Here is a 57,671-nt window from a genome sequence, read left to right on the forward strand (position 1 = left end):
CGCTCAGTTACGCGCCAGAACTAAAACTTACAATGCGGTTTTTAGAATTCGTTCTAGTTTGTCATTTGCAATTCACAAGTTCTTTCAAGAAAATGGTTTTGTTTATGTTCAAACCCCAATTATAACAGGAAACGATGCAGAAGGTGCTGGTGAAGCTTTTACAGTCACAACCCGAAGTGATGATAAATATGATCAGGACTTCTTTGGTAGAAAAGCATCTCTAACAGTTTCGGGACAATTAAATGCAGAAGCTTATGCTCAGGCCTTTAAAAATGTTTATACTTTTGGACCAACTTTTAGAGCTGAAAATTCTTTTACCTCAAGGCATGCATCAGAATTTTGAATGATAGAACCCGAAGTTGCGTTTGCAGATTTAAATCAAAATATTAAATTGGTTGAAGCGATGCTAAAAAGTGTTATTGAATATATTTTTGCTCACAACTTAGAGGAGTTGGAATTCTTAGAAGCGAACCAAGAGGAAGGTTTAATTAATAAACTTAAAGGAATAGTGGATTCACAATTTTCAGTTATGAAATATGAAGAAGTTCTAGAAGTTCTTAAAACAGCTATTAAAAATGGTCATAAATTTGAGGAAAATAACATTGTATTTGGTCTTGATTTAGGAACAGAACACGAAAGATATATTTGTGAAGTTCATAACAAAAAACCAACATTTGTAACAGATTATCCCAAAGAAATTAAGTCTTTTTATATGAAGTTAAATGATGATAACAAAACTGTTGCAGCGGTTGATTTATTAGTTCCTGGAATTGGGGAATTAGTTGGGGGAAGTCAAAGAGAAGATGACTACTCAAAATTAATGAATCGAATTAAAGAGTTAAAAATGAGTGAAGAAGAAATCGCTTGATATACAGATTTACGTCAATATGGTTATTATAAATCAGCAGGATTTGGAATCGGATTTGAAAGATTAATTATGTACGTGACAGGAATGAGTAACATTAGAGATGTTATTCCATTTCCAAGAACACCTAAAAACTTATTATTTTAATAAACAGCCTAGATTTAGTTCTAGGTTTTTTAATTAGTAAATCACTTTAAAGCATAAATATCTAAAAAAACTTTTTAAACTTTATAAAGCATAAATAGTGTAAAATTATTATATGAAATGAGAGTGATGTCATGTTAGTTTCAATTATTATTGCCACCCAAGGTAAAAAAACCCGACTAGTGGAATCATTTTACAGCATTCAACAACAAATAAATAAGAATTATGAAATTATTGTTATAAATGAAGGTAATGATGCAGATTGTGAACAGCTATTAAGACAAGATTTTAAAAGAAATCCAAATTTAAAAGTAGTCTTTAATACAAAAAATCAAGGAACAGCTTATGCTTGAAATATGGGAATTGAGTTGGCGACAGGTCAATATTTCATTTTCTTAAAAGAGGGTAATACTATCGATCCTAACTTTATTCAAAGGATTGAAGATATTGTTACTAAGTCTCCAGATAAAATTGACTTAATTGAATTTTCAATTCAGTATACAAAATTAAGTGATTCTCACTCAGATTCAGTTTTAGAGTCAGATAAACTTTATGATTTAAAAGTCGAACACGAGCCATTTGCTTATACTAATCCAATAATTTACAATAAGTTATTTAGAACTGAATTTGTAAAAGATCATAATTTTTCTTTTAGAAGATTCACTAGATTTGACGCTTTGTTTGTTTACAAAATTTTGGGACAAGCAAATAACTTTATGTATATAAGTGATATTTTAATGAATCACCGTTTGAGCGTTGTGAAATATTCAGCCTTTGACTTGGTAAACCAATGACCCCATGTTATGAACTACTATCGTCGTGTTGGAAAATTTAAAAATTTAAAAGAAGAAATTTATTATGCTTATTACAAGGATATTATTTATCGCTTTTTATGAATGATAACTAAATTTGAAAATAAAGTTTTAGTAAAAAAAGGTGTGGCTTTTGTTGAGAGAAAAGTTGGAAATAAACTAGAGGAAATCAAGGAAAATGAAGTTTTCAAAAAAAACTTAGAACCCGAATTTAATGACACCATTAATAATTTAAAAGATTATTTTAAAGAGATTTTAAAGAGTTCTTAATTTATGAAACAAGTTACAAATAAAGAAGCAGCAACATGAGAAGTCGCTTCTTTAACGAGAATTACTTTCGCAAGAACTTTTGATTTAGTAATTTCCGCCTTGCCGATGCTTATATTGCAATTATTTTTAAAAATAGACGGATGAATTGGCATTTTAATCAATGCTTTTTTTGCATTATCATTACTAATAATTTATTTTATAATAATCCCTTGCTTTATTTCGGGGAACACAATTGGTAAAAAAGTTTTTCAAATAAGCATTAAGAGTCGCGAAAAAGTGGGGTTCAAAAAAATATTTTTTCGTGAAGGTTTTTTTGTCCTGTTGCCGTGATTAATATCTTTTTTGATTAAAGTTATTGCTTTAGGTATTTTTTACTTGGGCGATCACAACAACGATGATATAATGACAAATGGATTTTGAATTGCCTTTGGAATTGCTAGATTTGGTGATTTGTTCTATTTAGCTTGGGCAGCATTCATGTTTATCACAATCAAAGTTCAAGAAAATAATCAAAGCGGTATTGATTTGAAATATAATATTTTTGTGGTCAAGAAGAACCCAATAATCGAAAAAGCAAAAGACGATGGCAATGATACCAAAACTAATAGCCGACATATTCATTTAGATGAAAACCGTCCAGGAGAAATTAGTGATGATATTATTCGCGAAATCGAAGAAATAGACTAGGAGAATTTATGAACGAAAATATTATAAGGGATTTAAACCCAGACCAATTAGAAGCTGTAACAATTACCCAAGTTCCTTTAAGGGTAATTGCTGGTGCTGGAAGTGGTAAAACCAAAGTTATTACAACAAAAATTGCGTACCTAATTAATGAACTTAAAATTCCGGCTTGAAGAATCTTAGCAGTAACATTTACTAACAAGGCTACTAAGGAAATGAAAAGCAGAGTTAGTTCTTTGATTTCAGATACTAGAGGTAATCCCTTTATTAGTACATTCCATGCTTTTTGTGTTAGGGTTCTAAGAGAAGAGTATGCAAATGTAAATCTTGAAAAAAACTTTTTAATAATTGACAATTCAGACCAAAGAATAATTGTAAGCAAAATTTTAAAATCAATTAATGTAGGTCCTGATTTGGTGAGAAAATATGAAAAAATTGCTTTAAGCAAAATTTCATCTTGAAAGAATCAGTTTTTAACCCCTGATGATGTTTCTGGTTTTGCTACTAGTGAAATGGATTTTCAAATGGCTAAAACATACAAAAACTATATAAAAGAATTACAAAAAACAAACTCAGTGGATTTTGATGACTTAATACTGTTAACTCATCAGTTATTTAAAAATAATCTTGAAGTTCAAAAAAAATGACGAGACAAGTTTGATTACGTCTTGGTTGACGAGTTTCAAGATACCAATGATGTTCAATTCGATTTGATAAACTGACTAACAAAAGATAAAAATAATTTAACTGTTGTTGGTGATCCAGACCAAACCATATATTCTTGAAGAGGTGCTAAAGTAAATATTATTTTAAACTTTAAGCAAGCTTACAAAAACGCTCAAACTGTTGTTTTAAAAGAAAATTACCGTTCAACACAAAATATTCTAAATCTTGCTAGCGATTTTATCACTAATAATAAAAATCGTGAATCAAAGGCGGTTTTCTCAAATAACCCGGTGGGGGAGAAGATCTCATTAAAAGAGACTGCTTCAAAAGCATTTGAAGCTAAATTTGTAACTCAAAAAATTAAGGAATTAGTTGATTCAGGTAATTACAAATATTCAGATTTTTACATTCTTTATAGAATCAATGCTTGATCGCTTGAGTTTGAAAAGAGTTTAGGAATAGCTAAAATACCTTTCCAATTAGTTGGAGGTTTAAAATTTAGAGACCGAAAGGTTATCAAAGATATTTTGGCACTTCTTAAACTAGCGGCTTTTGGAGATAATCTGGCTGCTTTAAGAGTTTTAAACTTTATTCCAAAAGTAGGTGCGGTTACAATTGAAAAAATTGAGCAAAAGGCTGTTGAACAAGGAATTTCGATCTACAGTCTCTTAACAGAACATAAAATTGATGCCTTGAACATATCCAAACACTTGGAATATTTATGCGATGCATTAGGTGAAGCTAAGGAAATGCTCCTGGAAATGCCGAGAATCGATGAATTCACAAAATTCTTACTTCAAAAAACCGGTTATGAAGAGCGTCTTAAATTTTTGAATAAAGATGACGATGACTTGCAAAATCTACAAGCTTTTTTAGACCAAGTTAAGTCATATGATGATGAATTTAATGTTGAACAAGCGGGAGAAGAAAATCATGTCTTAGCATTTCTACAAAACGAAGCATTAGAAAGTTCAGAATTAGATAATTTTACTGCTAATAAGGTCACATTATTAACTGTTCATGCTGCAAAAGGTTTAGAAAATAAAGTTGTTTTTATCACTGGATTAAACAATGCTGTATTTCCGCTAAAATCAGCTTTTAGTTCAGTTGAAGCAATTGAGGAAGAGCGTCGCGCGCTATATGTTGCAATTACTAGGGCTGAAGAAAGATTGTTTATATCATATGTTTCGGGAGAACGCTCTTATATTTCTGATGGAGAACTTTCTGCAAGTATGTTTATTAAAGAATTAAATCAGGAATTATGCGATTTTGAAAAAAATATTTTCTTCCACTCTGATGGAGCAATGAGTTCTAATCAATATAATAACTTTAGTGAAAGTTTGCCTAAAGCTCAGAAAATCGATTCAGAATATAAAAAAGGTATTCTGGTTGAACATTTAGCCTTCGGTAAAGGTGTTGTTACTAAGGTATTGGACCGTCAAGTAATGGTGGCTTTTGATAACCCGCAATTTGGTGCTATTTCTGTTGCAATAAATAGCCCAGCACTAAAAGTAATAAAACACTAAAATAAAAGGTATTTACAAATTATATAAAAAGTTTATAATTATTAAAGTAGCGATAGGAGGATTATAAAATGGCACAATTTACTGCAAAAGTAATTGACAAAGTAGGTTTGCATGCAAGACCTGCGTCAGTTTTAGCTAAAGAAGCTTCAAAATTCCAATCAGATATCAAAATTAAATCTGATGGAAAAGAAGGTAATCTAAAATCAATCATGAACGTAATGGCATTAGCGATTAAATCAGGAGCTGAAATTACCATTGAAGCTAAAGGAGCAGACGAAGCTGACGCGATAGCTGCAATTGAAAAAGCAATGAAAGAAAACGAAATTATCTAATATTTCACTTTGAAAATCACCTTGGTGATTTTTTTTATTTTTGGAAAATAGCTTCTAAAATTAATAATTTTTTCTATGAAAAAAAATGAGTTTTAGAAAAATTAAAATGTATAATTAGTATTGAACATAAAAGGGAGATATATATGAGTAAAAAATTAACCGGAATCGGAGCTAGTGATGGAATCGCGATTGCTAAAACTTATCTTTTAGTTGAAGACCACATTAAAGTTACTGATTCAAAAGCAAAAGATGTTGAAAAGGAATTAAAATTAATTGAATCATCTCTTGCTAAAGCAAAAGCAGACTTGAGTAATTTACAAAAGATTGCTATGGAAAAATTAGGACCTGAAAAGGCAGCTATTTTTGAGGCTCACGAGCAAATCCTAGAAGATCCAGCAATGAGTGATGAATGAAACCAAATCGTTAAAAATGAAGGTTTAAATGCTGCTTTTGCAGTTAAATCAGTCGCTGATAAATATTCAGCAATGTTTTTAGCAATGGATGATGATTACTTTAAAGAAAGAGCAGCAGATGTAAAAGATGTAACCGAAAGATTAATTCGCTACATTTTAGGAATGCCAGTTTTAGACTTAGCAACAATCAACGAAGAAGTTATTATTGTTGCTGATGATTTAACTCCAAGTCAAACTGCTCAACTAAACCCAAAATTTGTTAAAGGTTTTGCTACAAACATCGGGGGAAGAACTAGCCATGCTGCTATTATGGCGCGAAGCTTAGAAATTCCAGCAGTATTGGGTTTAAAAAATATTACCTCAACTGTTAAAAGTGGTGAAATCATTGCTATTGATGGAGAATCAGGAGAACTTGAAATTGCTCCAGCAAAAGTAGCTGAGTGAAAAGAAAAATCAGAAAATTTCTTAAAATTTAAAAAAGAATTAGAATCGTTTAAAGATAAAAAAACTGTTACAAAAGACGGTTATGATAAGTTCATCCTTGAAGGGAACATTGGTTCTCCAAAAGATGTTGAAGGTGTCTTAAATAATGGTGGGGAAGGAATCGGTTTATTCCGTTCAGAATTCTTATACATGGATAACGACCACTTCCCAACTGAAGAAGAACAATTTGTTGCTTATAAAAAAGTAGTTGAAGACATGAAAGGTCATGTAACAATAATCAGAACTCTGGATATTGGAGGAGATAAAAAACTTTCTTACTTTAAATTTCCAGAAGAAATGAACCCATTTTTAGGATATCGTGCAATTAGATTTACATTAGACCGTAAAGATATTTTTAGAGAACAAATTAGAGCTTTATTAAGAGCTAGTGCATTTGGTCCTTTAGGAATTATGTTCCCGATGATTGCCACAATCGATGAATTTAAGGCAGCAAAACAATTTACTCTCGACTGTAAAAAAGAACTTGAAAAAGAAGGGGTAAAAGTAGGAAAAGATTTACAAATCGGAATGATGGTGGAAATTCCTGCTGCTGCTGTAAACGCTGAAAAATTTGCAAAACACGCAGATTTCTTCTCTGTGGGAACAAATGATTTAGTTCAATATTCAATGGCTGCTGACAGAATGAGTGAAAATGTTACCTACCTATACCAACCATACAATCCTTCAATTTTGAGATTATTAAAAATGACAATTGATGGAGCTCACAAACATGGTAAATGAGCTGGAATGTGTGGGGAAATGGCTGGAGAACCCAAAGCGTTGCCATTACTAATGGGTTTAGGATTAGATGCATTTAGTATGTCTGCAACAAGTATTTTAAGAGCAAGAAGCATTATGTCAAAACTTGACTTAAAAGACACACAAAAACTAGCAGAACAAGCGTTAGATTGTGAAACAACTGATGATGTAATTAAACTAGTTGACGAATTGCTAAAAAAAGCTAAAGTTTAAAAACAATCATTTCTAAAAACTACTTTTATAAGTAGTTTTTTTATTTTCCAATCCACAATGCTTTATTTACTTGCGAAATAAAGTTGGAGGATAAAATATGAACGAAAAAATAGAAATTGATTTTAGAAAAATAAAAATAATAATTGGTCAGGAAAAAGGTAAACCGTGTGTCTGGGTTGCGGACGGAAGCGCAACACCCGTTGATGTCAAATCATTTATTAATAAAATGCAACCAACAACTTTTGATAAAACCAGATACAATAAAGACATAAGAAAATGTTTAAGGGAGTATGAAATCAAAATGTCAAAATGTTCACAAGAAATTGAGCAAGAGTTAATCAAGGCTCATAAAATTTGAGAAGAAAGATTGCAAAAAGATCGCGAATTTTACCAAGCAAGAATTGATAAATTAGAAAAAATATTAATTCAAAATAATTTGATAAAAGAATTAGATTAAATAATTGTCTGAATTTAATTATATTAAATTCTTTTCATAACATAACTATGTAAAATAATTTATAAAATATCGTTTATAAATGGTATTATATTAATGTAATCGGAGGATGAATATGAGTTTATTTAGTAAAAATAAAGATGTACAAATATTTGCACCATGTGATGGTGAAATAATTGGTCTTGAAAAAGTAGAAGACGAAGTTTTCTCGGAAAAAATGCTTGGAGATGGTTTTGCAATCGATCCAGCAAATGGTGATTTTGTAGCACCAATGGAAGGAAAACTAGTTACAGTTTTTCCTTCAGGACATGCATATGGAATTAAGCATAAATCAGGTCTTGAAGCTTTATTACACATCGGTTTAGATACTGTAAGCCTTGATGGTGTTGGTTTTGATATCAAAGTGAAACAAGGAGAATCAGTTAAAGTTGGAGCTCCTCTTGTAATGGTTGATTTGGAAGGAATTAGAAGTAAAGTTCCTTCTTTAAAAACTCCATTAGTTTTCACTCAAGATTCACTTGAAGGTAAAACTATCGAAGTACTTGCAAAAGGAAAAGTAAAAAAAGGCGATTTAATAGCAGTCATAAAATAAAAAAACGGAATTTAATTTCCGTTTTTTGCTTATTATATAATCTCTTCTAATCTCTTATTTTAAAGCATTTGCATAAATTTCTTGAACATAATCTCAATCAATGATTGTAAGTAGGTTTTCGACATATTTTTCGCGATCATTGGCATAATCAACAATGTATGCGTGTTCTCAAAGGCATAATCCAATTAATGGAGTCATGCCCAAAAATCATGGATTATCCTGATTGAAAGTGTTGTAAACACGCATATTCTTATTTCTGTCTAAAACTAGTCACGTTCATCCACTTCCGAAGATTGACAATGCATTTCTAATCATCTCTTTGCAAAATTCATCTAGAGTGCTAAAGTTTTTAAAGATGGCATCTTTTAGAATACCTTCTTTTAAAGTTACATCTTTTTTGAAGTTCTTAAAGAAAAAGTTTAAATTCATTAAACCCCCGCCGTATTGGCGAACAAGAATATGGAGTTCTTTTGGCAGGCTTAAGTAGCTTTTAACCAAATCATTTAGATCCTCCACGAATCTTGGTAATGGGTAGGAACCCAATCCTTTGTTAAGTTTGTCTTCATATTCAAGATGAAACTTGTTGTAGTGTAAATCGATTTGTTCTTTTGAAAGTACTGGTTCAAGGAAACTGGTTCCCTGGTCTAGTTCTATTCTTTTAAACATTTATTTCCTTCTCTCTATTTAACACATAAGATAATATTATATTAATAATTAAAAATTGCATTATTAAAGTAAAATTAATTTATATGGAGGTCATTATTTATGCAAAAACAAGACAAAAAATCTGATTTTAATGAAGACGCAAGACAAAAAATCAAAGAAAACAAAAAAGGATGGGAAAAGGTTCAAATACCCAGCCGGTGAGTTGACGGTAACTTTCCTTTTAATTTCAGTACCTATATTGATAAAAATATAGGAATAATATTTTTTATAACTGGATTAATTGTACCGTTTTTTTCAGGACTTGTTTTAAGATTGGCTTTCTCCCTTGATGGTGGTTTTTCAGATGGATTAGGTTTAATCAATTTGGCTATCAGCATTGTTTCAAACGGGATTGGATTCTTTATTATTTGAGACAAGCGACGCTCGCTTATGTTTAAAACAACCTTATTTATGTACTATGCTTATGTTGTTTTGCCAATAGTGTTATCGCTATTACTGTCTCCAATTGGTTTCTTAGGTATTCCTGATTATTGAACAAGTTCAATTTTATTGTTGATTCAAGCGATTGTATTATTAACTTTAATTTACTGAGTTTTTAGTCGTGTTGATGAACTAAAATCAAGGGTTTATAAGACTTTAAAACAAAACTTTAAAATGCTACTTTTAGTGGCGGCAATTGGTGCAGCATCGATATTCATTCTCTCATTAATTTATGGAACAATTAGTAGTGCTCTTGGATTTTCTCAAAATAACTCAGAAAATCAAGAAAGTTTAGTTCGACCTTTAACACAAGGGAATCTTGGTTCACAAATTTTATACATTATTTCACTATTTGTATTTACCGTAATTGTCGCTCCATTAATGGAGGAGATAGTATTTAGGGACGGAGTCTTTACTGGTGCTTCAAACCGTTGAATTGGCTGAATAATGTCTGCAGTTCTATTTGCCTACATTCATATATCTGCTACCGGGGACTTTGAGCACTTATTAGAGTATTTAATTGCAGGAATTGTTTTAGCAACTGCCTTTAATATATGCCGTGGTAATGTGACTTATACTTGATTTATTCATGCGACAAGCAACTTAATTTCATTTATAATGATATTGGTGAGTGTTTATGCAATTAATTAAAGTTCAAAGCAATGATACGGGTCAGTCGCTTTTTAAGTTCATTAAAAAACGCTATTCAGATACTCCGCTTTCAGTAATTTATAAGTGATTTAGAACCGGTAAAATTAAGGTTAATGGTAAAAAAATCAGGGATCAAAAATTTTTAATTAATCTTGGTGATGAAATAATGGTTTTTGATACTAATAGAACTCTTGTAAGAGATAATTTTAAAGAGGCTGATTTCTCAGATTTAGAAATTGTTTATGAGGATAACAATATTTTGATTGTAGATAAACCTCATAATTTAGAGATTCATTCTCCGATTAACATTGCCCTAGATGATCAGGTTAAATCTTATTTGGTTTCTAAAGGTGAATATGCACCAGAAGAAGAAAATAGCTTTGTTGTTAGTCACGTTCATCGAATTGACAAACTAACTAGAGGATTGGTAATATATGCTAAAAATCGTCAAGCTCTAGAAAGTCTAAGTGAGGCTATTAATGACAAAAATAAAATAAAAAAAACTTATTGAGCTAATCTTGAAAGAAAAGTTAATAATAATTTGGAGGCTGTGGGTTGAATTAAGTATGACTCGGATTTACAAAAAGCGATTTTTCAAGAAGACGAGGATGAGGGATATAAAAAAGTTCAAACCAGCTTTTATCCTTTCGCTACTGAAAATGGTAACTGGGTTGAAATAATTTTACAAACCGGACGGAAGCACCAAATTAGAGCTACCTTAGAATATTTTGATAATCCCGTGGTTAATGATTTTCGTTACGGATATCAAAATCGTACAGGCCAAAAATCTATTATGCTTTTTGCGATAGAAATAAGCTTCCACAATCTAAACTCTCCTTTAGAATATCTTAATGATCAAAAATTTGACATTAAAGGTAAAATAAAAGAATTGCATAAATTTTAAACAAATAACATATCAAATAATTTGATATGTTAAAATTATATAATAGAGTTTAAAGGGGTAAAATATGGTTTCAACAAAATATGGAATTACAAGTACAATCGTTGGAACAATAATTTCTTTGTTCGGCGCATTGATTCAATTTTTAACCCTTTACTTCGTTTTACAAAATTTTGGAGCCACATTTAACGGGTTTGTCAAAATCGCTACAGCAATTGGGGCTATCATCGGAACAGCTGATGGGGCCTTGGGAATTGCTACCACAATTCTACTTGTAAAGCCAATTGCTCAAAGAGACTGAATTACTGCAAATGAAGTATTTTCTACTGCAAAGAAAAACTATCGTCGTGGTGCTAAATTATCAATAACTTTATTAATACTATCAGCAGTGTTTTACCCATTGTGAGTAATTATCAGTAGTTCAACTACAGATTTTTCAAACTTTTTTGAGCATTTTGGAATCGCCTTAAATGGGAAATCAGAGGTGACATTCGCTCCTTACTGACAAATGCTTTTAATTATCTTACTATTTGGATGTAAAAATCTTGGAGCTGGAGTAATATTTGGAGTTTATGAAAATGTTATTGCCGCTGATAGTGAAAACACCGTTAGAAAAATTGTTATTCTTTTCACTGATGTTATTGTATATTCGTTATTCTTTTACCTTTTAACCTTGCGGACTGTTGATCCAATTATTCCTTTTTTATCAATGCTACTTTATTCTCCAATTCGGGGTCTTATGATTATGCTCTATGTCAAGCGGAATTACTTGTGGATTAAGTTTAATCCGGATTTAAATAGTTATCAATTGAAAACATCAGCTACAAAGATTTCAAGAAGTAGTTTAGGAACATCCGTTTTAATGAACACCGACATCCTAATAGCAGCGGTTCTTTTAGGACTAAATGCTTCTTCAGTGCTTTCGCTTTATTTTGTTATCGCCGTTAATATTCGTCTAATTATGACAAATTTCATCACGTCATTTAGAGAATTCTTCGTAGTCCTTGTAATGAAAAACGGAAGAATCTATTGAAATAGTTACGCCAAATATGAGATTTATACTTATATAGTTGCTGGTTTTACTTTTATTAATATGTCAATTTTATCTCCATACTTAGTAAGTGCCTTATATGGTAATCTAATGGAATCTCAAATAGCCAATCCGTCAGTAGATAATATCTGAACAGCTTCGCAATTAATAATGTATAGATATGTTTTTTATAATCCAACTTTTTCTGTAATATTCGCTGGAATTACCAGTTTATCAATTTTGTGTGAAGCTCAAATTAATATAATCCAAGCTAAAAGTCGCTATGCTGAAGTTACTAAGGTTCAAAACTACTTAGGTTTTAGTTATATAGTCATTGCCTTTATTTCAACGGGAGCAATAACCTTTACTAGTTTTGGTGGCGACATGTACTTGGTTTATGCTTTGATGTCTTTTATGATTTTAAAACTATCGTTTTTATTAGCCCGCTATTCATATTTATGGTTTTACGTTTATCGGTACGCAACTTATAACTCAAATATTAAAAACGTTTTTCAAAACGCCTTGATATTAATGATACCAGCAGCCATTTCTCCAATTATTCAGTTTACAGTAATTGATAAAATGGTACCACTTAATTTAGCAACGCTATCTTTCATTCCTCTTGTTGGATTATTTTTTGCAACAGTTTTTGCATCAATTGGATTAATTTTCACAGTTGCATTAATATTGTCACCAGGAATGGTTATGGGGATCGTTCGAAGATTTCCAATTCTCGGAGAAAGGTACAGGCGACGAAAAGAAGCTGAACGCCAAGAGAGATTAAAGAAAAATAATATTTCTTTAGCAGATTTAAATTCCAAAGGGAATATAATTGTTCAAGAATATTTAAGTATTAATGAAGAAGAAATTGCTAAAAGTCTAAGCAATAAAGAAAATTTAGACTCCAATATTTCGGAATTAAAAAAAGTTTATAAAATGAAAGGTTAAAAAAATGAAAAAACAAGAAGTAAAATCCGAAAATACGATAACGTTTCAAAGTGAAAATTTAGTTGAAAAAAATCATCGTGTCGTTTTGATCGGGATTTTTGTTGGTCTTTGTAGTGCGGTTATTTATTCGTTAATGCCGCTGCTAAGTAATATCGAAACCGCAATTGAAAATCCAGTTTCGGGATTAGGTCGTTATGGGACCTATACAATATCAACCCTATATGTAACGTGGCAAGAAATTGCTGCAGCTGTAACAATGCTATTTATCTTTGGCCCAATGAGAGCTTTTAGATCATTTAAATTATTAAAGCACCGTAAAGCGTGATTTATTGTCTTGCTAGGATTCCTTGGTGGTCCTATCGCGATGGTATTTATCACTCTTGCAGCATTGTTTGTAATGACTGGTGCAGGATTGAGTGATGGAACTATTGGTTCAATGTTGTTGAACTTGCAACCAGTATTTTGTGCAATTGCTGCAATGGTATTTTTAAAACAAAAACAATCAAATTATACAATCGTAGCATTAATAATTACTGCCATCTTGATGGTGGGTTTTGTAACAACTTTTGGAGTAGCTGAAAAAATTCAAGTACAATCAATTTTGGGAATTGTTTTTGCTCTAATTGCAGCTGGTTTGTATACCTTAGAAGCAATTGGTATGGAAAAACTAATGAAATATTCAGAATTTAATTTCCCATTTCAAGAAACAAGTTTTATTAAAACAACTTTTTCAGCATTATTTATGATTATCTTAATGCCATTAGCAAGTTCAATTGATTTTTGAAGTTCTAGTGATATAACTGCTGAAAGTTATGGACATGCTTTTCTTAATGGTTGAGCTTCATTTGAAATAATGCAGTCTTGGGTTGTGGCATTGAAATTTATTGGCTGTGGTATTCTATTGGCTTTTGGTCGAACAATGTACTATTATGCTATTAAACATGCTAGTGGAACATATGCTGCATCAACACAATTGTTAATGTTAATTTGAACCCCAATAATTCAATATGTAATGAATGGGATTGCGCGAGGTAATAACCTTGTGGCAATACAAGATGGATGATTAACAAGTGGTCCACCAGGGTCAATTAATAGTATTAGAATCCTGACTTCTGAGCCACAATCTTATTATTGATTCTTTGTAATACCAATTATTTTATGTTTGTTTGTAATTACCTTCAATCAGTTCTTTGTTGATTTACAAACAAAGGGTTGGCAACAAGCCAAAGCAATTTGATTTACAAAGAAGAATAAAAATTTGGAAGAAGAAATTCAACAAAAAGAAGTTAAAATTAAAAAAGAAAAAAAATAATATTTTAAAATCAACCCAATTTCAGAGGACGATCTCTGTTAAGGGTTGTTTTTTTGTTATATTATAATATTCAAGAAATTGTTGTTAATTATGTATAATATAATTGTAAAGAAAAGAGATTTAAAATGAAAAAGACTAGCAAGATTATTACAATGATTGGCTCAATTATAACGATATTTCTAATGTTTATTATTATGCTGGGTATGTGGATGATAATTTTAGATATGCAAGGCATTGGTGATTATAACAAATTTTTTGGAGTGGTAATTACCGCGATTGTATTAGTTATCGCAATGATTCTACCATTATTGGCGGGAATTTTTGTCTTATTAAAAAATAAAAAATTCAGGTTAACTGGTTATATATTAGCGATGTTATCTGGATTACTAACTTTGATAATAGTAGGAATAGTTTCTACTTTTGGTTTTATAACAGTTTTTGTAATTTTGACAATAGTCGTGGGAATTACAACAGCGACTGGAGGAATCCTTGGTATTGTTTTTGATAGAAAATAATTTTAAAATTAATTTTTAATTTGATAGCTTAAAATAGACAAAATACTATTTTTATTTAGGCCATTTAATTTTATGAAAATTTTTCAAAATCAGAATTCATAATTATTAATATTTATATCTTAGCAGTTCCATTTAATTATGTATAATGTATTTGTAAAGAAAAGGGATTTTAAATGAAAAAGGCAAGCAAAATTACAACGTTGGTTGGTACAAGTGTTACTATATTACAAATATTTATTGCAATGATTTGAGTTACTATTGTAATTTCAAATATGGGAGAAATCAGTTCTAGTACCATAGCTTTTGGGGTTGGAATTACGTTGCTGATTTCAATTACCGAAATAGTATTATCGTTATTAGCTTTAATTTTTATTTTATTAAAAAGTAAGAAAATTAACCTAGTTGGTTATATTCTATCGATTTTAGCCGGGGTACTTGCGATATTAATTGTCCCGGTGCCGTCAAATTTTGGAACAACCAGAGCTTGAGAAATTATTACAATACTAGCAGCAATCACAACAGTAGTTGGGGGAATCCTTGGTATTGTTTTTGACAGGAAATAATCTGAAAAACTGGCTTTTATTTATTTAGCTTAAATTATTAAAATTATTAAGTCTATATTTCAATAGACTGTATTAATTGTGTATAATAAAAAAGTAAGAAAGGTATTTTATATGAAAAAAGCAAGTAAAATTTTAACAATCGTTGGTACTAGTATCTCGGTTGTGTTAGCACTTATCGGAATGATCTTAGGTATTGTCGGTATAACAGTAGCATCGGATGAATCAGTTGCTGTTAAGGGTATAGCCATGGTTTTATTCATCGGTTTATCAATTGCGGGAATGATATTGCCACTATTAGCATTAATTTTTGTTTTAATGAAAAGCACTAAATTAAACTTTGTTGGTTATATTCTAGCAATCGTTACTGGAGGATTTGCTGTATTAGGAATGTTATTATCAGGAGTTGGAGTAATAACTTTACTATCACTAGCATCAGGGGTTGCCACTTTAGTCGGGGGAATTCTTGGGGTTGTTTCAGCAAAGAAATAATTACAATAAAAAAATCTTGAAAACAAATGTTTTCAAGATTTTTTTGTAAATTTTTGAGTACTATCGCAAATCTAACTTATCTGCAATCTTTTTGTAAACCATGATATTGCATTGGTCATCTTCAAATGAATCAAAAACAAAAACTCCTAAAAAATGATAGCCAATAACCATTTCTTTTTCGAAGAACTTACCAAAAACTGCTAATTTTAAATCCTTTTGTTTAGCGGCTTGTTTTTTCTTAAAATCTAAGGTTCTCTCTGATTCGAATTTATAAATAGTATCCAAGGCCTTATTGGGATAAATTGCATAACCTTTTTCGATTTCTAATTCTTTCTTTTTCTCTGTTACAAAATTAGGAAATCAAACTTGCTCATTTTCGCTAATTTTATAATTTCCTGTAATATATGATATTTTGTTTTCGTCAGTAAAAACACTTGAAACAACATCAAGAATTGTTCTAAAAACAATATTATCCTGAGTTGTAATGTATTTTCTGTTTTTAATCTCATGAATTAGGCTATTTGACATAAAATGTTCTCCTTTTGTTAACACTTAAAGTATACATTTTTTTTGTTTTAATTTCATTACCTAAATCTTAAAATAGAAATTTGCAATAAAACTCTATGATATAATTAAAAAAAGGAGTATTGTCATGCAGTTATCTTTATATGCTCTTGGTTTTGCAACTTTTATACTTTTTATTAGTTATACTTCAGGATCAATAATAGCAGAAATTATGAAATTAAGAACTAAAAACCCATTTGCAAATATTGCTTTGGGATTTTTTTCGTACTTCGCAACTTTAACTATTTTAACGTTCCCTTTGCAACTGTTTAGTGCTCTTCCGTATGTTTTCTTTATCTATTACACAATAGTATTATCACAGTTGTATTTAATAGTTTGTGTACTATTATTTAGGTATTGAATTACTTCTACTTTCTTATCAATTTCTTCTCTTATATTTGTAATTGTTGTTGTATTAATAATGTCTGTTAATCTCTTCAGTGGTAAAATATTTGGAACAGGTGATTTTACAAGTCACAAAGGAACACTTTTAATTTTAGATACTTTCAAAAACAAACCAATCTCATTTTTCAATGGTAAAAACCCAGTTAACAATCTAGGATATAAAGTTTTACAATCTTGATATGCATTACAAATGGGAATGATCATAATTACTAAAGCCACCCCAAATGATTACTTCCAACTGATTAATAGTTTCAATTTTATTATTGACGCTTTTATAGTTGCCTCAATTTTTATGGTCGTAATTACTAGATTTAACGATGTTGAACATCAAGGATATCGCCAATTTGGAGTATTCATGACAATCTTTTATATAATAGGTTTAAAATTTTTCTTGGGCTATGTTGGTCTGAAATTATTTAATGAGATGACTTATTTTGTCTACCTAATTTTTTATGCACTAACTTTATTAATAAGTTACTCTAATCACAAATTCCGCGAGCATAACCTTCCTTTAGTAATTGGTTTTATCCTAGGAAGTTATATTTCATTTTCTTGAGAGAATTCATACCCGATAATATTTTTACTATATGCCATTGTCTTTGCTTTGCAAAGAATTTCGCAAAACAATTACACCAAAGATATTATAAAAATATCTTTATTCCCATTAATTAATTTAGTATTTTTTAACTTCTTTGAAAAATTATACTTCCAATCCGCTTTCTTTGGTGCAATTGTATTACTATTTTTCATCGTAATTTACTTTATGGCAAAAAAATATTCTAGAATAATTAAGTTTGAAACTTCGTTTGATAAGAATAATAACTTCTTTGTTCTCTTCTTACCTTTGCTATTTGCTGGTTTATCAGTAATGTTTATTCTAGCAGCACACGAAGATTTAATTTTAATGTTTATGAATTACTTGAGTTTTATTTATAACTGAACAATTTTCATAGAGATTCCCAAAGCTCGTCAATGAATTGCCTTAGTATTAACAATAATATTGCTGGCGTTTTCTCTTTCTTGAGTATTTATTCGCAAGAATATATCTACATCAAAGTTGTCAACAATTTCAGACTTAACTGCAATTAGTTTCATAACATTTTACAACCCATTAGTAATTAAATTTGTTTCAATCATTTACAAAGATTTTGTAAAATTAAATGGAACAATTATGGCGGTACTTTTTGTTCATCTTGCCTGTGTAGGAATTTATACTCTCACAAATATGTTGGGTAATTATCTGAGCAAGAAAACTATTGCTCCAAGTCCAAAAGTTAGACACAAAAGAAATATATATGAAATAAATTAAGGAGTCTTATGAAAATAAATGAAGCTAAATTAAAAATAACAGAGCTTACTGAAAAGTTAAACCAATGAAACTTAGAATATTATGAAGATGATAATCCAAGTGTTGATGATGTTGAATATGATCTTGCATTGAAGGAACTAAAATCACTTGAAACACAGTTTCCTGAACTAATTTCGAGTGAATCTCCAACTCAAAAAGTTGGTGGATTTATTGCAAGTAAATTTGAAAAATATGAGCACAGCCAACCAATGTTAAGTTTGGGTAATGCCTTTAATAAGGAAGATTTAATTGAATTTGATCAACAAATTTTAAAAGTAACAAATTCAGATAAACATAATTATTTTGCTGAATTGAAAATAGATGGACTATCAATATCACTAATATATAAAAATAAAAAACTTTTCAAAGCTGTTACTCGTGGTGATGGTTTAGTTGGAGAAGATGTTACTGCCAATGTTAAAATGATTAAAGAAATACCCCATGAGATTGAAACTGATGAAGAAATTGTTGAAGTTCGCGGGGAAATATATTTATCCAAGGATGAGTTTGCTAAAATAAACCAAAAAAGATTGGCTGCAAATGAACCGATATTTGCCAACCCTAGAAATGCTGCGGCAGGAACTTTACGCCAACTTGATTCTAGAGTCGTTAAGGAAAGAAATTTAAAAGCTTTTTTATATTTTTATATGAACCGTGAATCGGATTCTATTAAAACACATGAAGAATCTTTAGAATTAATTAAGCGCTTGGGACTACCAACAAACAATGAGGGTAAGCTTTGCCAAAGCATTGAAGAAGTTTGAAATTACATCGAAAAATATACTCAAATAAGAAATGACCTTCCATATGAAATAGATGGAATAGTAATTAAAATTAATAATTTTGAACTTTATGAAAAAATTGGTTACACAAGTAAAACTCCAAAGTGAGCAATTGCATTTAAGTTTCCAGCAGAGATAAAGTCAACTAAATTAATTGATATCTTTCCAACAATTGGAAGAACGGGTAGAGTAACTTACAATGCTCAACTAGAACCAGTGCAGATTGCCGGTACAACAGTAAGGGCTGCAACCCTACATAACGCAGACTTTATTATTTCAAGAGACATTAGAATAGGTTCGATGGTGAAAATAAAAAAAGCAGGAGACATTATTCCTGAGGTTATTTCAAGCATTAATGATAATGAATTTGAAAAATTGGCTATTTGAAAACCGGCCACAAACTGTCCAGATTGTGAAAGTTTTCTAGAAAAAACACCCGGTGAAGTTGATCAGTACTGTATAAATAATAACTGTCCAAAAAAAATTATTAAGAGTTTGGAACATTTTGTCAGTCGCGATGCTATGAACATCGAAGGTTTAAGTATCAAAATATTAGAAAAACTTTATGGAGAGAAAATAATTAACGATGTTGCTGATATTTTTAAGATTGAAAAATTTGAAAAACAAATAGTTGAGCTAGAAAATTTTGGAGAAAAGAGTTTTAAAAATTTGATCACAGCAATTCAGAAAAGTAAAAATAATTCTAGTGAAAGATTATTATTTGGTTTAGGGATTCGTCACGTTGGTAAAAAAACTGCTAAGGTGCTAATCAAGAATTATAAATCAATTGTAAATTTAATGAAAATTGATTTTCAAGAGTTGTCACAAATTTATGATATTGGAGTCGTAGTTGCTCAATCTTTAGTTGATTGATTTCTAGTTGAAGAAAATAAAAAGTTAATTGAGAAAATAAAAAACCTTGGAGTAAATTTGGATTATAAAAATGAAGCAGAATCAGTTAGTGAATTATTTTTAAATCAAATATTTGTTATTACAGGGACATTATCAAAATCTAGAAATCATTTTAGAGATTTATTAGAAAATAATGGTGCTAAAGTTACAGAAAGCATTAGCAAAAATGCCAACTATTTACTCGCTGGAGAAGATGGTGGAAGTAAGCTTGCAAAGGCCAAAAACTTAGGAGTTAAAATAATTTCAGAAAAAGACTTAATAAATATGATGGAGGAAAAATAATGGAAAAGAAAATAATATCTCCTGAACTAATTCAGGAATTAGCTAATGATATAATGTTGAAAATAGATGACAAAGAAGCTGTTGAAATTTTTAATACTGAACAAAGCTTGCGTAAAAAATTTGAAAAGGTTGTAAAAATAAATACCGACAATGTTGAACCAATGTATTATCCGTTTGAAATTAATGAAGTTGGATTAAGAGAAGATGAGGTAATGTGAACTAATGACCAAAAGGAAGTTTTAAAAAATGCTCCCTCAACAGAAGGGGATTACATTACAATTGTTAAGGTGGTGAAATAATGAAATACGAAAATCTTTCAATAGTAGAACTGAACAAACTTATCGTTGATAAAAAAATAACTATCACTGATCTTACAAAAGCTGTATTAGAAAATGTAAAAAAATATGAAAAAGAAAACTTTATGGCAAACACCTGTTCACAATTAGCCTTACAACATGCTCAAACTTTAGATAAAAATTTAGTAAAAGATAATTTCCTTTATGGAATCCCTTATTTAATGAAAGATAACTTTGCCACAAAAGGAATAAAGACAACTTCTTCATCAAAAATTCTAGCAAACTTTGTACCAACTTATGATTCTGGGCTTTATGATTGTTTGAATGATTCAAAATCATTATTGATTGGTAAATCTGCTTTGGATGAATTGGGAATGGGAGGAAGTGGACTTTATGCTGCTACAGGGATTATTACTAACCCAAGAAATTCTAAACATCAAGTTGGAGGAAGTTCTAGTGGAAGTGCTTGGGCTGTTGCCAAAGGGATAGTTCCATTTGCTACAGGGACAGACACTGGAGATTCCATTAGAAAGCCTGCAAGCTATAATGGCATTGTTGGATTCAAACCTACATACGGAGCAATTTCTCGTTTTGGCCTTTTCCCATATTCACCAAGTTTAGATCACGCAGGTTTTTTTACTCGTAACGTTGAGGATATGGCAATTCTGGCAGACGCCTCATTTAAAAAAGATAAAAGAGATTTAACTTCAATCGAAATATTGGATAAAAATTTTCAAAAAAATATAAACAATTTTGATAAAAAAATAAAATTTGCTTACTTAAAAGAAGTTCACGAGGCCCTGCCCAAAGAATTACAGAATCAATATCAAAATTTTTATGATAAATTAAAAAAAGATAAAATTGAAGTCAAGGAAATTACATTTGGACAAGAACTGTTAGACGCAATTCCTCCAGTATATATGATGATTTCGTTTTCTGAAGCTGTTAGTCAAAACTCAAATTTAAATGGAATCAATTTTACTGATCGAGTTAATGGTTCAGACTTTCAAGAAATAATGACCAACACAAGAACAGAGCTTTTTGGTAAAATTGTAAAGCGTCGTTTTATTATTGGCAGCTACCAACTCAAAAGAGAAAACCAGGAAATATTATTGGAAAAGGCTAAAAAAGTTAGAAGACTAATTGCTAACCGAATTGAAGAAATTTATAAATTAGTTGATATCTTAATATTACCTCCTTCAATTGAGGTTGCCCCTCTAGTTGATACCAAAAAAATAGTTGACCTGGAAGACAATGAAGATGAGAAATTAGAATTCTTGAATGACATTTTAATTATGGCAAACTTCAATGGGATGCCATCGATTACTTTACCGTTTGTAAATAAAAATGACTTGCCAATCGGAATTAATTTAAATGCAGCACCAAAAAAAGATTTACAACTTTTACAAACTGCTCAATTTGTTGAAAACTTAATAGGAATTAAAAATAAAATTGCAGGTGATAAATATGAATAATTTTGAAGTAGTTATTGGAATAGAGAACCATGTGGAATTAAAAACCAAGTCAAAAATGTTTTGTACTGGTCCAGTGGAATATGGTGCAACCCCAAACACTAAAGTTAGTGAAACTGATTTGGGTTATCCAGGTGCGTTGCCAACCGTAAATAAAAAAGGGGTTGAATTAGCAATTTTAGCAGTCAATGCTTTGGGAATGAAACTGGATTCTAAATTAAGATTTGATCGCAAGAGTTATTTTTATCCAGATTTAGCTAAAGGTTTTCAAATTACTCAACAATTTTATCCAATCGGTAAAAGGGGAAAAATTGAAATTGAATTAAGCAATGGAGAAAAGAAAACTATAACAGTAGAAAGAATTCACATCGAAGAGGATACAGCAAAGCAAACTCATAAAGACGAGCTAACATTTTTAGATTACAACCGTAGTGGAGTTGGTCTTATTGAAATTGTTAGTGACCCAGTAATTCGAAGCGCCGAAGAAGCGGTGGCTTATGTTGAAAAATTGCGTGAAATTTTATTGTTCTCAGAGATAAGTGATGTAAAAATGAATGAGGGATCTCTGCGTTGTGATATTAATATTTCACTGCGACCTATTGGTTACCAAGGATTTGGGACAAAGGTTGAAATAAAAAACTTGAATTCATTAAGTAACATAAAAAAATCAATTGAATTTGAAATTAAGCGACAAACAGAATTATTATTAAATAATGAACCAATTGCAATGGAAACTCGTAGATTTGACGAAGGTAAACAAGAAACTATTTTAATGAGAACTAAAACTGATGCGGTTGATTATCGTTATTTTAGAGAACCAAATATTCCTCCAATTCAACTAGATGTTAATTGAATTAAAGAAGTTATTAAATCAGCTCCAGAACTAGCGGATGTTAAAAGAACCCGTTATGCAAAAGAGTTTAATATAAAACCTGATGAAATAAATCAAATTTTAAGTTCTTTGGAAATTAATCAATTTTTTGAAGCAACTTTAAAATATACAAAGAACTATTCTAAAGTGGCAAACTTATTATTGGGTGACATTCAATCGCTTCTAAATAAGGATGAAATTGAAATTCAAAATGCTAAAATAAAACCTAAGCATATTGGGGAATTACTATCACTAATTGATGAGGGTGTAATTTCCTCAAAACATGTAAAAACAATTCTGCCAATTTTAATTCAAAATGGAGGTGAAGTTAATAAAATTATTGATGATAATAATTTAAAACAAATTTCAGATCCTTTTAAAATCGAAGAATATTTGAAACCAATATTTGATGAAAATATTGAACTATTAAATCAATTCGAAAAAAGACCTGAAAGAGTTACTAAAACTTTAATGGGACAGTTAATGAAAGAAACCGGGGGTAATGTTAATCCTGATGTTGCTCAAAGTATTATTTTACAAATGATTGAAAAATATATCAAGAAATAAGTATATAAAAAAGCCCAATTATCCTTTAAAAGATAGTTGGGCTTTTGTAATGAAAATAACATATTTATTTTTTCTTAAAAATTTTAAATCAATTTACTTAAATAATTAAGTAGTCATATACTATCATTTTCTGCTAAATTTTTACCTTAAGATAACTTTCACATTATAAACACTGATAAGTTGTATTAAAAATAAGTATAGTGTATACTTAACATAAGCAATAAGAATATATTTCTACAATATATATGCTAAAGGAGAAACAAAAAATGAGAAAATTACTTAGTGTATTTGCTTCAGCCACCATAGCCGTTTCAGCACCACTATCGGTTGTTGCGTGTAAACAAACAAATAGAGAGGATAGTGAATATGATTTTCAGGTTAGACGTAATAGTTTTATTGCCTTGATAACTCAGATTTTTCAAAGTAAAATGCAGTCATTTTTTGATCCACTTAGATTCGTTGCGCAAGAGAATTCCCCTTTTACAGATGAATTAACCATAAATTATTTAAGGGACAAGGCAGAAGAAATCAATCAGGGAAACGGTTTTGCTTTTGATTTTATTAAATCAGAGTTAATAAAATTTGTGAACTGAAATTCGGTTTTATCAGAAACATCTGAAAAAGTGTCTGAAAACGTTAACTTTAGAAGTTTTCTGGTTGATGGCAAAAATCCTCTAAGTGAAGGAGTAGATATTACTTCAATAAAAGTTGAAAGCGGCGGTAAAGAAATAGCGACCATGAAAATCAATTTCAGAACTCAAATTTTACTACTAGATCACAATAAGGAAAGAGAGTATCTTCCAATCAACTACAACACTCAAGTAAATATAATAAATGAAACAGGATCTGCAGATGAACTAAACCGTATCAATAATGAGTATTTAAATTTATTTAATAGTAACAACCTTGCTAATTATTTTAAAATTGAAAGTAACAAGGGAAATTTTGAAACTGTTGGGAAATTAATCAACGCCGAAGATGGTGCAATCAAAAAAACTATTAGATCTCTTATTAATACTATTAAAGTCGAAAATGGCAGTTTTGTAATTAACACCGATAAAATTTCTATAACGATTGATGAAGACTATTTATCAACTGGATCAACAACATTAACAAGCCCTACATTTGAATGGTCGCGCAACGGGGGGTCTTCGGCAGAAACTATTAAATTTAATGATGATATGAGAAATTCTTATTTTGGGGATGAAAAAGCCAAAGATGCCGTAGTTGAAGCATTATCAAGCAACGAACAAAATTTAGTGCATTCTTGACCGCATTCAGAATTCACTCAATCAAAAGTTAAAAGTTATGAGGATATGTCAATTGCAATCAATCTTTTCAATATTCAAGAAAATTTATGAAATAAAAGAGCTTTTGAAAATAAAATAAAAACAAGTCAACCACTTTTTGCAATTGATGAGCTAAATGATCAAAAACTAATTTCACTTTTTGGTACCGAAATTAAAAACACAGTGGTTGAATTCAGAGAACAGTCATTTGAATTGTCAACGCCTTTTATAATAGTTCGTCAAAACACAGAAGAAACAGGAACGCTAACGCTATATAAAAAATTCTTAAAAGACGCCTTGAACTATCAAATCTTATTTAATGGGCTAGGTGAAGAGTATATGAGAATAACTAATCCCGAACAGATATTTTACTCAAATAAGCCAGAAAGTTGAAATAATCAGGAAATTTATAACCAACCTCTTGATTACTTGGAATATAAAAATGAATTCTTCTCCGCAGCCAGTGAGGAAGCGAAAGAATTTCAAAAAACATTTGATTTCACAGTTGACTTAATATCGATGAAAACATCGTTAAAGTTTAATGTCGGTTATGAAATGGCTAGATATTTTTGAATAAAAGAAGATAATTCAATTTATATATGAGTTGATTGAGACAATAACCCACCAGTAGCTCGAAACTACCCTTGAGATTCACAACTTGCAACTTTCTTCTTTTCATCTGGGGTGGAGGGTAAGACATTGATGACAACTGGTTTAGCTACAGGAACTAGAGGTGATGTACTACTAGATTTAAATTATGGTAGCACGAACTGGAAATTTAAAAGTTAATTTTAGTAACAATAAATATATTTATTAGCATAAATATCTAATTTAAAATATAGCTATCCTGATTAAAACAAATATTAATTACAATATTTCGTTAAGCATTCATGAAGATGATAAAAATTGAATTTCTGGAACAATATTAATTAACCCGCAATCTAGTTGAAAACCAGGTGGCGGGTTTTTTGTGGTTTGCCCCCTAGTTGACTTTATATATACTAGGTATAGATATATAACACTATAATAGAATGAACCCATTTTAGGTCTCCTTAAGGTTGATGTTTCTAGTAAATTTCAAGCAGTAGCAGTATTTACTGATTTTACATTTTTATTAGTATATTTTTTTTAATTGTATGGCGTTTTCCGATTTAAAGGTAATAGTTTCATCATTTTATGTCTGAAATAACCGTTCTTCTTCGAATTTTTAAGATGGCCGCAATTGATCTATGAGCCAACAATTTATTGGTTCCCTAAATTCTATCACAATAATTGAAAATCATTTCAATATCTAAATCATAACTTTCATCCCGCTTAGTTTTATAAATATTTCTATCTCTTTTTATTCAATTATTAAAGCCGCTATAGTTAACTTTAGCAACTTCGCAAAGTCAAAGCGAATCAAATCCTTCATTTTTGAAAGAATCAATAATTTTAAATAATTCTTAGTTTAATCTTTGTTTTTATATTTCTGAAGTATGCACGAGTAAACTTTTCCATCACAATAGCTCTAGCCCGATTTATTTAAACCTTTTCTCGGTTAACTAACTTTTCTTTTAAAAATTGAGTTTTCAGTGCTCTCATTAGTTAATTGTACTTTAAAACTTCCTAATTTTCATTCTCTTGTTTCTGCTTTCAAACTTTAACCACTTTAGCTAAAAATTTTTGATCACATATATTAATAATTCTTCCATTTTTAGTAATACCGTATTTTCTCCCAGTTTTTTACTGAAATATTTGACCTTATAAAATCTGCTATAATTGTTAATTTATCTTTAAAAGTAAATTGTTTTATCATTTAAAAATGTCACCCATATATAAATATTTTAATACATAAATTTAATAATGCATGAAACGCTTCAGTTAGGTGTGACATTATCTCTTAAAAATTTTGAATCAATTTATTTCACTAAATAAGTAGTCGGTAGTGTTAGTTCCGTGAAGTTTTTTAAATAAAGAGTTATTTGCCAAAATTGATAGGTAAAGGAGCATACCAATTAAAATTAAAATATAAAATCCGAATAGCACATTTTCATAATTGGGATCTTCACTTAAGACTATCTTGCTTCCTTTATATGAAAAACTTATTTTTGAATATGGTAATGACTTTGTGATCGTTTCGTTATTTATTGTTGAGTTTATAGGTAAAATTTTATCTCGGTTATTTTTATTTCACATTATTTTTTTAAAAACTCTATTAGGAATTTGCAAAAAATTAAGATATTCATTTGCAGTTCTTATTTGATTATATTTTTCAACCTGATTTACAAAATCTTTGCTAAAACCAGAACTATTAATAATTTGAAAATAAGATGCAGGAACTAAAAGTTGATCAATAATTTTTGACTGATTTCAGCCTTTATTAAAATCGCTTTTATAATCTGGTATTTTAATTTGATCGGGTGAAATTAATAAAAATTCATTTCATAAATTTTTGTATTGAATATTAATTTTGTTCTCCCTTGTAAAAAATGAATCTAATAATTGAAAATTAGTGATATCAACAATACTTTTAGCGCTGGGATTTTTAAAATAATCAATAAGAGTATCATAGAAAAAATACTGGTAAAATAACGCGAATTCTTCTTTATGTTCCTTGGTGGGGTTATAGTCTTCAAAAATTACACCACTCTTAGTTATTCTGACGGATTTAAACAAATCTACCCCTAGCAATTCTTCTCTTAATTCATAGGAATCTCCAAAATCTTTTGACAGTTTTGAAAAATAAATTTTAGCAAAATCCTCATCTGTCATGCTTTGCAGTAGTTGTAATATAAAAGAATTGTCGTAATTAATTGCAAAAAACTTTTCTGCAATTAAATTTAAGTTTGAAGGTTTGGTTTTATTCAAGCTGTTAATAATCTCGTCTTCCTTATGAAAACAATAGAAGTGGGGGAAGTAATCATTAAATAATATTTGAGTTTTTTTTGTTTCGCAAAAATTATTTAAAAATTTATTTTCCTTTTCTAAATCAACAAATTGATTGTTAGGATTTCAGCTGACTCTATAAAAATATTTTCTATATAGGGCATCTTCTCTCATATTATAAATTGAAGATATTTTTTTGTTATCAGTTTTGAATTTTAAATTAGTATTTGAACTTATTTTTACATTCATTTCAGTTTCAAATATTTTATGATCTTTTATATTTAATGCAAAAGATGAAATCTTCATAAATATAATTAGGAAAATAAATAGAATGCTCTTGCAAATGTTTGACCGTATTGTGAAAATTGTATTAATAACTAACGAAAATAAAATTGTGGAGATGGATAGAATTAATAAATTTACAAGAAAATTAACAAATAAAATAAGGTAAAAATCTCAAACAATAATGGCCACCAAAAAATGAATAAATAAAATTGCAAAAATAGCTGCTATCAAGATAGCAATTTCTTTTACCAGTCAAATCATGTAAAAAACAATTCGATTGTTATTTGAGTAAAATTCCGATCTAACATTATATGAAAATGTTTCTCTACTATAAAAATGTTTTGAAATCATAAATATTACTGGTAGTAGCACGACGATATTTATTACAGAAATAAATATCTTGCTATGAAAATTAATCAACCCAAGCGTAAAAGAAATCTCGCTAGAGCTTAATTTGCTATTAAAATGGTTTACATTTAAGAATATCCCTACAGTGTTAAAAACCAAGGTTATTAACATAATAAATCCAAATAAAAACAACAGTAATTTATTCCGAATAATAACATTAAATTTCATTTTTCTTCCAATTTTCCTTGCTTTTTTAATATTACATTATTATAATTAAAAAGCAATAATAAAGGGAGAACAAATTTGTGGGTATAAAAAAAACATTTTTATCGTTAGCTTCGGCTTTTTTTCTAATTACCTCATCGATTCTTACAGTATCGTGTTCGGCTAACCAAAGCGGTACTGGTTTTGATGAAAAGGAGCAGAAATACAAATACTATGAATTAGATGGCATGAAGTTTGCATCAAAAGAGGATGCGATCAGTTATGCTTTAACCGAGGGCTCTGAGAAAGAAGATTTTAAGATCCAAAAAAATCAGGTTTATTTTGGTGAAAATCAATACGGAACTGTTGAGGAAGTTTATTCCAAGATAGAAAAAGATTACAATATTAAAACTAAGGTGATTAATAAAAATCCCAATGACTATATAATTGATGCAAACGGAGAAGTTGATTCTCTTATTACAAATTCCCAAGAGCGTGGCACCAAAATATATAGAAACGCAGATGGAACAATTAGCTCAGATTTAAATGAGCAAAATGCTTATCAAAACGCCTTGCAAAGCCACTATAATTTGATTAAAAAAAATTATTTAGCTGATGGTCAAAAGTTTGCAACAAAAGACGCAACTTTAAATTACTATAATTCTAAATATAAATCATCTAATGATTTTCAAATAGGTTCTTGCTACCAATTTTCGCAAAAGTGTTTAAGCGAGAATGAGTTAAAAAATGAGCTAGCAAATTCTGCTGAAGCCAATTATGAATATAATGGAGAAGTTATTAGCGGATTTGATCTATATAATCCAAATAAAATAAATCCAACATTAGAAGATAGTTCAGCAATTTCTAGAGTAGATAGCAGACCTGGGCTTTACTATGTGGAACAGATACCCGGTACAGAGGGAAGGGTTACGGGACAGTCTATGGTTGAGTATACATCTGATTTAAAAACACTAATAAGCAATTCTAAAAATTGGGATTTAGTAAGTAAAAGTAATACCGGGTTAGCAGACAAAGCTATGTCATGAGTTTTTGAAAAGCAATTATTATTGTCAATGCATGCCATCTCATCTATAATAGATATAGCTAAAATGGCTATGGGGATTATACCGGTGTACGAACCACCAGCAGGTTTTATGGAGACTCCTACTCACAAATTTGATCTAAAGGAAACTGTTATTAAATTTGTAAATCCTCATGATAAAATTGAGGGATACAATGACTATCTATTGCTTCAAGATATTATTGATAAGTATCAAATAAGTGGTCACTGACAAAGTCAGGTAAATCAATTAAATAGCTTAGATACAATGGAGTTTGATATAAAAGAAAAAATTGCACTTATGAAATTGAGGGATCTTATTAGAGAAACTGATATTACAAGAGAAGATAGCGAAACCTTTAATAGAGTTTATTGGAAAATGCTTTACAATTTCGATGTTTTGGATGAATGGTACGATTTAGTTTACGAAATACCCGAAAGTATGGCCCCTGATTTTATTGATTGTATAGTTAATCCTTCTGAAGAAAATCTTATAATTTTTAATGAAACTTTTAATAAAAATTCATTTAAAACCAAAGCTGAAAGATACTTTGAAGCTTGAAATCATACAATTGAAACAATTTTAAAAAATTTAACACAACTAATTCCATTAGTAAATAAACTATTTCCTGAATCTAGAATAGTTACTGGTTTTCTTGCTGGAGTCGGTAAAGCCGTGCCGGTAATTCAACTAGTTCTAATTTCTATTCAGGTGCTAAACATGATTCCTGTTCAAACAACATTTACCTATCAACTAATTATTCCAACTAATAGAGATAAAATTACTTACGAAGTTACAAAAGCTTTTTGAAAAAAACACACTTTTAAACCTGAAAATATATTTAATGTTTTTGAAATTAGAAAACCTCAAACAGTCGATAGATTCTTAATTTTCAACAGATATTATAATTCTTATGATTCTGCTGAAAAATATCTTAAAGAAACAATTTTAGAAGATTTAAGAAGAAAAGATGCAGATTTTTACACAACAAAATTTAATCAAAATAAAAAATACAGTTCAAAAGACGAACTAGTTGAAAATAATTTTAAAGAATATGAGAAAAATGAATTGAAACTTTATTCAGATAAATTCGGAAAAAATTTTAATAGTCAAGAAGAGGCCTTCAATAGCTATATAAATAATTTGAACAATAACAAATTTATCGAAGAATATTATTATCAAAATGGAAGTAAGTCAGAAGTTTACTATGCCGATAACGAAGAAGATGTTAAAAATTATATTAGAGATAACATCGAAATTGAAAGTAAATTTGTGGATTGAACTGATATGTTTTTTGAAAACAGCTATGACAGCATAATTGACATTAATGAAGCTAAATATTTAGCTTATAGTGTAAAAGTAAAGGGAGTAACTCATTACTTTGCTGACTTAAATGATCTTTATAATTTCGTTATGATTGAGGAGAATTATCAAAACAGATTTTATTATGAAATTGAAACATCATATACATACAAAGATATGGAATTTGCAAGTCAAGAAGAATTTTTAAATTATCTACTTGATGAAATTAAGGTTGTATATACAAATGATACATTTGATAGAAAAATGGAGAATAAAAATTATGCTATTTAAAAAATCACTTTTAGCTCTAATGAGTGTGACTCTGTCATCTAATACTTTTGTATTGGCATCAAGTTCTCAAGCAAACTATTTAGATTTGGATGATGAAACCTTTATTAAAGAAACCATGAATAGAATTGAAAATTATTCTCAGTTTTATAGCAATGATAGAGTTTATCAATATCAAAACGAAAATTATCGTAATGAAAATTCAATTTATGAAAAAATATTAGCAGAAAATCCTATTGAACAAATCCAAACCACAAGTAATCCAAATAAGATTATAAGTAATTACGAATACGGTCTTTTAAATCAAGATAAAATATATAGTACTAATATGGCTGATTATGTAAAAGTATACAAAAACGCTCTAGGAAAAGTTGTTTTACCAACATGCGGAGTTGGCCAAACTCCCGAAGGCTGTGTTGTTAGCTCTAAGTCAGCTCCAGACAGAGCCTTGGATAGTTATGTAAACCCAGGTCTTACTAAGAAAAAGTATAGTTACTTAATGGGAGATGAAGTTAATTGATTTGATACTTTAGAGGAAGCAGAGAGAGATTATTTAAATAAATCATTCTATGTAAAAGAAGGGTTATTTTACGAATATAATGGAAAATATTTCAACGCTTTTAACCAAAATGATTTTGAAAAATTAAAAAACACCCTACCGAATAAAGGACTTTATATTGATGGGGAAAATTTACCATCAAACTCACAAAATGAAATTAAAAAACCCCTATATGGAACTGTAACCGACTTTAAAAATCAATTTAAAGAAGAGGTGAGAACTGCTTTTTATAATAATATTGATGAAATATTTGGTGACTATAAACCAGAAATAAAGGTTACTGTTGATGCCGGTAAGGAAAAAAATTTACAACAATATTTTACAAGTGTAAATGGAACCGGTAAAATACAAATCGATAATCAATCTTCGTGAAAAAGTTTGACAATTAATATTGGAGATGATTTAAGGAAAAAAGGAATTGATATCGGCGGTTTTATAGAAAGTCTTAAAGACAGAAGTAAATATAAGGGTCCCTGAATCACATTTAATAAGAAAGTTTGTTTTTTAGGAACAGTTGACGATAACAAACACGACAATTATGATTATGAATTTGATTTTGGACAAGGTAGTAAAGTTTCTTTCACAGTTGCTACCCAAGATGACGGATGATGTGATCCCGGTTATAATCATGTAAATCTTGGGGCAATGAAAGTTGACTATAGTTATGAACGCAAGATTAAACCTAACTACAAAGTTAACGACCCTTTTTTAAAAACTATTACAGAAAATAATAAATACCTTGATTCAATTAAAACTATTGAAATAGATCAAATGATCAGAGAAATATCTTCAAAAAATAGAGTAAGCGATAAGATTCTACTGGAAAGTATCTTAAATAAAAAAAATCCATCAAATTGGGCCAGAGAAGTAAAGGATTATCTTTTTGAAGCCTTTTACGAAAAATGTAGTTCTTATGTTTATGGTTATGATAGCATTGATAGTCCAATTGAAAATGATTGACTTTATGGTAGTTATTCTCAATTTTCCGTTGTTGAAAGTCAAAAGCATTATAAAGAAAATGTTCTTTACTCTGAAATAAAACCAGATCCAAACATTGATGAAAGTCAAAAAATTAATTATTTGACTTCGGCTGGATTCTTTAACACTTCTTGAAAAAATTGAAGAGATAACTTCTTCTACTTAAGAAACGAAATAAATAACCCCGATTTAAATCTTCAAAAGATGTACTATTTATCAAACGATAATGAAGAAGACTTATCGAATTACACCGATTTAAAGGGGGATAATTTGGGTTCTACTATTCAAGAGGCTAGAAAAAAACAAGCAAGCCGCGAAGAAAAGCATATAAGAACACGTTTGTTTATTTATGATATTAATGGGGAACTTGTTATATCAGATGATGATGAAGAAAATGCATATTTGGATTTAAGAAAAAAAATTAATTTAGAATCGAGATTAATTTCATATCAAGAGTCTAAAAAAATAAGTAATTTAAATACAGGATGAAATGATATAATATCAGATGGTATATATAATGTATACAGATTCAAAACAAAAGATAACATCTACTTATATTTTTCGTCATTTTCAAATGCATTTAGCTATTATGAAAAACAATTTTCAATATCAAGTAGCATCTCATATAGAGATGAAATAAAATACCGCTATGTTTTTACAATGCATAACCACAAGTATACTTATGATTGAACCAATAAATCAGAAATTTATGATATTGCATTAGAAATAAATCAATTAAGAAAAATGAATTAAGGAGACAAAAAAATGAAAAAATTATTAATAACATTAGCCTCAATTGGCTTAATAGCAACCCCAGTTACAACTGTAGTGTCGTGTTTTGGAACAAACGATAAAAAAACAGATAGGGATTATTTGGATTTATGAGATGCAGATAGATACGCTAAGGAATTAAGTGACTTAAAGTATGAAATCTTAGATGATAATAATTATAGATTAATTTCAGAAAAATTTGGTCTGGATTTTATAATTCAAAAAAACGAAAAATCTGGAATGAAATATGAAGTTGCAAATAAGAGTATTAGAATTAAAGATTTAGATATAAACAATTACGATAAGACAAATGCAATTGATACTTATGTAGCTTTTGCTGCAACAGAAGATCAATTGCCAAATTACAAGCAGTATCGGGAAGACGAAAAGGGTAAGTCTCTTAACGATTCAAATCTTATTAGAGGTGAAGTTGAGGCACAGAACATAGAAATAAGCGATGTTACAGATCCTCTCTTTAAAAAAGTATTTTATTTTGATATTTGTGAAGATTCTGTTAATAATTTCTGGTTCGAAAGAATGACTTATGCCCACTGAATTTCAGAAATTAATTTGAAATATGATGAAGTTTTTTCAGCTGAACAACTAAGAGAATATTGATGAGTCAAACTTGTTGAAGAAGTTACTGAAAAAGCGGCTGTAAATTCAAAACAAAATCAAGATTTTAACGATCATTTTAAAAAATATGCCAAAATAACAATGGATAGCAATTATGATCCTAAAGAATTTGACGAACAATTTCTCGTTAATAAATTTGAATATGTTTTCAATGACTCAAAATTTGATTTTGACTTTAACGTTAATGTCTTAACAAATCAAGAAGTAATAATTAGACCTTAAAAATTACAGCAAAAAACAGACTTTAAATTTATAACTCGTCATTTTTCAAAACAAAAGATAATATCTACTTATATTTCTCATCTTTTTCAAATGCTTTTAGTTATTATGAAAAACAATTCTCAATATCAAGTAGCATTGCATATAGAGATGAAATAAAATACCGCTATGTTTTTACGATGAACAATCATAAATACATTTATGATTGAACCAATAGATCAGAAATTTATGATATTGCATTAGAAATAAATCAGTTAAGAAAAATGAATTAAGGAGACAAAAAAATGAAAAAATTATTAATAGCATTGGCCTCAATAGGCTTAATGGCAACACCGGTTACAACTGTAGTATCTTGCTTTGGTGATACCAAAAACCAAAGAGATTATTTAGACTTGTGAACTGCAGATAAATATGCTCAGGAATTAAGCGACTTAAAATATGAAGTTTTAGAAAATAATGATTACAGATTAACTTCAGAAAAATTTGGCTTGGATTTTGTTATCCAAGAAAACGAAGGGTCTGGAATGAAATATGAAATTACAAATAGGAGTATGAGAATTGATAAATTAGATATCAATAATTATGATAAAACGACCACCATTGATGGTTATGCTGCCTTTGCTGCAACCCAAGATCAGCTACCAGAAGAAGAAGAATTAGACAAAATAAATAGTGATTTTTCAATAAAATCAACTATAAAAGAAGCGTTTTGTTCAATCCAAATCAAATAATCAAGGGAGAGGTCATAGCACAAAATGTAGATGAGAATGAACAAATAGAAGAACTAAAAAATAAAACATTTTATTTTGATATATGCGAGTTTTCGGTTTTAGATTTCTGGCACTACAATTTCTTATATGCTTTTTATGGTTCTAGTGATAAATTTACACAAGAATCAAATGAGAAGATTCCCTTGTCTAAATTGGAGGAGGATTCTTGAAACATAATAGTTAAGCAGACATTAAAAAAAGCTGCAATAAATGAATCGCAAGAGAAAGAATTTAATGAGCATTTTGAAAAATATGCAAAAATAACAATGGATGAAAACTACGACCCTGATAATTTTATGGAAAAACAGCGTCTTGATAATAAATTTGAGTACGAATTTGAAAAAGCAAAATTTGATTTTGACTTTCAAATGTTTATTTTAACAAATCAAGAAGGAATAAACAGACCTTAAAAATCAATATATAAAAAACTGGCTTTAAGCCAGTTTTTTATATATTGATTAATTTTCAAATAAAGACTCATCGCCTTGAATTTTCAAGATTAAATCATTAATGGCGGTTATTTTAGCAAACAGCACAATTTGATCATCTTTTTTAAGAATTGTTTTTTCATCAGGCAAGATTACTTTTCCATTACGTTTAATTTGAATTATATTTCATTCCTTATTCGCAGTTAAACGTGATTCTTGAATACTTTTATCAATTACGCCAGGATCGCTAACTATCATTGTTGTTGAAATAAAATCATCATCAACAGATTGGACGTCAATATCAATATCAAACATGCTTCTAGTGGCAACCATTTTACCCGAAATAATATCAGGGATAATTACTTGGTTTTCATCCAATCCCAAAGCTAATAAGATTCTTTTATGACGTAAATCCTTGGCTTTAGCCATGATATTTTCAATTCCCAAATCTAATAAATTCAGAACGGTGATGATAGAAACCTCCATATTTGACCCAAATGCCACAATAATGCCGTCAAATTGCTTAATTCCAGCCTTTTCCATTGAAGTTTTATTGGTAGCATCAAGTACTATTCCAACAACCCCAGGCATTGCTGCAAGATGGCTGTTTAGTCGGTGTTCATCAAAATCAAAGACCACAACTGACTGTTTTTTGTCCTCCAAGGTTTTAGCAACCGCAATTCCGAAGTTATTTGCCCCAATTACTGCAAAACTTTTTTTTCTTGCCATAATTTACCGCCTTTCGCTATAAGTTATTATACAACTAAACCATTATATTGTATAATAATAGTTGACTTAAATAAAGAGGTGATTTTGTGTTTTATTTAATAAAAAAAAGTGAAGATAAAAATGATAAATTAATTGAATCAGAAAATTACCCTACCGATAATCTACCCAAGAAAAAGCTTAGTATCAAAGAAAAGCGCCATGAACGAATTCAAAAGCGTCGTAAGAGTTTTACCGGGGATGAAGATGACAATAAAAAGAACTTTTTTGCTAAACTAAAAAATTGATGGCCTCTAAGTAAGGTTTCGGGAAAGATCCTTTTAATTTACCTTTTAACTGTTTTAATTGGAGGAATTCTGCTAATAATTCCAGGAGTTGTGACAAATTCAGGATTTCACTGAGATTTTCTAACTGGTATTTTTACAGCCTCTTCAGCATTTTCAGACACTGGAATTACAATATCAAATGCTGCACAAGATTATTCATTTTGAGGCCAATTACTTATTTTAATTATGATTCAAATTGGAGGAATTGGAATTCTAACCTTTAAGATAGTTTTACTAATATCTTTGGGTAAAAAGATTTCAATAAACGATCAATCGGTTGCTCAAAGTGAACGTGGTAGTTCACAACTTTCAAATACAGTAGAAATGATTAAGGACGGATTTATCTTTCTAACTTTTGTAGAAATTATCGGGGTTGTTTTTCTATTTTTTGGATTTTATTTCACCCCTTTGGAGTTTAATGAATATTCTCAAATTTATGGTGATAATAATATACCAGATTTTCAAAATCCCTATCATAGTTTTGAAAAATCAATCTGGTTTGCATTATTTCACTCTGTAAGTGCAGTTAATAATGCTGGATTTGATATTATTTCAGGAAGCTCGTTACAACCTTATAACTTATCTGATAGTCATGGCTATCTAATTCAATCAGTAATTTTGGTTCAATGAGTAATTGGGGGATTAGGATATCCAACTTTCCATGATATTAAACAAAAAATTAAGGGGCGTCGCGAAGGGCGAGTAGTAAAATGGTCACTATTTACTAAATTAAACTTTACTGTTTATTTATCTTTATTCATCCTGGGTCCACTTCTAGTTTTTATTTCTGAACTTTCACAAGGACAAAGTAGTTATATTCTAAATTACTACCGAGTCACTATTGATGAGGACTTCTTTGGCGTAATTAGCTCATATGAGTACATTGGACCCAAACCTACAGGACAAGCCATTATGGATATCTTTTTTAATGTCACAAGTTCACGTAATGCCGGTTTTTCATCTGTTGATATTAACCAATTTAATGCTGGTTCTAAACTAATAATGTCGGTTTGAATGTTTATTGGTTCAGCTCCATCATCTACTGCTGGGGGAATTCGAACTACCACATTTGCAATTGTAACTCTAGCAATCATAGGAATTATCAGAAATAGAAAATCAGTATTTGCTTACCGTAAAAAAATTCCTGAAGAAACTGTCAGAAGGAGTTTTGCAGTTTTCATTGTTGGGGTAATGATAATTGTTACTTCAACCGCTATAATATATATAGATAGTAACAAGGTTCTATCAAATCAACATGATGGAGATAAAACTATCATTGAATTAATCACGTTAATTTGTTCTGCCTTTGGAACGGTGGGATTAAATCCATTTACTAGCGGGCAAATGATTAATTTAGGAGCGATTTCCAAGATTACATTAGTACTGATAATGTTTACAGGACAATTGGGGATTTCAAATACCTTATTGGCATTTATCAAACAAAATAAAAATAAAAGCTACGATTTCCTTGAAGAAGAGGTTGTTATTGGTTAGGAGAAAAATATGAAACTATTAGATGGTAAAAAATTAGCCCAAAAAAGGTCCGCTATTGTTAAGTCAAAATTGCTAGAAACTAAAAAAACTCGCCAACCCAAACTTGTAGTTATTTTGGTTGGTCAAGATGAAGCAAGCCAAGTTTATGTAAAGCATAAAAAAAACGCTTGCGAAAGGGTGGGAATAGATTTTGAATTGGTAAATTTTAAAAACTCAGTAAAACCAAAAGAGGTTTTAGATAAAATTGCCGCGTTAAATAAGGATACTAAAGTTGATGGAATTTTAATTCAACTGCCCTTACCAAGTGACTGAAATGAGGAAGAATTTCTTCAAGCAGTTGATTTTAGCAAAGATGTTGATGGTTTTCACTATATAAACCAAGGTAAACTTTATCAAGGCAACGAAACTTTTGTCCCATGCACTCCTTTGGGAATTATTAAATTATTAGAGGAGTACGAAATTGATTTAAAAGGTAAAAATATTACAATTGTTGGAACTTCTAATATTGTGGGAAAACCATTAATTGGTATGATGATCAATCGCGGCGCTACAGTCACTGCTTGTAATAAAAATACTTTAGACATAAAATTACATACTAAAAAGGCAGATATTTTGGTTTCAGCCACAGGCTCTAAGTTTTTAATCACTAAGAAAATGGTTAAAAAAGGCGCTGTGATCATCGATGTTGGGATTATTAGGGATTTAAAAAATAAACGCTTAGTTGGAGATGTTGATTTTGAAAACGTAAAGAAAAAGGTTGATTATATTACCCCGGTTCCTGGTGGAGTTGGACCCATGACTGTCCAAATTTTAATAGAAAATACAATTAAAGCATACAATAACAACAAAAAGTAGTTATTTTGTGAAAAAAAATTGATAAAAAACTTGTTTTTGCATATTTCATTTGATATTATAAATAAGGTTCTTTATGGCTTTTTAGCTCAGTTGGTAGAGCAACCGGCTGTTAACCGGTTTGTCACAGGTTCGAGTCCTGTAAAAGCCGCCATTATCAATTTTATTTATGGCCCGTTGGTGAAGCGGTAAACACACACGGTTTTCATCCGTGGATACACGAGTTCGAACCTCGTACGGGCTACCATTTATTATTTTTCGTGGAGTGCTAGCTCAGTTGGGAGAGCTCCTGCCTTACAAGCAGGCGGTCGGCGGTTCGAGCCCGTCGCACTCCACCATTTTTTTTACTTATTTTCGCTGATGTGGCTCAATTGGCAGAGCAACTGACTTGTAATCAGTAGGTTGTAGGTTCAAGTCCTATCATCAGCACCATTAAAAAGATTTAAAACACATTTACATTTCTGTAAATGTGTTTTTTTTGATAAAATACAAGCATAGAAATGAAGTGATCCTGATGTCTTATCCACAATTAGAAATAAACCTTAGTAAAATAAAAATCAATGTTGACATTATGAAGCAGAAATGTAAAGAAAAGGGACTGGAACTAGTTGTTGTTCAAAAGTTACTTTCAGGTAGCAAAGAAATGGCACAATTTTTAGTAGAAAACGGGATTAAAACTATTGCAGATTCTCGCATGAGTAATTTAATTAATTTTAAAGATTTAAAAGTTCAAAAAATGTTGTTAAGAATCCCAATGATTAGCGAAATAGATCAAGTAGCTCAGTTTTGCGATTTTGTTTTAATAAGTGAAATTTCAACAATTCAAAGACTAGAAAAAAGTTTACAAAGTTTGAATAAAAAAATTGGTTTAATTTTGATGATTGAAACCGGAGATATCCGCGAGGGTCTTTGGGATGAAGAAAAAATAATTTCTACATCAAGAGAAATTGGTAAAATGAAAAATGTATTTCTTCAAGGAATTGGGACTAATTTTGCTTGTTATGGTGCGACTTGCCCAACAATCGAAAAACTAGAAAAACTTGTGGCGTTGAAACAAAAAATTGAAAATGAGTGTCAAATTAAAATCCCAACAATTAGTGGGGGTAGTTCTACACACTTGACCATTTGAGAAGGTGATATTCCAAAAGAAATTAACCAAATTAGAGTTGGTTCGGCTGTTCTAATGGGAATAGGCTTAAATGATGAGAGAATTCCTTGATTGCAAGGAGAAACCTTTAAACTAAAAACAGAAGTGATTGAAGTTCAAGATAAGCCTAGTGCTTCGTGAGGTCCTAGAGCACTGGATGCCTTTGCGAGAGAAGTTAATTTTGAAGACATCGGAGTAAGAAAAAAAGCTATTATTGCATTGGGTCGCCAAGATTGTCCAAGTGATGAAATCATTCCTATCGATAGTGATATTAAGGTCTTGGGTTCAAGTAGTGATCATACAATTTTGGATGTCACTGATTCTAAAAATAAATACCAGGTTGGTGATATTATTGAGTTTATTCCAACATATTTGGGTAATCTTAGTCTAACTACAAGTAATTATGTAGAGAAAAAATTCATTAAAAAATAAAAATAAAATCTCTTGAATATTTTCTTTTAAAATGATAATATTTTATTGTTTGCTTTTAGCAACAATACGTCTCGTTAGCTCAGCCGGTAGAGCAACTGGCTTTTAACCAGTGGGTCGCAAGTTCGAATCTTGCACGGGACACCATCATCCGGAATTGGCGGAATTGGCAGACGCACCAGACTTAGGATCTGGCGTGGTAACACGTGGGGGTTCAAGTCCCTTATTCCGGACCAATTTGAAAAAAATCTCACCTTTTGGTGAGTTTTTATTTTTTTCATTGCTTTTTAAGTGTATAATTTTTTTAAAAGGAGAATTTTTATGAAAGCATCATATTACAGAAGTGCATGGGTATTAAACTTGATTTCCTTAATTTTGACACTTTGCTCAGTTGGATTTTTTGGATTATTTGGTATTTTTTACCTGATAACAATGTCGACTAATGGAGAAATAAGAGTTGCAGGAATAGTAATACTTTTAATGTTTACAATATTTTTGATTTTAGGTTGTTTAACTATGCCAATCATAGCAATGGTTATTATTTCTAAAGCTAAAAAGAACGGTTATAAAGATAGACATACAGCTTTGGGGATTTGTTTGCTTATTTTCGGAGGTCTTTTTGGATTAATTGCAGGGATACTAATATTAATCGCAGATAGTGATAGTAATCAAGCTAATAGTATTTATAACGATGCTCCCCCAATTGAAAGATCAATGAACCCATCAGAACCAGAATCGATTATTTAAAATAATTGAAAATATATATGAAAAACACTTGTAATACAAGTGTTTTTCATATATATTATATCGTTGTGAATTTTGTTGTTTTTTGTGATATAATATAAAGGAATTAAAGGGGAATATATTAATGAGTAGATGGTATTTAGGATTAACAATAGCTATAATGGCTCTAGCGGGTTTCTCTTTTTATTGAGTATGAGATTTAAATGCTTGATTTACAGACCCGAACAACTTTATCACGTACATACAAGATAATTTTATTCTGAACTTAGAAGACACTTCGGTATTGCCGGTATTTAGCGGTAAAGGGATGTTTTCATTTTACATATTATTTGCATTCGATGCAGTGATTTTAGCATTAAGTGTTTATTTAATTGGATATGCAATTTACTTAGGTTTAGATGGTTTTGGAAGAGTGTCTTCATTTATTTGAGCCCTAATTCCAGGAATTATCGCTTTAGCATTGGCGTCAACACAAATTGCCTTATTAGCAAAACTGTATCATGAATTTTCGACCGCACCATTAGAATTTGGAACATTTTTAGATTTCAAAAAGGAACAATGATACATGGTTGGTAAATTTGAAAACTTATTTATTTTTAATGGAGTAACAGAAACTTACGTTCCAAATCCACAAAATGAAATTGTTAAATTAATAACAAATACTTCATATGTTGGTTATGTAACAGCAGGAATTGGTGTTCTATCTCCATTGCTATACTTAGGAATTCGTAGATAAAAAAATAACTCTTTATAAACCGATTGGTTTTAAATTGAGTGAACTTATTCTGTCAAGTATAGAATAAGTTTTTTTATTCTATAAGGTACTCCATGCTTGTCATGGAGTTTTTTCGTGCTTAATCATGACTCTATTAAAGTTATAAAAATTAATGTAGTCTATGAAATTATTATACACCTCTGAGTAGGTTTTAAAATTTTTCCTAAACCACTCTGTTTTATAGCAAGCGAAAAAGGACTCAGCAACAGCGTTATCAACGGAATTACCGGGCCTGCTCAGCGAAATTTTTATATTATTTTTACTACAATATATTTCAACAGCGTCACTGGTATATTGAAATCCGTTATCAGAATGGATTATTATATTTTTATCAAAATCAAAATAACTCTCAGCCATTTTCAATGTTTTTAAATAGATTTTGTTGTCATTCCTTAAAGAAACATCATATCCAACAATAAACCCAGTGCTCACGTCTTTCAAAATACTAAGATAGGCAAATCTGTTATTTGAAAATGGCAAAAAAGAAACATCGGTTACAAAAAGTTCGCCCTTACTATATTTATTTCATTTTCGATTTACAATATTTTCGTGTTTTCTGTTTTTTAAAATTTTTACTTCTTTTGGTTTGCGTTTCTTTTTGATTCTTGTCTTGGATTTTATCCCTAATTCTTGCATATAACGATATACTTTTTTGCCTGAAACAGAAATATTATATTGGTTTTTTAAAACAATTCTTATCCTTGGATATCCATAAATTTCTTTGTATTGTTGAAAAATACTTTCAATTAAATCTAAAAGTTCTTGATCAATTTTGTAATTAAAGTTTGGTCGATTATTTTTAACTCAGCGATAATAGCTTGATTGAGTTGTTTTTAAAATTTTGCAGATAAAAGATACCGGTCATAATTTTCTCTGAGTGTCAATTGACTGATATTTTATTTGTTGTTTTTTTCTAAATCCTCCAGGTATTGATTGAACTTCTTTAGAAATTCGTTTTCCATTTCAAGTTCCTTATTTTTCTTTTTCAAACGATGTAATTCATAACTTAATTTATCTCGCTTAGACGGCGCTCCAATTCTACTAATACCTGCAGTTTGTCCTTTTCTAGATGATATTCTCTTTAAATACTCTTCCCCAAACTGCTCGTATCCCAAAGCTCATTTTCGAGCTGCCGAGTATGAGACATTGTATTTAGCTGCTAATTTTTTTCAACTTTGTTGATTTTGCAATCAATCATGCGCGATTTCTAACTTTTTATCAAAAGAAGTCATGTGACTTTTATTTCCTTTTAAATTGGCCATTTAAAAAACCTCCTATGCAAAGAGTTTACTAGAATAATTTTTTTATTCTACCTCTATACATAAGAGATTATATTCAGGTTTTAAATTGAGTTATTTTTTTTATCTTAAATTAAAATTTTAATTAAATATTGTGTTCAAAATTACTTTTCTGAAAAATATTTTTTAGCAAAGTAATCAAAACAATTTAGTTGATTGGCATCGTCTATTTTTTTATGAATAAAAATTTCGATCTTTACCATATCACATGAAAAGTAGGTTAATGTTTTTCACTTGGTTTCATACTTTTTAAAAACAGATATGTTTCTTGATTTGAAATCCTGGAATTGTAATTCAAATTCTCTGTCTAAGTTGTGAATTGGTAAAACTAATTTATTATAATAGTCTTTCATTTCAGAATATTTTTCGAAGTCAAGCGATTTTGGTGCTCTAGAACGCAATACCGAAGGTATTTTAATGAATGAAAAGAATCATAAAAATTCTGTAGCTAATGCATAAATAAGTCATTCCGTAATTTTATAATCGTATTCTAACCATGCAAAAATTACAAAAGTAAACAAAGAACTAAAAAATATAAAGTAAAATATTAAAAATGAAGTTATATACTTTTTCATTTTAAAAATCCCGTCCCCCAGAGATACTCTAATTTTAAATTTTTCAAATTTAACCTCAAAATTTTCTGAACACGAAATAATAGAATTGGTAATTCTATTTGAAATTCAGAAAAAAATAAAAAATAAAAGAAATGTTAGAAATAGTCAAATAATTTTAATTAACAAAGTCATTATTAAGCATTCCTTTCGATAAAATATTTATATAAATTTACCAATTAAATATCCTAAGCTCTTCATTATCACTAAGCCTGCAGTTGCTGGATTATATAAAATTGATGCAGCTCCTAGAACCGTTGTAACTGTGTTTATCGCTCCATTGATAATTATTAAGGCACCTTCCTTTTTTGTCATTTCTCCATTTTCCAAAAGATTTATTGACTTATCAAGATCAACTAAAAATTTTCCCATTCCAATGGCGGTCGCAGCTGCAGCCCCCGCATAGTGAAGCGTGGCCCCAAAACTTCATATTCCCGCAATACCTAGTCCGGCTCCAACTACCGAAGCTGCAGCAATCATTCCCACAATTACTGGTCTATTATTCTTTAAAGTTTCTAGTAACTCATCGTAATCTGAACTACTTCTCAAATATTTGATATTTTCATAATTTTGTTTCGGCAGTTTTTCTATATTATTAAAAATTTCTGTGTAATTATTGCGAAAATCTTCGTTTGATTCTAAAAGGTATTTAGGAATTTCTTCAATATCTAAATTTAAACCTTTTATATTATCGTAAACTTGATTAATTGAATCTTTTGCAATTTTTGCAATTTTTTCATTTTGGAATTTGACATCATTTTCCACAATTTGTTGAAAAATTAAATCTATTGCATCTTTTAATTCCCCATACCCCTTATTTAATAAAATGGTATCTTGTTTATTTTCTAATCTGAATTTTGATAAGTTAATAGCTGGTGTAGCACACAATAAGAATGAGGTTAATAAAATAATTTTTTTCATAAAATCTCCTTTAAGCAACCTGCTTTAAAATTATTTTTACGATTATTATTTTACTCGGTCAAATAAATAAACTCTGTAGGTATTTATTTTCTGATTTTATATTTCTATCATACATAATGTCTGATTTTCATTATTTAAATTCGCTCCACCTAACCTTAGGTAAATCATAGTACTTATATTTTAGAAGGCAAGAGTAAATAAAAATATATTTAAAAATATTTGCTATTTTTAAATAATGATTTAAGCAAATTAAATAATCTCTTTTTTCGGAATTTTATTCTTAATTTCTCGATTTTAATTGTTGTAGAATTTATGAAGCGTACAATTGTTTTGAGGTGAATATATGAATTATGTATTTGATATTGGGGGCATGTCTACCAAGTATGAGATTTATGATAAAAAAACAAAAGTAAAAGAAGGTAATGTTGTTTATAAAAAATTTATAGATGAAAAGGAAATTCAAGCAATAATCAATCAGATTATTGTTGAAAATAAAACCGACTTTAAAGTCGGTGCAATAGCAATTTCTTCACCAGGAATAATAAATCCTGAAACGGGGGAAATTTCGGGACTTGCGGCAATTGAAAATTACCACTTAGTCAACTGAAAAAAAGAACTTTCAAAATGAACAGACAAAGTTTATGTAGAAAATGATGCAAATTGTGCAGCACTGGCTGAATTATTTAGCGGTAATGCTCAAAAAGTTAATAATGCAATATTTTTAATTGTGGGTACCGGAATCGGTGGGAGTGTGATAATAAATAAAAAATTATTTCGAGGCAGCCATTTGCAAGCGGGAGAAATTGGGTGTAATTTAGAATTTATTGAAAATAAAGAATTTAAAAACAGTTCAACCCAATGTTCTACTAATGCCTTAATTAATTTTTATGAAAAACTAACTAAAAATAAAATTACTGGTGAGGAAATTTTGGAAAAATATCATGAAGATGGTAATGCTAAAAAAGCAGTAGATCAAATGGTTTTTAACTTGTCAAAATTAATTATGAATTCTAGTTTTTTAATAGACCCACAGCTAGTATTGATTGGTGGGGGAATAAGTAAAAATAATTTATTTATTGCATTGCTTATAAAGCAAATTGATGAGCTATATAAACTCACTGAGCTAAAACGTCAGTTTGAGATAAAATCGTGTTATTATTATAATGAAGCCAATTTAATTGGGGCACTTTCGTTAATAGAGGAGAAATAAAATGAAACTAAAATTTCCAAAAAATTTTTTATGAGGAACGGCTACATCCGGACCACAATCGGAGGGAACAAAGGATAAACCTCATTTAAATGTAATGGATAAATGGTTTGAACTAAAGCCAGAAGATTTCCACAACCAAGTTGGACCAACAATTGCTTGTGATACTTACCAAAGATATGAAGAAGACATTGAAATTATGAAGTCATTAAATTTAAACAGTTTTAGAACTTCGATCCAATGATCGCGATTTATTGACAATTTAGAAACTGGGTCAATAAACCAAAAGGCTTTGAGTTACTACCGTGACTACTTTTCAAAACTAAAACAAGCAGGAATAAAATTGATGGTAAACTTATACCATTTTGATATGCCTTGAGAATTACAAGAAATTGGGGGATTTGGAAATAAAAAAGTCACTGACTTATTTGCTTTGTATGCTAAAAAATGTTTTGAGTCATTTGGTGACTTAGTTGATATGTGATCGACTATGAATGAGCCTATTGTTCCAGTTGAAGCGCAATACCTTTATAAATGATGATATCCTTACATCAGCGATTATAAACTTGCAGCCCAAGTAGGTTACAATACAATCTTAGCTCATGCTAAGGCAGTTAATGAATTTAAAAAAATTTTTAACGCTGATAAGAAAAAAGAAATAACTGTGGTTTTAAATTTAACACCAAGTTATTCAAAAGATAATCAAGTTGAAAATATAAAAGCAGCTAAAATAAGTGATGCTTTCTTCAACAAATCAATGTTAGATGCCGCAGTTAATGGAGAGTTCAACATGGAATTTGTTGAGCTTTTAAAAGCTGATAATGTTTTACCAGAATATTCTTTTGAAGAACTAAAAATTATTAGTGAGAATAAAATTGACTTTTTAGCTGTTAATTATTACCAACCTAGAAGAATTCAAGCTTTGTCAAAACCTTATACTGGTGAAAATATGCCAGACAAATATTTTGAAACTTATGATTGAAAAGAAAAACGCATCAATCCACATCGTGGATGAGAAATTCACCCAGAAACAATCTACAACATCGCTATGGACATTAAAAATAATTACAACAACATTAAATGATTTATTTCAGAAAACGGAATGGGTGTTGAAGGTGAAGAAAAATTCTTAAATGCTAGTGGGGAAATTCAAGATGATTATCGAATTGAATTTATTCAAGAACATTTATACTGATTGCACAAAGCTATTAACGAAGGGTCAAACTGTTTTGGTTATCAAATGTGAACATTTATAGATTGTTGAAGTTGAGCCAATTCATTTAAGAATCGTTACGGATTTGTAGCACTGGATTTAAAAAATCAAAATCGAACAATTAAAAAATCAGGGCACTGAATCAAAGAATGCATTGCCAAAAATGAATTTGAAATTGATGAAAACTTAGTAGCAAAATACTAAGTTTTTTCTTTTTTTAATTCATAAAATAATATATAATCTTTTAAAAGGTAAGAGAAATGAAAAAAAATATTTTTAAAAAAATAAATATCAATAAAATTTTTTATATTTTTTTTGCACTTTTACATTTAATTATTTTTTTAACAACAATTTTTAATGTATTGAACCCTAACCAAGAAACAATTTTTATTGTTCAAGTATCCTTTAGCATATCTCTTATTCAGCTTTTGTTATTATTCTTGGTTTTTCAATCACTTAAATTAGTAAATAATAGAAAAAGCTTTTTAGCAAAAATTGACTCTCATAATTGATATAAAAAACACAAACCAGAAGAAGTCCAAAATATTATTAAAATAATTTTGCCATCACTTTTTATCCTACAAGGTGAGACCGCTGCCATCATTAACGAAATCATTAAGGATACATTTTTTGCTGCCGTTTACTCTCTTCTTATGATAGTTTTTATTCTGATGTTTTTTTTCACATCTATGATTATTTTGGTTTCATTTAAGGACTTGAAAAAAAATTATATAATTAAACGTATCATTAAAGTAATAAGAAGAGTTAAAAATAATTTAGTATCTCAATTTAAAGTTACTAATTTAAAAATTATTGAATTGGAAAATGAAAATTTGTACAATCAAGAAATTAAAAATATATTTTTTGAAAATAAAAATTTTGATTTAATCATAATAAACGATAAGAAAAGTGAAATACTTAATTTAGAAAAGAAGTATTTGGACTTTAGAACATTTAATTAATAACAAATTTTAGTAATATAATCGCTAAAACTTTTTAGTTTGCGTTAAAAACTAGAGTGTGTTATTAATGTGTAATTATAAAATTTTAATTTTATTAATATATTTTTAGCATGCTCAATTAAGGAGCATAATGAAAGAAAAAATAAAAAATACTCAAGAAATTTTAAACAGTCTTGACACAATTATAGAATTAAAAAATGTAGAAAAAAAATATGGAAGTAAAACTATATTTGAGTCTATAAATTTAAAAATTAATGCCAGTGATCGCATTGGAGTAATTGGACCCAATGGTGCTGGTAAGTCCACAATTAGTGAAATAATTGGAGGGACTAAAAAACCAACATCAGGAAAAGTTGAAAGAAAATCTGATTTGATAATGGGTTTTCAATTTCAAACTACAGCATATCCGGTTGGAATAACAGTTTTGGATATGATTAAATATTATTTAGAAGTATTTAATGTTCCGATGACCGAAGAACAACTAGATGTAACTTTAAAAAGGTATCAAATCTTTAAATTTAAAAATCGTACTTTAGAAAGGCTTTCGGGGGGACAACAGCAATTAGTAAATATATTACTTTGCCTAATTCATAACCCAGACTTTGTAATTCTTGATGAGATTTCTACAGGATTGGATATTGAAGTTCGTAGTGAAATATTCAATATCATTGAAGAAAATATTATCAAACCTGACAAGGGAATGCTTTTAGTAACTCACTTAATGAAGGAAATTGAAGATTTATGTAATAAATTTATTTATATAGATGATGGAAAAATTCAAGAGTCAGGATTAGTAAGTGACTTAATAAAAGAGTATGGCTCAGTTGAGAACTATACAATGAAAAAATTTATTGATTCAAAAAATAAAAATATTAAAAATGAAAAATTACCACTTAGAAAATTGGATGAAAAAAATCGCTTTAACAAAATAATAAATAGCGAAACCAAAAAAGGTAAAAACATTCCTTTAATTAAATTAATCTTAAAATATTATTATAAAGGGATGGCGGTGCCGTTTTTCTTGTTGGCATTCCCAATCATATTAATGTTCTTGGAGGGTTTTGCATTTAAGGAAATTTATGCGGATGCCAATAGTTTCGCCGCCGCTAATATAATAAAACAATTAACCACATCGGTTGCAACAGTTTGCATAATTATAGTTGGTATTTCTGTTCTGCCTCAAACTTTAATTGAGTTCAAAAATAGTGGGCTTATGAAACGAATTGGAGCGACTAATACTAGAGTTTTCAATTTCATGTTGTCAACAATTAGTATTTGTGTAATTTTTATGATTCTGACATTTTTTTGAACCATGCTTTGAAGTGGATTAATGTTTGGTTGAGAATTTGGGTGAGGTGAAATTTTAGAACCAAAAGATTGGTGATCATCATTTGGTTACTTAGTAATTATAATTTTGTCTTCAACTACTTTAGGAATTATGATTGCTAGCTTATTTAAATCAAGTTCCCCGACTTCTTATATTACAATTTCAAACATTATTTTCATACCAATAGCCTTTTTAAGCGGGTCATTTATTCCAATTAGTTTAATTGAAAAAAGTGATATCTTGAATCCAATTTCATATATAAATCCTTTTAAATATAGTATTACACCCTTGAATAAAGCGTGAATGGAAGGTGGAGAATTTAATTTAGAAAATCTTTACCAAATTTTTACTTCAATGTTGTTAATACTAATGTATTCATTAATAAGTTTCAAAAAAATGAATTGAGATAAATAATTTTACAAAAAATAGTCCTATACCAAATTATAGTTAATTACAATAATTTGGTATAATTAACTTATAGTCAGGACTAAAAAGATGAACGAAATTATACATACAATTATTGATCGTGCCTACATGATCAAATCAACAGCGGGAGCGCAAAAGCTAGTTGATGAGGCCAAAATTTATTGCTCAAGTTTAGGGTTAACTCATTTGAAGGAATTAAGTGATGATGAACAAAATACTACTCTAGAACTTATTTGAGTTTGAAACTTAGTTTATTCATTCTCAAGTTGATATTTGAAATTTATGACTGCTAAGGAAATGGAAGTTATTGATGATAATTTAAAAGATAAATTTTCAAAATCATTTGAAGTATTTACTTCAGGTGAAAACATTTTTGAAGCAAATCAAATCAAATTTAAACCTAACCCAGAAATGATTGAAGCGGCTAATAAGTTTGAATTAAAACTTATTACAATGAATTAATTAAAAGGACATAAAAATGAAAAAAATTATAGTTGAAAATCAGTTTTGAAACATATTTCCAGAAGCTAAAATAGCTATTATAACAATTCAAAACGTCGATAATTCAACGCAAACCGATACTGAATACTTTGTAAAAATGTTAGAAAAAGCAGTGAAAGAGTCTTTAAAGTTTACTCAAAATGAAAATTTTTCAGAAAATGAAGTTATCCAAAAATGAAGAAACGCTTATCAAAAATTTAAAACTAAAAAAGGGGCTCGCTCCTCAATAGAGGCATTGCTAAAAAGAGCTAAAAACAACAATCAAGTACATTCAATCAATCCTATGGTGGATTTTTACAACTGTATTTCAATGACCTATGGGGTTCCTTGTGGTGGTGAAGACGTTGATAAAATTAAGGGAGACCTTCTCTTAACAACCGCTGTAGGTACTGAAGAATTTAAACCCCTAGGGTCATCAGAAAATGAGAGTCCATTTCTTGATGAAATAATTTACAAAGATGAAGCCGGGGCAATCTGTAGATGTCTCAATTGAAGAGAAGCGCAAAGAACAATGCTAACTGAAGATACCAAAAATGCAATTTTTGTGATCGAGGAAATTGATGCAAGTAAATCTAATATTGAAGTTGCAGCCAACGAACTTGGGAAATTGTTTCAAGAGTTTTTTAAAGTTATACCAAAAGTCGCCTTTTTAGATAAAAATAATCCTGAGACCGATTGAACTTATTCTGTCAAGTATAGAATAAGTTTTTTTATTCTATAAGGTACTCCATGCTTGTCATGGAGTTTTTTCGTGCTTAATCATGACTCTATTAAAGTTATAAAAATTAATGTAGTCTATGAAATTATTATACACCTCTGAGTAGGTTTTAAAATTTTTCCTAAACCACTCTGTTTTATAGCAAGCGAAAAAGGACTCAGCAACAGCGTTATCAACGGAATTACCGGGCCTGCTCAGCGAAATTTTTATATTATTTTTACTACAATATATTTCAACAGCGTCACTGGTATATTGAAATCCGTTATCAGAATGGATTATTATATTTTTATCAAAATCAAAATAACTCTCAGCCATTTTCAATGTTTTTAAATAGATTTTGTTGTCATTCCTTAAAGAAACATCATATCCAACAATAAACCCAGTGCTCACGTCTTTCAAAATACTAAGATAGGCAAATCTGTTATTTGAAAATGGCAAAAAAGAAACATCGGTTACAAAAAGTTCGCCCTTACTATATTTATTTCATTTTCGATTTACAATATTTTCGTGTTTTCTGTTTTTTAAAATTTTTACTTCTTTTGGTTTGCGTTTCTTTTTGATTCTTGTCTTGGATTTTATCCCTAATTCTTGCATATAACGATATACTTTTTTGCCTGAAACAGAAATATTATATTGGTTTTTTAAAACAATTCTTATCCTTGGATATCCATAAATTTCTTTGTATTGTTGAAAAATACTTTCAATTAAATCTAAAAGTTCTTGATCAATTTTGTAATTAAAGTTTGGTCGATTATTTTTAACTCAGCGATAATAGCTTGATTGAGTTGTTTTTAAAATTTTGCAGATAAAAGATACCGGTCATAATTTTCTCTGAGTGTCAATTGACTGATATTTTATTTGTTGTTTTTTTCTAAATCCTCCAGGTATTGATTGAACTTCTTTAGAAATTCGTTTTCCATTTCAAGTTCCTTATTTTTCTTTTTCAAACGATGTAATTCATAACTTAATTTATCTCGCTTAGACGGCGCTCCAATTCTACTAATACCTGCAGTTTGTCCTTTTCTAGATGATATTCTCTTTAAATACTCTTCCCCAAACTGCTCGTATCCCAAAGCTCATTTTCGAGCTGCCGAGTATGAGACATTGTATTTAGCTGCTAATTTTTTTCAACTTTGTTGATTTTGCAATCAATCATGCGCGATTTCTAACTTTTTATCAAAAGAAGTCATGTGACTTTTATTTCCTTTTAAATTGGCCATTTAAAAAACCTCCTATGCAAAGAGTTTACTAGAATAATTTTTTTATTCTACCTCTATACATAAGAGATTATATTCAATCCTGAGACCGATATTTTTTAATTTAATAAAAAATAATAAACCTTAAAATTAGGAATAATTTTCCCAATATATAACAGGAAAACCAACCTTAAGTTTAATAAACCAAAATAGTATTGTACAATTTTATATTTGTACAATACTATTTTTGGTTTTGTTTAATTTTCCTCTATTTTTTACTTAAATTTCTAATTATTTGAATCAACGATTTTCAACCCTAGTTGACTTTATATATATATATATATACTAGGTATAGATATATAAAATTATAAGGAGAAATAAAAATGAAGAAATTATTGAGTATATTAGCATCAACAGCAATGGTAATTACGATCCCAACAAGCGTAGTTTCTTGTAAAAAAAATAGAATAAATCCTGAAAACGAATTTGACTATAGAGCTTTACAACTAGAATTAAAAAATTCAGTTCAACAAATCTTTGAATCTAATTTAAAAAGTGATTTTGATAATTATTTTTTCGTATCAGAATCTAATGGTGGAGACAATGGTGTTGATTATCCATTTGATAATAGCAAACTTTGAATTATAGAAAACAAAGAGGCTATTGAAAAACTTGAAACCCCTGAATCAAAGGAAATTCAAAATAATATTAATCAAATTATTAGTTGAGAAAATGTTGAAGCTGAAATTAATAGTAAGATCATGACTGATGTTAATTTTAAGCCTGTATTAGTTAATGGAAAGTCACCGCTAGCTGACGGCTATTTTATTGACGCAATTGAAATTAAAGAACAGGGTGAAGACGGACCGATTTCGCTTTATATTAACATCGGAGCCAATTTTTATTTTTTAAATTCAAACGGTGAAGTCGAAGTCGAAACTTTGAACAATTTTAAAACCTCAATTACCATTACATGTGACGAAACGGATGCAGACTCGTTAAACAAAGTAAAAAATATCTACACAGACACCTTAAATACACAAGAAAATGCAAATAGCTTTATATACAGAAGTGACAAAGGTAACTTACAAAACACCGCTGATGCAATTAGGGAAAAAGCTCCCGATAACAGCGTCTACAATCAATTTGAATCTATTTTAAATTTCATTGATTTTGAGGATAAAGAAATCACCTTTAATAAAGAATATATAATAAGCCCAGTATATGAAAATATAATTGATTCTTCAGTAGATTCTGGAAATAGTAAATTCCGATTGCAAGGGGGTAACGTATCCTATGGTGTTGGTACGCCCACTTTAAAAAAAGCTGTGAGAGGTGACAAAGAAGCGGAAGAAAAATTCATTTCTGAAGTTAGCAAAAACGGTTCAACATTTTATATTAATAATGTTAAATATAAGGTTGAAAATATTGAGGAAATGTCAGCAAAATATGAAGACTTTTCTGAAGTGATTAACTCATTTAATTTAGAATATAATTTAAAGAATAATTCTGCTTTTAAAAATAGCATAGAAAATTCTAATTTTAAACTTAACCCAGAAGAAGAGAGAAATTACATTGCGCTGTTTAGGGCCTCAATAAAAGGTATAACCTTTTCTCTTAATGGCTTTGAATATGATTTACCCGAAGAACAAATCATTATTAAACAACTTCCAGAAAGTGAAAACACTAAAGTTTTATACAAAAAATTTGTTCAAGATGCATTTGATTTTATCAAAACATTTTTTGGTTTTAGTCAAGAATGATCTATTGAAGATAACTGAGACTATTTTTACTATCTTAAAAAACCTGAATCTTGAAAAGATATTGAACCAACCACGCCAATTTCAACCTCTTACGGATTAGATCAATTGTTTGAGGCGAACCCAGAAGCAACTAAATATCTTGAAACACTGGACTTAACCATTGGTGTTAGTTTTGCGGAGAAGCAATTCTATAGACCTTTGAAGTGAATTTCTTTTAATGAAAATAATGATATATATTTTTATAATAATTTAACCGACAATATTTGACCTGCTAAATTAAGAGTTTGATACTTTTCATCAGCACTAACAAGCAATGACTTAAATAATAAAAATGATTTTTATTTTGGTGAGAGATATGATTATAGGATGATTAAAGTTAATGAATCTATATCTCCATATAAATTTAAAAATTAATCATGACTAATTAATAAATTTAAGTTTCATTACTAGAGTGTTACACCAAAAGTTGCATTTTTAGATAAAAATAATCCTGAAGCTGATATTTTTTAATTTAATAGAAAATAATGAACTATCAAATAAAAACTAATTCTCCAATATACAACTACGATAGAAGCAATTTTATCGTTCAGAATTGTATGTGAGGAGAATTTTTTATTTAAAATTAAATTACTAAAATCATTGTATTATTTTAAATAATTAATTAAAATAAACATAATGTGAAAGGCGGATGTCAAAATGTTTAAAAAATCATTAATTAATCTACAAGAACAGTACTTAATCACTCAATGATTATTTGTTTTTGCGTCTCGCTCAGAAGCTTTTGAGAAAGTGTTAGAAAACGAATCGCTCTCCGTATTAGCTAATTTAGCTTAATTAAAATACAAACTTAGTTTGTATAATTTTTTATTGTTTAATTAGTAAAGGAGAAATACGATGGAAAAAAACAGTATTCTTCAAATCCGAAATATAACAAAAGACTACGACGGAAAAGTCGTTTTAAAAGGGATTAGTTTAAATATTCACGAAGGAGAGTTCATAACCCTTCTGGGTCCAAGTGGATGTGGTAAAACTACAACTTTAAATATTATTGGAGGATTTGAAAAACCAAACTCGGGGGAAATTTTATTTGAAAATAAAAACCTTCTGGCTCTACCAATTAATAAAAGACAAATGAACACTATTTTTCAAGGTTACGCTTTGTTTCCTCATCTAGATGTTTTTGATAATGTGGCATATGGATTAAGAAATAAAAAAACTAAACCAGACATTATTGAAAAAGAAGTAATGGCGCACTTAAAACAAGTAGGATTGCTTGGTAGTGAAAATAAGAGAGTGGATGAACTTTCTGGAGGTCAAAAGCAACGTGTTGCGATTGCGCGTGCTTTGGTAATGAAACCAAAAATTTTGCTACTTGATGAACCAATGTCTGCTTTGGATGTTCACTTAAAGAAAATCATGCAAGCAGAATTAAAAAGATTGCAATTAGAGGTAGGAATTACTTTTATTTTAGTAACCCATGATCAAGAAGAGGCTCTAACCCTAAGTGATCGAGTTGTTGTAATGAATCAAGGAACAATTCAACAAGTTGGAACTCCAGAAGACATTTATAATGAACCAGAAAATAAATGAGTTGCTAAATTTATTGGAACTAGTAATGTCATTGAAAACGGAATTTTCATTAAAGACCGTAAAGTTAAAATTGATGGACAAGAATTTAGTTGTCAAGATAAAGGTTTTGGGGAAAACGATGAAAATATTGATATTGTCATCAGACCCGAAGATATTGATATTGAAACTCCAGAAAAAGGATTCTTTCAAGGCAAAGTTGAAAGCGTTATTTTTAAAGGGGTTTATTATGAGGTAATAGTTGCAACCAAATTTAGAAATTGGTTGATACACACAACAGACTTGATTGAAGATGGTTCAAAAGTTGGGATTCGTTGAAATGTTGAAGATATTCATGTTATGTGAAAAGAAATTGATAACTAATGGCAGATTTGAAAAATAAAAAATTAACTGAAGATACAATTCAAAAAGAAAATATTTTTGAAGAAATTGAAGCAGTTCATGATGAATTAAATTCAACCGATGATCCCAAATCAAGCAAACCTCCTGGAGTTTTTTACAAGTTAAAAAATTCTAACTTTATCGCAAAGACAAGTCAAAAAACTTGACCAATTTTATTACCGTTCATTATTGTTATGGTATTTTTAATTATATTACCTTTAATCGGAATAGTTGTTTATTCAATTATCCAACCCACAAACAATAGTTTAGTCTTTAAACTAAGTTTAGAAAATTTTGTAAAACTATTTAGTGATTCAAATATTATGATTGCGATGCTACTTTCGATTGCCTACGCTTTTGTAGCTGCTTTTTTCTGTGTTCTAATTGGTTATCCAATTGCCTATATTATGGCTCAACTGAAAAATAAAATGCTGGCAAAAAATGTCTGAGTTTTAGTAACGATGCCGATATGAATTAGTATGTTAATGAAGGTAATTGGTCTGCAAACAGTATTTTACATGTTGGCACCAACCGCGCTAGGAACTCCAATTGCAATTATAGTCGGAATGGTCTACATGTTTTTACCATTCTGTATTACCCCGATTTATAATTCTTTAGAAAGTATGGATCGCAGCCAATTGCTGGCAGCTAAGGATTTGGGAGCTAGTGATTCAAAAGCCTTTTTCCAATTCACTTTGCGCCAATCAATTCCAGGCGTTCTAGCCGGATTCACCTTAGTAATTATTCAAGCAGCAACTTCTTTGATTGTTGTAAGATACCTTGGAGATGGAAAAATTAATTTAATTTCTTCAATTATTGAATCATACTTTTTCAAGGGAAGTAATTTTGGATATGGAGCAGCTATCTCTGTTGTACTTGCAGCTTTAATAGGACTACTAATGCTTGTAATAAAATTAATTACTAATAAATTTGAGGGAGGAGGTTCTAATAAAAAATGAAAAAATTCTTTAAATCAAGTTATTTCGCAATAATAATGGCTTTTATTTATATTCCTATTATCGTCATGATTATTTATTCATTCAATTCAGGGAAAACTATTTCTCAATTTGATGGATGAAGTTTAAAATGATACGGGGAATTTTTTAAGAATAGCCCCTTCATAAAATCAATTATCACCTCATTGTTTGTCGCTATCGTCTCAACAACCATTTCAGTAATTATTGGAACACTAGCAGCAATTGGATTAAGTCGAGTTAATCGAACTACTCGTAATACTTGATTTTCGATAGCAAATATCCCTTTAGTGAATGCCGATGTTATTACAGCCGTTAGTTTAATGGTAGTTTTCATAATTGCTGGTTTAAAATTTGGAATAATGACGCTAATTGCTGCACATATTTCGTTTAACGTACCCTACGTTTTAATTACTGTAATGCCGCGCCTCAGAAAAATCGATCCCAAAGTTATTGATGCAAGTTATGACTTGGGAAGTAGTTCTCGTCAAACAATGTTTAAAATTGTTTTACCAATTCTAAGACCAGCCATAATTGCGGCGACTGCAATTGCTTTTGCAATGAGTTTTGATGATTTTATTATTTCTTACTTTACTGGGGGAGATCAAACTAACGTTTCAACTTTTATTTATACCGCCAAAAAAATTCAGCCGTACATAAATGCTTTTGGAACAATTCTGGTCGGAGTTATTGTTTTATCAATTTTGATTTGAAATACAATCACTTTTACTAAATCTCGCAATGATGAAATAAAAAAACAAATTAAAGAGGGTTATTACAAATCAAAACAAATTGATGACTTAAACCGTCAACTAACAAT

The 57,671-nt window shown here is 29.5% G+C and carries 52 protein-coding genes and 6 tRNA genes (2 of these 58 cut by a window edge); 48 read left to right on the forward strand and 10 right to left on the reverse strand.

Features of this window, described 5'->3' with window-relative positions; genetic code table 4:
* The 8 genes from asnS to SALLE_RS00545 all read left to right on the forward strand — a co-directional run.
* Nucleotides 1-1,012, forward strand: the 3' portion of a protein-coding gene (gene asnS, locus SALLE_RS00510; protein ID WP_115557704.1) for an asparagine--tRNA ligase. 353 nt of this gene lie to the left of the window's left edge; 1,012 of the gene's 1,365 nt are visible here — the last part of the coding sequence; its start codon lies off the left edge, out of view; the stop codon is at nucleotides 1,010-1,012.
* 131 nt (nucleotides 1,013-1,143) lie between these two features.
* The gene (locus SALLE_RS00515) at nucleotides 1,144-2,091 is read left to right on the forward strand and encodes a glycosyltransferase family 2 protein (RefSeq protein ID WP_115557705.1); all 948 of its coding nucleotides are present in this window, start codon (nucleotides 1,144-1,146) and stop codon (nucleotides 2,089-2,091) included.
* A 3-nt stretch (nucleotides 2,092-2,094) separates the two neighbouring features.
* Nucleotides 2,095-2,778, forward strand: coding sequence for an RDD family protein (locus tag SALLE_RS00520; RefSeq protein ID WP_115557706.1), 684 nt, complete (start codon nucleotides 2,095-2,097; stop codon nucleotides 2,776-2,778).
* An 8-nt stretch (nucleotides 2,779-2,786) separates the two neighbouring features.
* Nucleotides 2,787-4,967 carry an ATP-dependent helicase gene (locus tag SALLE_RS00525; RefSeq protein WP_115557707.1) on the forward strand — a complete coding sequence of 727 codons (2,181 nt, stop codon included), beginning with the start codon at nucleotides 2,787-2,789 and terminating at the stop codon, nucleotides 4,965-4,967.
* Between the two features lie 68 nt (nucleotides 4,968-5,035).
* Nucleotides 5,036-5,299 carry an HPr family phosphocarrier protein gene (locus SALLE_RS00530; RefSeq protein ID WP_115557708.1) on the forward strand — a complete coding sequence of 88 codons (264 nt, stop codon included), beginning with the start codon at nucleotides 5,036-5,038 and terminating at the stop codon, nucleotides 5,297-5,299.
* A gap of 143 nt (nucleotides 5,300-5,442) precedes the next feature.
* Nucleotides 5,443-7,167: a phosphoenolpyruvate--protein phosphotransferase gene (gene ptsP, locus SALLE_RS00535; RefSeq protein WP_115557709.1), complete on the forward strand. Its 1,725-nt coding sequence runs from the start codon at nucleotides 5,443-5,445 to the stop codon at nucleotides 7,165-7,167.
* Nucleotides 7,168-7,264: 97 nt separating this feature from the next.
* A complete protein-coding gene (locus SALLE_RS00540; protein ID WP_115557710.1) occupies nucleotides 7,265-7,624 on the forward strand; it encodes a hypothetical protein in 360 nt (119 codons plus the stop codon).
* Nucleotides 7,625-7,736: 112 nt separating this feature from the next.
* A complete protein-coding gene (locus tag SALLE_RS00545) occupies nucleotides 7,737-8,213 on the forward strand; it encodes a PTS sugar transporter subunit IIA (RefSeq protein WP_115557711.1) in 477 nt (158 codons plus the stop codon).
* A gap of 54 nt (nucleotides 8,214-8,267) precedes the next feature.
* On the opposite strand, the gene SALLE_RS00550 is transcribed toward SALLE_RS00545, so the two are convergent.
* Complete coding sequence (locus SALLE_RS00550; RefSeq protein ID WP_115558707.1) at nucleotides 8,268-8,879, reverse strand: superoxide dismutase; 612 nt, start codon at nucleotides 8,877-8,879, stop codon at nucleotides 8,268-8,270.
* A gap of 99 nt (nucleotides 8,880-8,978) precedes the next feature.
* On the opposite strand from SALLE_RS00550, the gene SALLE_RS00555 reads away from it, so the two are divergent.
* The 7 genes from SALLE_RS00555 to SALLE_RS00585 all read left to right on the forward strand — a co-directional run bounded on the left by SALLE_RS00555 (nucleotide 8,979) and on the right by SALLE_RS00585 (nucleotide 15,768).
* Entirely contained in the window at nucleotides 8,979-10,010 is a 1,032-nt protein-coding gene (locus SALLE_RS00555) for a CPBP family intramembrane glutamic endopeptidase (protein WP_115557712.1), read from the forward strand.
* Nucleotides 9,997-10,914 carry a pseudouridine synthase gene (locus SALLE_RS00560; protein ID WP_115557713.1) on the forward strand — a complete coding sequence of 306 codons (918 nt, stop codon included), beginning with the start codon at nucleotides 9,997-9,999 and terminating at the stop codon, nucleotides 10,912-10,914. Before SALLE_RS00555 ends, SALLE_RS00560 begins: the two co-directional genes overlap by 14 nt.
* 64 nt (nucleotides 10,915-10,978) lie before the next feature.
* Nucleotides 10,979-12,889 carry a hypothetical protein gene (locus SALLE_RS00565; RefSeq protein ID WP_115557714.1) on the forward strand — a complete coding sequence of 637 codons (1,911 nt, stop codon included), beginning with the start codon at nucleotides 10,979-10,981 and terminating at the stop codon, nucleotides 12,887-12,889.
* A 4-nt stretch (nucleotides 12,890-12,893) separates the two neighbouring features.
* Entirely contained in the window at nucleotides 12,894-14,201 is a 1,308-nt protein-coding gene (locus tag SALLE_RS00570) for a DMT family transporter (RefSeq protein WP_115557715.1), read from the forward strand.
* Between the two features lie 125 nt (nucleotides 14,202-14,326).
* Entirely contained in the window at nucleotides 14,327-14,716 is a 390-nt protein-coding gene (locus SALLE_RS00575) for a hypothetical protein (RefSeq protein WP_115557716.1), read from the forward strand.
* Nucleotides 14,717-14,889: 173 nt separating this feature from the next.
* Nucleotides 14,890-15,279, forward strand: a complete 390-nt coding sequence (locus SALLE_RS00580; protein WP_115557717.1) for a hypothetical protein — start codon at nucleotides 14,890-14,892, stop codon at nucleotides 15,277-15,279.
* A 111-nt stretch (nucleotides 15,280-15,390) separates the two neighbouring features.
* Nucleotides 15,391-15,768 (forward strand): hypothetical protein, encoded by a 378-nt coding sequence (locus SALLE_RS00585; protein WP_115557718.1) that lies wholly within the window; start codon nucleotides 15,391-15,393, stop codon nucleotides 15,766-15,768.
* A gap of 60 nt (nucleotides 15,769-15,828) precedes the next feature.
* Here the strand turns inward: SALLE_RS00585 and SALLE_RS00590 are convergent, their stop codons facing one another.
* Nucleotides 15,829-16,296 (reverse strand): hypothetical protein, encoded by a 468-nt coding sequence (locus SALLE_RS00590; protein WP_115557719.1) that lies wholly within the window; start codon nucleotides 16,294-16,296, stop codon nucleotides 15,829-15,831.
* A 124-nt stretch (nucleotides 16,297-16,420) separates the two neighbouring features.
* Between SALLE_RS00590 and SALLE_RS00595 the strand changes: the two genes are divergently transcribed.
* From SALLE_RS00595 to SALLE_RS00620, 6 genes are all read left to right on the forward strand, one after another.
* Complete coding sequence (locus SALLE_RS00595) at nucleotides 16,421-18,046, forward strand: hypothetical protein (protein ID WP_115557720.1); 1,626 nt, start codon at nucleotides 16,421-16,423, stop codon at nucleotides 18,044-18,046.
* Nucleotides 18,047-18,054: 8 nt separating this feature from the next.
* Nucleotides 18,055-20,061: an NAD-dependent DNA ligase LigA gene (ligA, locus tag SALLE_RS00600; protein ID WP_115557721.1), complete on the forward strand. Its 2,007-nt coding sequence runs from the start codon at nucleotides 18,055-18,057 to the stop codon at nucleotides 20,059-20,061.
* Nucleotides 20,061-20,360: an Asp-tRNA(Asn)/Glu-tRNA(Gln) amidotransferase subunit GatC gene (gene gatC / locus SALLE_RS00605; RefSeq protein WP_115557722.1), complete on the forward strand. Its 300-nt coding sequence runs from the start codon at nucleotides 20,061-20,063 to the stop codon at nucleotides 20,358-20,360. The genes ligA and gatC overlap by 1 nt, the downstream gene beginning before the upstream one ends.
* Nucleotides 20,360-21,832 (forward strand): amidase family protein, encoded by a 1,473-nt coding sequence (locus tag SALLE_RS00610; protein WP_115557723.1) that lies wholly within the window; start codon nucleotides 20,360-20,362, stop codon nucleotides 21,830-21,832. The genes gatC and SALLE_RS00610 overlap by 1 nt, the downstream gene beginning before the upstream one ends.
* The gene (gene gatB, locus SALLE_RS00615) at nucleotides 21,825-23,267 is read left to right on the forward strand and encodes an Asp-tRNA(Asn)/Glu-tRNA(Gln) amidotransferase subunit GatB (protein ID WP_115557724.1); all 1,443 of its coding nucleotides are present in this window, start codon (nucleotides 21,825-21,827) and stop codon (nucleotides 23,265-23,267) included. Before SALLE_RS00610 ends, gatB begins: the two co-directional genes overlap by 8 nt.
* A gap of 266 nt (nucleotides 23,268-23,533) precedes the next feature.
* Entirely contained in the window at nucleotides 23,534-25,345 is a 1,812-nt protein-coding gene (locus tag SALLE_RS00620) for a hypothetical protein (RefSeq protein ID WP_115557725.1), read from the forward strand.
* Between the two features lie 1,086 nt (nucleotides 25,346-26,431).
* On the opposite strand, the gene SALLE_RS00625 is transcribed toward SALLE_RS00620, so the two are convergent.
* On the reverse strand, nucleotides 26,432-27,673 hold the full coding sequence (locus tag SALLE_RS00625) for a hypothetical protein (RefSeq protein ID WP_162807913.1): 1,242 nt from the start codon (nucleotides 27,671-27,673) through the stop codon (nucleotides 26,432-26,434).
* A 689-nt stretch (nucleotides 27,674-28,362) separates the two neighbouring features.
* Here SALLE_RS00625 and SALLE_RS00630 point away from each other — a divergent pair.
* The 5 genes from SALLE_RS00630 to SALLE_RS00650 all read left to right on the forward strand — a co-directional run bounded on the left by SALLE_RS00630 (nucleotide 28,363) and on the right by SALLE_RS00650 (nucleotide 35,255).
* Entirely contained in the window at nucleotides 28,363-30,915 is a 2,553-nt protein-coding gene (locus tag SALLE_RS00630; protein WP_115557727.1) for a hypothetical protein, read from the forward strand.
* Nucleotides 30,905-33,202 (forward strand): hypothetical protein, encoded by a 2,298-nt coding sequence (locus tag SALLE_RS00635; protein WP_115557728.1) that lies wholly within the window; start codon nucleotides 30,905-30,907, stop codon nucleotides 33,200-33,202. The genes SALLE_RS00630 and SALLE_RS00635 overlap by 11 nt, the downstream gene beginning before the upstream one ends.
* A gap of 12 nt (nucleotides 33,203-33,214) precedes the next feature.
* Nucleotides 33,215-34,078, forward strand: coding sequence for a lipoprotein (locus SALLE_RS00640; RefSeq protein ID WP_115557729.1), 864 nt, complete (start codon nucleotides 33,215-33,217; stop codon nucleotides 34,076-34,078).
* 281 nt (nucleotides 34,079-34,359) lie between these two features.
* Nucleotides 34,360-34,806 (forward strand): lipoprotein, encoded by a 447-nt coding sequence (locus SALLE_RS00645; protein WP_115557730.1) that lies wholly within the window; start codon nucleotides 34,360-34,362, stop codon nucleotides 34,804-34,806.
* On the forward strand, nucleotides 34,785-35,255 hold the full coding sequence (locus SALLE_RS00650; protein WP_115557731.1) for a hypothetical protein: 471 nt from the start codon (nucleotides 34,785-34,787) through the stop codon (nucleotides 35,253-35,255). Before SALLE_RS00645 ends, SALLE_RS00650 begins: the two co-directional genes overlap by 22 nt.
* 48 nt (nucleotides 35,256-35,303) lie before the next feature.
* Here SALLE_RS00650 and SALLE_RS00655 read toward each other — a convergent pair whose 3' ends face one another.
* A complete protein-coding gene (locus tag SALLE_RS00655; protein ID WP_115557732.1) occupies nucleotides 35,304-36,002 on the reverse strand; it encodes a potassium channel family protein in 699 nt (232 codons plus the stop codon).
* 86 nt (nucleotides 36,003-36,088) lie between these two features.
* On the opposite strand from SALLE_RS00655, the gene SALLE_RS00660 reads away from it, so the two are divergent.
* The 11 genes from SALLE_RS00660 (at nucleotide 36,089) to SALLE_RS00710 (ending at nucleotide 41,727) form a co-directional block, all read left to right on the forward strand.
* Nucleotides 36,089-37,819 (forward strand): TrkH family potassium uptake protein, encoded by a 1,731-nt coding sequence (locus tag SALLE_RS00660; RefSeq protein WP_218936931.1) that lies wholly within the window; start codon nucleotides 36,089-36,091, stop codon nucleotides 37,817-37,819.
* Nucleotides 37,820-37,828: 9 nt separating this feature from the next.
* A complete protein-coding gene (locus SALLE_RS00665; RefSeq protein WP_115557733.1) occupies nucleotides 37,829-38,674 on the forward strand; it encodes a bifunctional 5,10-methylenetetrahydrofolate dehydrogenase/5,10-methenyltetrahydrofolate cyclohydrolase in 846 nt (281 codons plus the stop codon).
* A gap of 75 nt (nucleotides 38,675-38,749) precedes the next feature.
* Nucleotides 38,750-38,825, forward strand: a tRNA-Asn gene (locus SALLE_RS00670).
* Nucleotides 38,826-38,842: 17 nt separating this feature from the next.
* Nucleotides 38,843-38,918 (forward strand) — tRNA-Glu (locus SALLE_RS00675).
* A gap of 15 nt (nucleotides 38,919-38,933) precedes the next feature.
* Nucleotides 38,934-39,009 (forward strand) — tRNA-Val (locus SALLE_RS00680).
* A gap of 18 nt (nucleotides 39,010-39,027) precedes the next feature.
* Nucleotides 39,028-39,103, forward strand: a tRNA-Thr gene (locus SALLE_RS00685).
* Nucleotides 39,104-39,185: 82 nt separating this feature from the next.
* A complete protein-coding gene (locus SALLE_RS00690; protein WP_115557734.1) occupies nucleotides 39,186-40,250 on the forward strand; it encodes an alanine/ornithine racemase family PLP-dependent enzyme in 1,065 nt (354 codons plus the stop codon).
* Nucleotides 40,251-40,318: 68 nt separating this feature from the next.
* Nucleotides 40,319-40,394, forward strand: a tRNA-Lys gene (locus tag SALLE_RS00695).
* A 4-nt stretch (nucleotides 40,395-40,398) separates the two neighbouring features.
* A tRNA-Leu gene (locus SALLE_RS00700) sits at nucleotides 40,399-40,483 on the forward strand.
* An 85-nt stretch (nucleotides 40,484-40,568) separates the two neighbouring features.
* A complete protein-coding gene (locus SALLE_RS00705; protein WP_115557735.1) occupies nucleotides 40,569-40,994 on the forward strand; it encodes a hypothetical protein in 426 nt (141 codons plus the stop codon).
* 121 nt (nucleotides 40,995-41,115) lie between these two features.
* Nucleotides 41,116-41,727, forward strand: coding sequence for a hypothetical protein (locus SALLE_RS00710; protein ID WP_115557736.1), 612 nt, complete (start codon nucleotides 41,116-41,118; stop codon nucleotides 41,725-41,727).
* Nucleotides 41,728-41,805: 78 nt separating this feature from the next.
* Here SALLE_RS00710 and SALLE_RS00715 read toward each other — a convergent pair whose 3' ends face one another.
* From SALLE_RS00715 to SALLE_RS00730, 4 genes are all read right to left on the reverse strand, one after another.
* Complete coding sequence (locus SALLE_RS00715) at nucleotides 41,806-42,717, reverse strand: IS3 family transposase (RefSeq protein WP_218936937.1); 912 nt, start codon at nucleotides 42,715-42,717, stop codon at nucleotides 41,806-41,808.
* Nucleotides 42,663-43,028, reverse strand: a complete 366-nt coding sequence (locus SALLE_RS00720; protein WP_115557738.1) for a helix-turn-helix domain-containing protein — start codon at nucleotides 43,026-43,028, stop codon at nucleotides 42,663-42,665. Before SALLE_RS00720 ends, SALLE_RS00715 begins: the two co-directional genes overlap by 55 nt.
* 140 nt (nucleotides 43,029-43,168) lie before the next feature.
* Entirely contained in the window at nucleotides 43,169-43,639 is a 471-nt protein-coding gene (locus SALLE_RS00725; RefSeq protein WP_162807914.1) for a hypothetical protein, read from the reverse strand.
* A gap of 198 nt (nucleotides 43,640-43,837) precedes the next feature.
* A complete protein-coding gene (locus SALLE_RS00730; protein WP_115557740.1) occupies nucleotides 43,838-44,596 on the reverse strand; it encodes a hypothetical protein in 759 nt (252 codons plus the stop codon).
* 343 nt (nucleotides 44,597-44,939) lie between these two features.
* Here SALLE_RS00730 and SALLE_RS00735 point away from each other — a divergent pair, with 343 nt between their 5' ends.
* The 6 genes from SALLE_RS00735 to SALLE_RS00760 all read left to right on the forward strand — a co-directional run bounded on the left by SALLE_RS00735 (nucleotide 44,940) and on the right by SALLE_RS00760 (nucleotide 50,953).
* On the forward strand, nucleotides 44,940-45,806 hold the full coding sequence (locus SALLE_RS00735) for an ROK family protein (RefSeq protein WP_115557741.1): 867 nt from the start codon (nucleotides 44,940-44,942) through the stop codon (nucleotides 45,804-45,806).
* A gap of 1 nt (nucleotide 45,807) precedes the next feature.
* Complete coding sequence (locus SALLE_RS00740) at nucleotides 45,808-47,220, forward strand: glycoside hydrolase family 1 protein (RefSeq protein ID WP_115557742.1); 1,413 nt, start codon at nucleotides 45,808-45,810, stop codon at nucleotides 47,218-47,220.
* A 56-nt stretch (nucleotides 47,221-47,276) separates the two neighbouring features.
* Nucleotides 47,277-47,978 carry a hypothetical protein gene (locus tag SALLE_RS00745; RefSeq protein WP_115557743.1) on the forward strand — a complete coding sequence of 234 codons (702 nt, stop codon included), beginning with the start codon at nucleotides 47,277-47,279 and terminating at the stop codon, nucleotides 47,976-47,978.
* A 130-nt stretch (nucleotides 47,979-48,108) separates the two neighbouring features.
* The gene (locus SALLE_RS05925; protein WP_162807915.1) at nucleotides 48,109-49,719 is read left to right on the forward strand and encodes an ABC transporter ATP-binding protein/permease; all 1,611 of its coding nucleotides are present in this window, start codon (nucleotides 48,109-48,111) and stop codon (nucleotides 49,717-49,719) included.
* An 81-nt stretch (nucleotides 49,720-49,800) separates the two neighbouring features.
* A complete protein-coding gene (locus tag SALLE_RS00755; protein ID WP_115557744.1) occupies nucleotides 49,801-50,193 on the forward strand; it encodes a hypothetical protein in 393 nt (130 codons plus the stop codon).
* Nucleotides 50,194-50,209: 16 nt separating this feature from the next.
* A complete protein-coding gene (locus SALLE_RS00760; RefSeq protein WP_115557745.1) occupies nucleotides 50,210-50,953 on the forward strand; it encodes a B3/B4 domain-containing protein in 744 nt (247 codons plus the stop codon).
* On the opposite strand, the gene SALLE_RS00765 is transcribed toward SALLE_RS00760, so the two are convergent.
* Together SALLE_RS00765 and SALLE_RS00770 are read right to left on the reverse strand one after the other, a co-directional pair.
* On the reverse strand, nucleotides 50,948-51,859 hold the full coding sequence (locus SALLE_RS00765) for an IS3 family transposase (RefSeq protein ID WP_218936937.1): 912 nt from the start codon (nucleotides 51,857-51,859) through the stop codon (nucleotides 50,948-50,950). The genes SALLE_RS00760 and SALLE_RS00765 overlap by 6 nt on opposite strands.
* Nucleotides 51,805-52,170 carry a helix-turn-helix domain-containing protein gene (locus tag SALLE_RS00770; protein ID WP_115557738.1) on the reverse strand — a complete coding sequence of 122 codons (366 nt, stop codon included), beginning with the start codon at nucleotides 52,168-52,170 and terminating at the stop codon, nucleotides 51,805-51,807. The genes SALLE_RS00765 and SALLE_RS00770 overlap by 55 nt, the downstream gene beginning before the upstream one ends.
* Nucleotides 52,171-52,529: 359 nt before the next feature.
* On the opposite strand from SALLE_RS00770, the gene SALLE_RS00775 reads away from it, so the two are divergent.
* From SALLE_RS00775 to potCD, 5 genes are all read left to right on the forward strand, one after another.
* The gene (locus tag SALLE_RS00775) at nucleotides 52,530-54,323 is read left to right on the forward strand and encodes a lipoprotein (RefSeq protein WP_115557746.1); all 1,794 of its coding nucleotides are present in this window, start codon (nucleotides 52,530-52,532) and stop codon (nucleotides 54,321-54,323) included.
* A gap of 282 nt (nucleotides 54,324-54,605) precedes the next feature.
* On the forward strand, nucleotides 54,606-54,743 hold the full coding sequence (locus SALLE_RS05930) for a hypothetical protein (protein WP_162807916.1): 138 nt from the start codon (nucleotides 54,606-54,608) through the stop codon (nucleotides 54,741-54,743).
* 60 nt (nucleotides 54,744-54,803) lie between these two features.
* Nucleotides 54,804-55,859 carry a spermidine/putrescine ABC transporter ATP-binding protein gene (potA, locus tag SALLE_RS00780; RefSeq protein ID WP_115557747.1) on the forward strand — a complete coding sequence of 352 codons (1,056 nt, stop codon included), beginning with the start codon at nucleotides 54,804-54,806 and terminating at the stop codon, nucleotides 55,857-55,859.
* On the forward strand, nucleotides 55,859-56,869 hold the full coding sequence (gene potB, locus SALLE_RS00785; protein ID WP_115557748.1) for a spermidine/putrescine ABC transporter permease: 1,011 nt from the start codon (nucleotides 55,859-55,861) through the stop codon (nucleotides 56,867-56,869). The genes potA and potB overlap by 1 nt, the downstream gene beginning before the upstream one ends.
* Nucleotides 56,833-57,671 carry the 5' end (the start) of a spermidine/putrescine ABC transporter permease/substrate-binding protein gene (gene potCD / locus SALLE_RS00790; protein WP_115557749.1) on the forward strand. Its footprint extends 2,233 nt past the window's final position, so only the first 839 of its 3,072 coding nucleotides appear in the window; the start codon lies at nucleotides 56,833-56,835; the stop codon falls past the right edge of the window. Before potB ends, potCD begins: the two co-directional genes overlap by 37 nt.

Origin of the sequence: Spiroplasma alleghenense (assembly GCF_003363775.1) — a bacterium.
Taxonomy (GTDB): Bacteria; Bacillota_I; Bacilli_A; order Mycoplasmatales; family Mycoplasmataceae; genus Spiroplasma_B; species Spiroplasma_B alleghenense.